The sequence below is a fragment of the Metabacillus malikii genome (assembly GCF_030813355.1).
In the GTDB taxonomy this organism is placed as follows: domain Bacteria; phylum Bacillota; class Bacilli; order Bacillales; family Bacillaceae; genus Metabacillus; species Metabacillus malikii.
Genome location: NZ_JAUSUD010000008.1, coordinates 115,343 through 169,275, shown reverse-complemented (window position 1 = coordinate 169,275; position 53,933 = coordinate 115,343). Strand labels below are relative to the sequence as shown.

Below are 53,933 nucleotides of genomic sequence, written 5' to 3'. Positions count from 1 at the left end.
GAATAATCAACCTGAAATTTGGGCGTCAGAAACAAGCATTAAACTAAATAATATCTCATTCTTTATAATGAGCCATTAGCTCAGTTGGTAGAGCATCTGACTTTTAATCAGAGGGTCGAAGGTTCGAGTCCTTCATGGCTCACCATTTTGTTTTTTAAAACAAGATGGCCCATTGGTCAAGCGGTTAAGACACCGCCCTTTCACGGCGGTAACACGGGTTCGAATCCCGTATGGGTCACTTATTTCATTTTTAGACATCTATGGTCCGGTAGTTCAGTTGGTTAGAATGCCTGCCTGTCACGCAGGAGGTCGCGGGTTCGAGTCCCGTCCGGACCGCCATTATACATAACAGTAAGATAGTTATTACATAAGTCTCGGTGACTCATTCGGTAGAGCACAATCGAATAAGCTGCGAAGCAAACCATCAGCGTACTCATTGAACAGCACCTTGAATAAGCTAGCTGAAATGAGGGCGATTTAACTAAGTTTGATATTTAATATGCTTTAAAGGCTAGTAAGAAATAAATGTATGTGAGAAGTAATATTGTTTTTGAAATTATATTAATTACTATATATGGCTCGGTAGCTCAGTCGGTAGAGCAATGGACTGAAAATCCATGTGTCGGCGGTTCGATTCCGTCCCGAGCCACTTCTTAAAGACATGATTCTGTTGAATCATGTCTTTTTAAATTTACAGCAATCTTTTAAAAGGATAGGCTGCAGGAAAAATCATGTAAATATTGGGCATCTATTTAAATAATGTTATAAATAATACAATCCTATTACAATTTGTCTAATCTTGTAAATTCTAATTCATTGTATGGTAAATTTAGAAGGTTAAGTATAATAAAGGCATGTTAATTAATAATAATTGAAACAATAATTTTGAACAGACAAATTTCTTAAACTGTTGTACATACTGGAATGAATTAGTAACACATATTTAATAAAGCAGGGACTGACAAGTTATCTATAGTAGTCAGTCTTATTTATATTATATTCCATATGGTTCTAGTTGTAATGATATCAATCCGTCTAAACTTTAAAAGGGATGAACTTAACAGGTGAAAGTGGTACATTAATCTTATAGGATAGACGGACATAAAGGGGCGAAAAATGATGGAAAAGAAAATTGTAGTAGTCGACGATGAGAAACCGATTGCTGATATATTAGAGTTTAATTTGAAAAAGGAAGGCTATACCGTTTACTGTGCCTATGATGGAAATCAAGCATTAGAAATGGTCGAAGAAATAGTTCCAGACTTAGTGTTATTAGATATTATGCTACCAAATAAGGATGGAATGGAAGTTTGTCGTGAAATTAGAAAAAATCACGATATGCCAATCATCATGTTAACTGCCAAGGATTCTGAAATTGATAAGGTGCTAGGCCTGGAATTAGGGGCTGATGATTACGTCACTAAACCATTTAGTACAAGGGAATTATTAGCGCGTGTGAAGGCTAATTTAAGACGTCAGAACACGAGTGAAAATAGCGAAGACCAAGGTTCATCAAATGAAATAAAAATTGGTTCGCTTGTTATTCATCCCGATGCATATGTTGTTTCAAAAAGAGGCGAAACAATTGAATTAACACATAGGGAATTTGAATTACTTCATTACTTATCAAAGCATATTGGGCAAGTAATGACGAGGGAACATCTCCTACAGACCGTTTGGGGCTATGACTACTTTGGAGACGTTCGAACAGTTGATGTTACAGTGAGAAGATTAAGAGAAAAAATAGAGGACAATCCAAGCCATCCTACATGGATCGTGACGAGACGTGGGGTAGGTTACTATTTACGCAATTCTGAGGAATAGAAGATGAGGAAAGTAGGATTTTTCCATTCAATACATTTCAAATTTGTTTTAGTATATGTCTTACTAATTGTTTTAGCAATGCAAATTATCGGAATTTACTTTGTAAGGGAATTAGAAGTGTCATTAAAGACAAACTTCGTAGAATCTATCTCGAAACGTGTGAATTTACTCGTCTATAACATTGAACAAGAAATGTCACGTGAAAAAAAGAATCCTGAAGAAGAGGAAGCTTCTCTTAAAGAGATGAGATCGATTATTTTAGATTTTAAAACGAGTGAAATAACTGATGTCCGTGTAATAGACAATAATGAGATTGTCCTTGCTGCTACTAATGATGATAACATTCTTGGAAAGAAGCAAAATATGGCCAATGTAAAACGGGCTCTATTAGGAATAAATTATGAACCTAAATTTAAAATTCAGAAAAGCTCAGGTGAACGACTAGTAGAAATGGCCTTTCCAATCAATGAAAACAACTTTAGTAATAACATCATAGGGGTTATTTATCTTGAGGCTTCTATGGAAGAGGTATATTCCCAAATGCAGCTGATTAATAAAATTTTTGCTACCGGTACAGCCCTATCTCTATTTATAACAGCAGCATTAGGGATATTTTTAGCTCGAACGATAACTAGGCCAATGGTTGATATGAGGAAACAAGCGATTGAATTAGCTAATGGGAACTTTTCTAGAAAAGTTAAAGTATATGGTGAGGATGAAATTGGACAACTTGCAAAAACCTTTAATTATTTAACAGGTAAATTAGAAGAAGCACAAGCAATGACCGAGGGTGAGCGGAAGAAACTTGCCTCAGTTATTGCCCATATGACTGATGGAGTCATTGCTACGAACCGTACTGGAAAAGTTATATTAATCAATAATCCTGCACTAGAAATGCTAAATGTTTCACGTGGAACGGTGAAAAATATTCATATTACCGATTTATTAGGGCTAGATGAAATGGATAAATTTGATAGTATGGTTGATGACCAGGATTCGATTATTATTGAAACTGGCACAAAAGAGCGTTCATATATATTAAGGGTTAGTTTTTCTGCAATACAAAAAGAATCAGGTATTATTGATGGGGTTATTGCAGTCTTATATGACATAACTGAACAAGAAAAAATAGACCAAGAGCGAAGAGAGTTTGTAGCAAATGTATCCCATGAATTACGGACGCCATTAACAACAATGAGGAGTTATTTGGAGGCTTTAGCTGATGGGGCATGGCAAGACAAAGATATTGCACCACAATTTTTAAACGTAACACAGACTGAAACAGAACGAATGATCCGCCTAGTAAATGATTTATTGCAACTGTCGAAGCTCGATAGTACGGAATATCGACTAAATAAGGATTGGGTGAATTTTACTGATTTCTTCAATAAAATCATCGAACGGTTTGAAATGACAAAATCTCAACATGTAACCTTTATAAAGAAAATTCCTAAGGATGATTTATATGTTGACATTGATACGGACAAAATTACTCAGGTTTTAGATAATATAATCTCTAATGCCTTAAAATATTCTCCAGAGGGTGGTCACATTACATTTAAAGTAAATGTACTTCCTGCTGAAATAGAAATCTCTATAAGGGACGAAGGGGTAGGTATACCAAAGGGTGAAGTAAATAAAATCTTCGACCGCTTCTATAGAGTTGATAAAGCAAGGTCTAGAAAACTCGGTGGTACTGGACTAGGATTAGCAATAGCAAAGGAAATGGTTTATGCACATGGTGGTGATATATGGGCGAAAAGTAAGGAAGGAGTAGGAACAACCGTTTACTTTACGATACCATATAACCCGGAACAAGAGGATGAGTGGGAATGAAAAAGGAAACAATAAAAAGTATCATCTTGACGGTGTTAATCATTACAAGCTTTTTGCTTACGTGGAATACATGGACATATCAACCAGCAACAAGGGAAAAAACAGATACAAAGCTATATGAAAGTATTCCAATTACAAATGAAACGAGAGAATTTCATGAGGTTGTGAGACCACAGCAGCTATTTATTCATGAAGGTGACAAACATTATAGTACGTTGAATGGCACGTATATGAATAGCACGTGGAAGAAAATGCAGGAATGGGAATATAGTAATTTAAAGAAAGAAGAACAAACATTTCCTAATGAACAATCTTTTCAAACATGGTTAAATGGAATAAAGGAGAAGATCGAACTTAGGTTTTTTAGTGAGATACCGATGTTTACGTTCCAATCAATGTTAAAATGGGAAGCTGAGATAACTGGAAATCTATCATTTGACAGCATCCTTCTACAGTTAGATAGAGGAAGTGAGATTCAAAAGGTTTATTTTGTATCTTATGATAAAATGAGTGTATTAGAATCATCCGTAAATAATGAGAACGCTAGTAACTTTATAGAAGGCTTATTTAATAATAAGGGAGAATTCCAAGAATACTTTTCAATACAAATAGGTAATGGTAAGAGCCTATATTTGCCGGAGAAGGAAGTAACAGTAGAGAAATATCAATACTTAACAGAAGAGGTAGAGGGTCGGAAATTTAGAGATGCATTATTTACAAATCCAAGTATTGTGAAGCAAGATTACAATCGTTATACTGATTCTGTCCGATTATTAGATATTTCTCTAAGCAACCAAACCGTTGAATACGTAAACACTACTGTCAGAAATTCAAATTCTTTGATAGCAAGCTCATTGATTGATAAGAGTATAGTTTCTCTAAATAGTCATGGAGGTTGGACAAATGACTTTGGTTTATTTCATGTTAATGAGGAAGAACAAGAAACAACATTTATTATGATGATTAAATCAATGCCTGTCATTAATTCGGCAAGAAAGCCATTCGGTCCAACAACTATATCCCAAGTATGGGGAGAAAATGAACTAGCAAAATATTATCGACCGTTATATGAATTAGTAGATAATGGATTTCAAAACAATTCTAGTACATTAATGTCTGGAAGAAGTGTTCAAGAAATGATTATTGGCGAAAATGCTAAATATGATATGCTTCAAATTGAAAATATCTTTATAGGGTATGAATTGAGCAACTCTGGAAACTATGTAAATGCAGAACCAGTATGGTGCTTAAAGATGGATAATGGAGAAACAACAATCATTTATGAAGAAGATAAAGTGACCGGAGGAAATGCAAATGGAATGGAGTAAAACAAAGACCATTTTTATTATCGCATTTCTCATATTAGATTTATATTTAGCTGTTGTCTTTTTTAAAACGAGAAGTGATTCTGAATTTACATTAACACAAGAGGTACCAATTGAAAGAAAACTAGAACTAAGCGGAATTACAATCGGCGATTTACCAAAGGATAAAGAAACAGGTTATTATATCTCTGCAAAAAGTAAAGACTTCTCCTTAACAGATATTAATAGTTTACTAATTAAAGGGCAGGAGCAAAATTTACAGCCTAGCTTAGGCATGAAAGCAGGATATACAACCTTATCAATGTCGTTAGAGAAGCCATACCCAATTCCGGATGTAAATGTGAAGAGTAAAGTAACTCAATTTTTAAAGGAAAATGTACTCTATGGTGAGATGTATGAGTATTGGTATTTAGACAAAGAAGAAAATGCAATTATTTGTATCCAAAAATATAAAAACAATAAAATCTTTCAAGCTAATGAAAACCATATTGCAATGGTGAAATTAGAGATGAATGATAAAAATGAAATATATTCATATGAGCAGTCAATGTTGGAAGATATAAAAGAGGTACAGGAAAAAGAAGTGACTGTTTCTGCATCAGAGGCAATTGAGGCATTATATAATAAAAATCTTTTGGGAACGGGCAGTAAGCTAGTTCGTACAGAATACGGATATTACACAAATATACCATTGACTAATCAGCAAATTTTAGCACCAACCTGGCACATTATGGTTGAAACGGCTGAAGGCGAACGAGAAGATTACTATGTAAATGCACTTGAAGCAGAAATATTACAGTCACCAGATAATGAAGTGAAAGAGGAGTGAACGAAATGGGCTTGCAATTCAGTGTACTTGCAAGCGGGAGTACGGGGAATGCTATTTTTGTAGAAACTGAAAATCAATCATTTTTAGTAGACGCAGGATTAAGCGGAAAACAGATGCAAAACTTATTTGAGCAAATAGGGAAAGATATAAGCAAGTTATCAGGCATTCTCGTGACACATGAACATAGTGACCATATTAAAGGTTTAGGTGTACTTGCAAGAAAATATAAATTACCGATTTATGCAAATGAAAAGACATGGCAGGCAATGGATGGCTTAGTAGGTAAAATCGAAACAGAGCAAAAGTTTGTTTTTCAAACAGGTGCTGTTAAATCGTTTGGCTCATTAGATATTGAATCATTTGGTGTTTCACATGATGCTGCGGAGCCAATGTTTTTTGTTTTCCATCATCAAGGTAAAAAGCTCGCATTAATTACAGACACGGGTTATGTGAGTGACAGAATGAAAGGGACAATTAAAAATTCTGATGCTTTTGTGTTTGAAAGCAACCATGATGTTTCAATGCTGCAGATGGGACATTATCCTTGGAGTATTAAGCGTAGAATACTTAGCGATGTTGGACATGTCTCAAATGAAGATGCAGCAATCGCGATGATGGACGTAATCGGCGATTCAACTAAACGAATTTATTTAGCTCATTTAAGTAAAGACAATAATATGAAAGATTTAGCACGAATGGCTGTTCAGCAAACCTTGGCAACTAAGGGTTTTATGACTGGAGAGCAGTTTGAGCTTTATGACACAGACCCAACAACCCCGACACCACTTGTAGCTATATAAAGTAATGAGGGTGACTTAAGCCACCCTCATCTACTACTTACATATTTTAATTTCCAAAACATATTTGATAAAATAAATGATACATTGATAAGTAATAAGCAAATGATCCTTCTAAACAAAAAATTCATTCTCACTTGGTTAATTTTCACCTATGAGGAGAATAATGTTTGTTAGGTATAACACTATTATTCGTGGATTTGTACGAAAGGGATGGTGATGGTTATGGGCTATTATGATCAAGATTATGAAAGTAATCAACCTAAGAAGAAAAAGGGAAACCGGATTGGTTGGTTTGCAGCAGGTCTAGTAGGTGCAGTATTAGGCGGATTACTCGTCATTTTTGCAATTCCTACTTTATCTAATTTAGACTTTTTACCATATGATATGAATTTATCTGGCAATGATAATGAGTCCAGTACAGGTACAACAAGAGATACATCAGGACCAGTTAAGAATGTTTCAGTAGATGTGAATACTGCAATTACCGACATCGTTGATCAAGTATCTGATGCTGTTGTCGGTGTTGTTAACCTACAAGAAGCGGGTTTCTGGAATGAAACAGGAGAAGCTGGTACAGGTTCCGGTGTTATTTATAAAAAAGAGGGGAAAAACGCCTTCGTTGTCACGAACCATCATGTAATTGCTGGCGCATCTGAAGTAGAAATCAGTCTTAGTGATGGTACTCGTGTACCTGCTGAAATACTTGGTAGTGATGAATTAACAGATTTAGCCGTGCTACGAATGAGTAGTGAGAAAATTGACAAGGTAGCCGAGTTTGGAGATTCAGACAAAGTAAAACCAGGTGAACCTGTCATTGCAATCGGAAACCCACTAGGATTACAATTTTCTGGTTCGGTGACACAAGGGATTATCTCTGGTACTGAAAGAGCAATACCAATTGATGAAAACGGTGATGGTCAAGTTGATTGGAATGCAGAGGTATTACAAACAGATGCAGCGATAAACCCTGGTAACAGTGGTGGAGCCCTTATTAATATGGATGGTAAAGTTATCGGGATTAACTCAATGAAAATCGCCCAATCTGCTGTAGAAGGGATCGGATTATCCATTCCTTCAAATCATGCAATCCCAATAATTGATGACCTAGAGAAATATAGTGAAGTAAGACGTCCATATATGGGAATCGGCATGAGGTCACTAAATGAAGTCTCAAGCTATCATGTTGAACAAACTCTAAAGCTTCCAAAAGAAATAGAAGCAGGAATAGTCGTAATGAGTGTAGACCCGATTTCTCCTGCACATCAAGCGGGATTAAAAGAACTTGATGTCATAACAGAATTCGCTGGGGAAAAAATTAAGGATATTATCGAATTAAGGAAAGTCTTATATAAACAAAATATCGGGGACACTGTAGATTTTTCATACTACCGTAACGGAGAAAAACAGACAGGAAAAATGAAGCTAGGAGAACAAGATTTAATAGGAGGCTAATGCCTTCTATTTTTTTGGTCAAAAATTGGAATGAGCTGCAAATTAATAATAAATAACTGTTTGTGGATAAACTAAAAAAGTGGTAAAACTATAAATGGGAATCCACATGTGGATAAGGAGGAAAAGAATATGTATTGTTGTGATGAACATATAGAATTAGCAATTGATATGTATGTAGATGAAAAAGAATTAGCACCAGAAATAGAAAAAATTAGTGCTGGACAACAAGAGTTATCCACAACTTGCGATTTGTGCGAAAACCAAGCCGTATATATAGTAGGGAACGAACATTCTGTTGGTACTGTGGATAAGTGAAGGTGAAATGTGGATAAAAATTTCACTCAATAGTAAGGGGGAAAAGAGTGAATATTTCAATTGTAACAATCGGAAAATTAAAGGAAAAATATTTGAAGCAAGGTATCGATGAATACCTAAAACGGCTATCAACTTATGCAAAAATTGACATCATTGAATTACCAGACGAGAAAGCACCTGAAAATTTAAGCGATACTGAAATGGAACAGGTGAAGCAAAAAGAGGGAGAACGAATCCTATCAAAAATTAGCGATGACACCCATGTCATTGCTCTTGCAATAGAAGGAAAAATGAAATCATCCGAACAGCTTGCCAAAGAACTAGACCAACTAGCTACATATGGGAAGAGTAAGATAGCTTTTATTATCGGTGGTTCACTAGGCTTAAGTAAACAGGTGATGGATAGAGCGAATGATACGCTATCCTTTTCAAAGATGACGTTTCCACACCAGTTGATGAGGTTGATATTAGTTGAGCAGGTGTATCGGGCGTTTAGGATTAATCGGGGGGAACCGTACCACAAGTAAATGAGGTTTTTTAAGGTCATTAAAATTATTATTGTATCAGGTATGCAGTGAATTTAAATTAGATGGGGATAGAAATATAGTTAATACTGAGTGAACATGGTGCATAGGAACTAGCATGCCATCGTATAATTTAACAGAACAATTCTAGAAAGAGCCTAAATCTTAATCAAAATGGGTTAGGCTCTTCATTTACGAATCAGCACTACTTAGAAAGTATTACCAATATTTAAATTCCATTAAAGAATCTTAAAGTGAGTTTATGTGTACATGCTATTGTAAGTGAAATAGAAATAATCAAATATAATGATAGTGAACAATACATGCTAGAAATGGTTACCGATAATAATCATGAAATGTAAATGAATATGTCAGTACATTACATCTTAAAAAGAGAACAGGGATATATTTTTGAATTCCAATATAATTTAGTCTGTTATGTTAGATTTTCTCCACAATATCGAGATGCTTACAGATGTTTAATTTCATTCTGATAAAACAATGATATGGAATCTCTGCCAATTTGTTTTGAACGATAAAGAGCTTCGTCAGCCTTACTAATTAGTTGATCTTTTTCTACTAGATTTGCAGAAGTAGAATGGGCAATTCCGATACTAATTGTTACTGTATCTGTAACCGTTGAAGTTTTATGTTGGATTTTTAATTTATGAATGACATCATTCATATCTTTAGCTATATCAACGGCTTCTTCAACGGATTTCCCATCTAATAAAGCAAAGAATTCTTCTCCGCCATACCTTGCAAAGAACCCTCCAACCATATCCAATCTATTTTTCAATGATTGAGCAACTAATTTTAGCACCTCATCCCCTTTTTGATGACCATACGTATCATTAAAAAGCTTAAAACAATCTATATCGATCATAAATACCGTAATTGGTTTCAATAAATCCTTGTTCATCTCCCAAACCTCTTCATAATTTTGGTTGAGTGACCGTCTATTCGGAACATTTGTTAGAGTATCAATGTTTGAAAGAATTTCGAGCTTCTGATTCAGTTGTTTTAGTTCATTTTGGGATCGCTCCAGTTGAGAAGTTCTTATTTGCACTTTTTCCTCAAGGGTGTTATTTAGTTCTCCTAAACGAATAGACAGGGTTTCAACTTTTTGAAAGGTAGATGCATATTTAATAGCAAGAACGATGGACTGAGCAAAGATAAAGATATATAATCCAACACTTGTAAAATCACCTGTATGAATCCATTCATTGTAATAAAGGACATCATTTAAGGCTGTACAAGTAAAAATGACGGTTGAGATTAATAAAACCTTTACACCTGGAACATTTCGCTTCCACGCTTTGGTCAATTCAAAAAGTACATACAACATCATCGCTGTCATAATCAGTTGATAAAAGTTAATCGTATACGAAAAAACTTTAGCAGGTGTAAACAAGGCAAATAAAGAATAAAGTAAACTTATAAAAAAGGATATTTGTAAAACGGATTTTTTAATATAGTTAAGAAACATTGCATTAAGAAACAATAAAAATACTGGAAACGCGATTGAAATCGTCCAATATTCGATTTTTCTGTGCCATTCCCAAGAGAAATTAGGGAGTAGATCGGTTAAAACTACCTCGCCAACTACCAGCGAGCGAAGAGCAATTAGTAAACAAAGAATCCCAAAATAGAGAGCAGCTCGATCTGTTCTACGTAGAATATAAATAACAAAATGGTAAAATCCGAAAATAGTTAAACCACCAATAATAAACATTTCTTTAAGCATTCGTTTCTCAGCCATACTTATTAATTCTTCTGCATTTCCGAACAAAAACTCTCCCCAAATTCCACCGTTTCGTTCAGAGTAATTAGAAACCTGTAAAACTAGATCAAATTCTGGCTTATCTAAATCAAGAGTGATGACTTGTGGATTATAGGTTGGACGTTCATCTTTTGAACTCATACCAATTTCACCAATTTGACTCACTAATTTCCCATTGATCCATAGTTTCGATGCATTCGAAATAAGCGGTATATAAAGGCCCTTAGGAGTTGATAAGCTCTCCTCATTTACTTTTATTTTAAGTGTATATGTGGCATGTCCCTCACCTGGTAATGTCTCATTGTTTATTTCAGAACCCATCCACATATGAGGAAATGAAACAAAAGTTGAAGGATTATCCGGTACTTTTTCTGGTTTGAGGAATTTATGCCAATATAAACCCCACTCCCCACTCATCTCTACATAATTGTGTTCTTCAAAATTTATATCACGTAAATCAAGTACCCCATTTTTTGCTGTTATCTCATTACCATGAACTGCAAAATTAACAGTTGGAGCAACTGTCAAACAAGTAAACACCATCAGAAACAATAATAAAAGGAATTTTTTACTTCTTTCCATACTTATCTCTCCACTCGTCTTTTGGTGCGATTATTCTTTAGATGTCAAAAACAAAGTATAAATATACAGTAAACACATGTATTTTAAACAGAACAAACGAAATGGATTTCATATAACAAAGTAATAAAGAAAACATAGCACAAAAATAGATAGTTTTCAATTGATGAATAAATTGAAGTGTTAAGAATTCTTTTTGAACAACCTCTTTAATTACACTTATTCTACAACTATATCGAAACCTAAATATTTTATACAGAAGAATCCTTAAAAACGAAGATGACTTAGTCCCATTATGGCTTAAGTGCTAACCGGGGACAAGGACTTACTCACAAATGTCGATTCCCAAACGAAAGAATATTTAGCGTCTCTTCATCCACAAGGCAGACTAGGAAAACCTGAAGAAATAGCGAAGGCAGTTTTTTTCTTAGCAAGCGATGATGCTAGTTTTGTGAACGGTACAACACTTCTTGTTGAGGGCGGCTATATTGCAAAGTAACAGAATTTTTGAAAGAAGTATTAAAAAACCTCATTTAACTTATAATAGTTATGCTTCAAGTTGTAATATTACTTTCGTAAAATCTTTAAAATCATCAATATGCTTTTCTAGAATTGCTTCTAAAATTTCAAGTTCTAGTGCTTGGTAGTCATGAACGGCGATACTACGAAAACCTACCATATTCATAAGCGTTTTCGCTAAATGTGCCTCAATTAAACCTGCTTCTTGCAGTAACTTAAATCCTTCACGGCTCGTTTTTGGGACGCCAAGTTTTCTTTCGCTTACAACATGCATTGCTAAATCAATACTTGCTTCACATGCACGATGAATATTTAAAATAATACTGTCTTGCTTCGTAAAATCCTTTAGATTCTCAGCATTACCTTCATATACTTCATGAATACGATTGACACAACGCTCAATTGTAGTTACTTTGTTTAAAATGACATCATTCATCGCCAAAAACACTTCCCCGTTCTTTAATACTTTCAATTATGCCTGCACGTTGTTCATTTAAAGTTGCATACATACTATATGCCCGCATTTTTTGACGAGTAAATTCATTTTCATCTTGAATATATAGAGGTATTCCTTGTGAAAATATCTGTAACGTAAACACTGTATCAATTTGTTTGAGATCCACTAAATCAACTTCTTGTCCAGCTATCTCAGCGAGTTCGCCTGTAAGCATAAAACGTTCATCCGATGATAACAGCTCTTTGCTGAAATATGCTAAGTCGATATCGCTATCATCACAATTTGTTCCCTTTGCAAATGAACCGAACAATATAATAAAATCCGGATTTACCTTAGTTTGAATTAAATTTATTAGCTGATTTTCAATGTTTTTTTCAAGCATGCTATCACTACCTTTTATTTATTATAAACGTAGACGAAAAAAACCGCACTTATACTTATTATGGAGAACCGTACCATAAATAATATGCATCTTTTAGAAAAACAGTAACAGCACCATTTCATTATTTGTGGAAGGTGCTGTTTTGACTAGATAAGCATTTTTTACATGAATTATTTTCTTTTAATCTTATTAAAAATTCCCCAATAATTTTTTGCTCATTTAAAGTATGGATAAGTATTTCTCTACGTCCTATATTACTTATTGTTACTTAAACCATTGTCATTCTATTTTTTGAGAAAGATTTCTATTAGGATTGTGATTAAATATAAAATATCTTTTAATTATCATTTTTTCATTATTTACTACCTTCCAAAACATCTACTGCGTAGTCTCATAGAAATCTTCAATAAGCGGGGATACATACTGTTTAATTCTTAGATAACTAGTATAATATACTTATTAAATGTTTGGGTATTTGTAACTATGACACTGCAAACTAAGTGACGGTGTTTTATTATTGGAGGTAATGTATGAAGAAGAATAAGCAAGGAAAATCAACTATTGTAAGTATTTTGATTATGCTATTTACATTTCTTTTAGTTTTGGTGGTTATTCTCTTACCATTCTATTATAAAGTCATTTGGCCTCCTATAATTGGAGAACCAGCAAAGGCTTCAACAGTTGATATCTTAGCTTTTTGGGGGGCAGTATTTGGTGGAATTATTACATTGGTAGGGGTACTTTTATCAGTTAGATTTTCACAAAAAGAAATCCAATATACTATGCATCAGCAAGATAAAGATCAGTTCATTCAAGGTTTCGGTTCAACAGTACTAGAAATTAACTCAATTTCATATGAAATCAAAAAATTTAGGGACTACTTAAATCAGTATAAGAAGAATATAGTTGAATACTCTCATACAAAAAAATTCAAAGCAGTTAGTGTTAAGTTTGATGTAAAAGAAGATTACAAAAAAATTCAAGATCAACATAAACCTGATTTGGAGATTGTTTGTAATCGATTTGAAGGGAAAGCAGCGCATGCGAATGGGCTAGTGTACCATTATGTAACCATACTCACAGCAGATATAAGAACATTTCAAAAACAATTACATGATGTCGTTGAAAATTTCAATAATAACAATGATAAAAAGAATGGCGAAGAAAAACTTGCGTCTATTTTAGAAAGGATATATCAGTCCTTGGCAATTTGCGAAATGGAAATAAACAATCATAAAGAGGAATTAGGAGAAACATTTAAGCAATATGCTAAAGAGGACGGTTTATTATAGGACTTAATTAATTTTAGTATTGTTTGTTTTAAATTTAGAAGTAATTAACCTCCTAGTATGATGAGTAAGCCTGAAGAAGGTGCAGTGAACTCTACAGTGGGGTCTTTCTAAGAGAATGAAGTGGGTTTTTAAGTAAGAAGCTATAAAATAGGAATAAGTATCCATACACTTAGTTGGGATTTATTAAAGTAAGTGGTTGAATAACTCAAGGCTTATCCAAGAAGAGGAGGAGAAAGAGCTTGAGCGAAAATACTTTGGTATCACACAATTATTTATATACATTCAATTATGCTGAAGAAGAACATTATTTATGTGAATTGGAAGTTCGTTCACTGTTTCGCTCCAACCTACATTCATTTGTCTTAGAGAGCAAGATTAATATAGATCCAAGTAGGAGCCCTTTTATAAAGGAAAAAATAGAAATTCTTTTTAGCTGTGATACCATAGAGGAATTAATAAAAAACATTCGGGAAATGCCCCTATTGGAAGATACTTTCAAGGTAATCGGAATCAATTATCGAGATATAGGTGACCAAGATAAATTGGGGTTTAAGGAAAGGAAAAGGATTGCGAGACAAGTTGCATATTTCATCCCAGGTGTAGCGAATCTTGGTCAACCTGAGATAGTTTTTGCAATTACCAAAGTTAAAGGGAAATGGTTTTTTGGGTACTATTCGGAAAATCAAGGCACTTGGTTGAAACATCAACAAAAGCCCCATAATTACTCAACTGCACTACCAACCCGAGTGGCCAGAGCACTCGTGAATATTGCAGTTCCAAAATTAGCAGGTGTTAAAGCGATTGATCCATGCTGTGGCATTGGGACAGTATTGATAGAGGCCCTGTCAATGGGAGTAGATATTACAGGTAGTGATTTCAACCCTTTAGTGATGAAAGGAATCCGTGAAAATCTTAAGCATTTTGGACTTTCTGGACCTGTATTTTTAAGGGATATCAGGGACATAACAGAAAAGTATGAAGTGGCGATTATCGACATGCCTTATAACCTTTGCTCAGTTGTTTCAGATAAGGAAAAATTTGAAATGCTTCAAAGTGCACGTGGCTTCGCAAAAAAAATGGTCATTGTGACAACTGAAGATATAGATGGAATACTTAACGAAGTTGGTTTTGAAATAGAAGATCGATGTGAGGTTGCAAAGGGGAAGTTTATCCGTCAGATAATTGTTTGTTCTTAATGCATAAGGATGGACGGTGAAACTTGCCACAAATGGAATAAAAGGATGTAATACTAATATTTTGTTTAGAATGTAATTGCTCACTACATGTGAAATTCAGGGTAGCGATATAAATCTTGATGAGCAAAACGTTAGATTAATTGAACCAGACAAAAAGGACAGAGACAACCGCTCTGTCCTTTCCTAATGGACAAAATGACCAAGGTTTACAGCTCAACTTTCCAATTACCCATCATTTTGGCAACTTCTGGATCGCGGTAGGACAAGAATAGGCTCTCCCGCGTATCGAGGGCGGAAATGTGCGCCATATCGTCTGCGCTCAACGCAAAATCGAATATGTCGAAGTTTTCGAGAATACGTTCTTTGCGTACCGATTTTGGAATGGCAACAACCTCTCGCTGAATAAGCCAACGCAGTACAATTTGGGCGACGGATTTGTTGTGTTTTTCTGCGAGTGAGTTCAGCACTTCGTTACTAAACAGGTTATTGCGCCCTTCAGCAAACGGTGCCCATGACTGGTGTTGAACGCCTTGCTCCTTCAAGAAAGCAGCGCTCTTTGTCTGCTGGTAGAAAGGGTGTGTTTCAATCTGATTGACGGCAGGTACGATTTCGTTATGAACGATGAGGTCCATCAGACGATCAGGCATGAAGTTGCTGACCCCGATCGACTTGATTTTGCCTTCAAGGTACAGCTCTTCCATCGCGCGCCAAGTACCGTAGTAATCGCCAAAGGGTTGGTGAATCAAGTACAAATCGAGATAGTCGAGCTGTAGCTTCTTCAGGGATTTAGCAAATGCTAGTTTGGCGTTCTCGTAACCAGCATCCTGAACCCAAATCTTGGTTGTGATAAACAACTCCTCACGCGGTATGCCGCTACGCCTAATCGCGCGACCAACTGCTTCCTCATTAAGATAACCAGCGGCAGTGTCAATCAAGCGGTAACCTGCAGACAACGCTTCATATACCGCATTTTCGCATTCTTCTGAATCGGGAATCTGATAGACACCGAAGCCTAAAATTGGCATTTTTACACCGTTGTTCAACGTTACAGTTTGCATAGAAATTTCCTCCTATTGTTTAAATGTTTAAGCAACCGGCATATATCCTTGAAGTAGGGACTGAAGCAGGATTCAACCTGTTACCGTATTGCACTACAATAAGCATAGTTCCTTCGTGTTACACGAAGGCAAGAGGTTGTTACTATTTTTTATAAGGAGCATTCCTGTTAGAAGGATTTTCGGGGACTTGAACAAAAAAGAGCCCTCTTGGTATGATACGGGGTGTCAAATCTGCAGAATTGACCCCTAAATTAGTTAACCAAGGAGGACTCCAAAATGGATTTTAAACAAAATCAGAAAATAAATCAAGTCACCGAAAAAACACTTGTTGTCGGAATCGACATTGCCAAGCGCACACACTATGCTTGCTTTGTGGATGACCGTGGACGAGTGCTCCAAAAATCTTTCTCTGTATCTCAATCTGGAAATGGTTTTGAGCTTTTCTATCAAAGGATTCTAGCGGCGATGAAGGAAAATGAAAAAAACGAAGTCATCGTTGGAATTGAACCTACGGGCCATTATTGGCTCAATTTGGCCTACTTCCTTGAGGAAAGGGGCATCCCCTTGGCCATGGTAAATCCTATGCATGTCAAACGGTCAAAGGAGTTGGACGATAATCTTCCAACCAAACATGACCGCAAAGATGCACTAGTGATCGCTCGTCTTTTAAAAGATGGACGTTTCAGCTATCCTCGGATCTTGAAAGATATGGAGGCCGAACTTCGTGTTGGTTCAACATTTAGAAGTAGGTTGACAGAGGAATTAGGAGCTGTCAAAAACATGATGATTCGATGGTTAGATCGCTATTTTCCAGAGTTCGTTCAAGTGTTTCCGTCTTTCGGAAAAATGGCTTTGGCTGTACTTGAATGCACTCCATTTCCGAGTGATCTTCACCAGAAACAACCCGATGAAGTGGTATCCCTTTATCGAAAAGTCGAGGGGCTCAAATCCCCCCAAAGGCCGAAAGCAGTGCGTCTCATTGAAGTCGCATCTAAATCTATCGGAGTAACGGAAGGACTGGAGATGGCCCGTATTGAAATCGTCACACTTGTCCACCGTTACCATCAGTTAGAAAAAGATATCGAAAGCATTACTCAGCACTTAGTTGAGCTTGTAAAAACGTCTGTAGAATACGAATGCCTATCAACGGTTCCGGGACTTGGAGATACCACTATTGTTGATCTTTTAGCAGAAATAGGAAGCTTCTCACACTATGAAAATCCACGCCAACTAATCAAACTCGCGGGATTAACGTTACGTGAAAATTCCTCCGGTCAACATAAAGGACAAAAGCGCATCTCCAAACGAGGAAGAAGAAAGCTGCGCGCCCTCCTTTTCCGAGTAATGATGCCGATGATCCGTCATAATGAAGCCTTTCGAAAATTACACGAGTATTACACAACTCGTACAGTTAATCCATTACGCAAGAAGCAATCCATCGTGGTTTTATGCGGAAAACTATTAAAAGTGTTACATGGAATCAGTACCAAGCACAAAGCGTTTGACGCACAGCGAATGATGAAGGATATTCCTAGTCTCGCAGAGGCTATGTAAAATCCTATACTTCCTTAGAAGACCTAGACAACAGGATGACACGGAGAAGCTGGCACTATTTTCACCATCCGACCTCGAGTCCCTAAAGGAGCTTCGCTAGCCTCTGCCTTATGACTAGACCGAACGAAGGAATGTAGGCACAAAGATGCCCAGAGACATGGGAGGGTACGTCATCATAAGCTATGCAGAGATCCATTGTGCATCGTATATTTCCCTAGCATTACTTACCACTATTATCCAGTAGTGACCGCGTAGCGTACCCATATGGTGGAATAGTTTCACATATTATCAAAATACTGTTAGAAGTCGTGTCGAAAAATATTTTTTTGACACCCTATCAACGGCTCAAACCGTTGATAAATCAACATTTATAGAGGGAGGGTTTTACAATGTATACGGTTAAAGAAGCCGCCCAGATTACGGGACTCACCGACCACGCCGTGCGCTTCTACACTGACAAAGGCATGGTGCCAAGTGTACAGCGTAATCAAAACAACTTTCGGATGTTCGACGAAGAATCGATTAACTGGTTGCGTGGTATTAAATGCCTCAAGCAATTCGGTATGCCAATTGATGTTATTAAAATGTATATTGATTTATGTCTTGAAGGAGATTCGACTATTTCTCAACGTTACAAACTTATGATGGATCATAAAGAAGATGTGCTTGCTAAGCTTGAAGAAGCAAAACAGCACATTGCCTATTTGGAAGAAAAGACAACCTTATACCAGGACATTCTGAAAAACAACTCTCCGGACACGACAAATCCCGCTCACTGGGAAAGTGTAGAGCATTTGCATAGTGACGTGTTTTACTCGCGGACTACTGCTCATAAGTTGTGAGATTGTAATAACTCCCTAAGATATTTTTTGTGGTAAGTATTGACAAAATTAACTCAATCAATATATATTGTGTATATACGATAATCACAATTTAATAGGGAGGGATGTATAAAGTGCTTGCATTAGACATTCGAAACGTAAATAAGAGTTATCACAATTTTCAACTTAAAAATGTATCGTTTCAACTGGAAAAGGGCTATATTATGGGTTTTATCGGTGCAAACGGTGCAGGGAAAACGACGACAATAAAAACAATTTTGAATATGACTCACTTGGACAGTGGAGAAATTCATATATTCGGGAGGAATATGGCTGAGTACGAACTTGAGTTGAAACAGGAAATTGGTTATGCCATGGGCGGCGTGGACTTTTATACCCGAAGCAAATTGAAGGCCTTGACTAATGTAATTAAGAGGTTTTATGCTAATTGGGATAATGAAACGTACCGCAGTTACCTTCAGAAATTCAAGTTGGATGAAAACAAAAGGATAGCCGAATTATCGACGGGAATGAAGGTGAAATATAGTATTGCCATTGCCTTGTCCCATGGGGCAAAACTTCTTATTCTCGATGAACCAACAAGTGGGCTTGACCCGGTAGCAAGAGACGAAATGTTGGATATTTTCCAAGGGCTTGTCGCCGATGGCGAGATTAGTATTTTGTTCTCCACGCATATCACTTCAGACCTGGAGAAGTGTGCCGATTATATAACCTTTATTGAAAATGGGAAAATTGTCCGTAGTGGAGAGAAAGAAGAGTTTAAAGAATCCTATCTCCTTTTAAATGGTACTGCAACTCAACTGAATGAAGTGAAGGACAGATTAATCTCCTATAAGATAAATTCTTTTGGATTTACGGGTTTAATACTTGCGCAGAATTACGATATCTCCTGGAACATAAAGGCTGCCACGCCGAGCCTTGAGGAAATCATGGTCTATTTTGCGAAAAAGGAGGATGAGTATGTATAACCTAGTTGTGAAAGATATTAAATTAGCTGTGCCTCCGTTTTTTTTCTTGTTTCCTTTCTTGTTTGGTGCTTTAATGCTCATTCCCGGTTGGATTTATTTTATTGTGTTGTTATACTTCTGCTGGATTACGATTCCGAATGTGTTTAACCAATTTAAAGCACAAAACGATTTGATGTTTACATCTGTAATGCCCGTCACCAAACGAGATATGGTAAAGGCAAGGGTAACCGTTATCGTCGGTTTTGAACTGCTGCATATTGTGATTGCCGCAATCTTCGGTTCCATTTCAATGATTATATATCCGAACCTAACCTATTATTTCTACCCGCCTAATATGGGTTTCTGGGGCTTAAATCTTATCATGCTTGCGATTTTCAACCTTATCTTTATCCCGATGTATTATAAGACGGCTTATAAATTCGGATGGGCGCTTTTCAATGCTGTTACGGCTGCTATGCTGTTCGCCGGAATCTCCCAATGGCTTGGTATTCAAAATTCGGTAGTGAATGGTATCTTCTATGGGACTGATGCCCAACAAGTGACGACCCAAATTTTCATCCTAATAGCTGGAATTTTAATCTTTGCGGCGTTTTCCATCATTGCCTATCGGCTCGCTGTCAAACGATTCACCCGAGTGGAAATTTAATGAACATTGCAATCTCAAACGCATCTGAAAAGCCGATTTATCAACAACTTTTTGAGCAGATTAGCGCCCAAATTTTGAAAGGGGAGTTGGAAAACGGCTATTGTCTTCCACCGATCCGACAAGCGGCTCAGGAGCTTAGCATCAGTGTGATTACCGTTAAAAAGGCTTGGGAGGAACTAGAAAGAAGCGGATTAATCAATACCATAAAGGGAAAAGGGTGTTTTGTTGCTGAATTATCCTCCGAACGGAAATTGCAAATTCGCGATGAAATGATCCTTAAGCAAATGCTACTCGACACCTCCTATTATAAATCCTTTGGTCTTACCTTGGATGAGGTGTTGGAAATGTTGAAGAATGTATATTAGGCAAGGGGGCTGGCATGACAGCTCCCTTTTGTTTTTTGGTGTTATATACAACGTGAGAACCTTAAAAGAATATTTAAATGAAAAGTTTACGGAATTATAGAGAAAGACAATTGAAGTTAAATAGATTTCATCAATTATAAATAAAAATATAAAAGAGGCTGAGACAAAAGGTTTTAAAGATAAGAAAAATACAAACTATTAGGTGATATTTCTATTTATACATTCGTTTTTACAGGGTAGACGTTCTGGTTGACTTCCGCTACAGTACTCGCTTTCCGCGGGGTGGGTGCTGAGCCTGTCTAGCTACAGCGGCTACCCGTTAGCAAACTTCAGGTCACCTCCATACGATAAGTCATCATCGGTTCGCCATTCGGCTCATCGTGATTCCTTTATCTCAGTCGATGCCCCTCCAGTTTGTACGTCGATGGGCAAGCCGCCTCCACTTTTCGTACTCCTCAGCGTAAATGCCTGCGGGGTCTCACCCCTCCCACGCATCCCGCAGGAGTCTCTCAGGTCAGCTCCAATCAACCTTTACAGAATATGTAACATTGAACCTCTAAAAATAATGTTCGTATTTAGCTAGGTTGTTTTTTGTTTTGTCCCAGCCTCACTAGTATCCGCTATAAGATAATCATTCTTTTAAGTACATGTACATAAATTAATCGGGGTCACCAAAGACCATGGAAAAAGTTATATATCGGATTACCCTCCACATAGGAAGGCGCCCCAGGTTCACTCTGATCAATCGGATGTGTAAACCACCATACCATGCCAAAGAAAAGGAATATAGTAAGCAATATTAGTAATCTTGCTCCAAGACTTTTCATATGGTTTTTAAGTTGTTCCTTGATATATAAACCGATTAATGTAATGGATGCGAAAAACAAAATTACCCCTGCTGTTATTTCAAATAAGGAGCCTATATCCTTTGGCGGCTCACCTATTGTGATCGTGTTGGATAAAATTTCTCCAAAGATGTAAAACCATTGGGCAGCTGTCAGTGCAAATGTAATTCCGTTCTTTATGTAGGAGTCTTTTAACTGTGGCCAAAGTAACATAAAAACAAGTTGAATTGCTAGAATCGCCAAAAGTGTTAAACCTGCTAGCATTGGGTCAAACCAATCAGTTATTTGCTCTCGTCCATCTTTTGCAGCTACTGCAGTAAAGCCTATCCAAGCGATAAGAAAGGGAATACCTAAAAGAAACGAGAAAATAAAATTTTTTGGTATCTGTGTCTTGTTATCCATCTATATTCCTCCGATACTAAGTAAGTACTTACTTGCGTTCTCGTTAAATAAAATGCTAGGGTGTTAAGCCTCTAGCAAAAGTAGAGATACTTGTATTAAAAAATTCCTCTTCAGTGATACTTGTAATCTCTGCTTGATGTTTAACCGAAGATTGGAAATAACCAAAGTTTATCCAAATGAAAGTCAATGCTTGAGCTTCTAGATTTGTATCGATAATCTTTCCTTCTTCCTGCATCTTGGAGAAATATGTAATCAATGCCTCCTTAAGTTGCCTTGGTATTTTGATTATCTCTTTAGCGAAGTATTCTGCCATACTGGATTCCTGTAGGCTAATTAAGATTAGATCACTATTTTCCTTCAAAAATCTTTGGTACACTTTTGAAAAATGAAGTAAATCTTGTTCAAGAATCCCGGAAGTATGCTTTTCGAATATATTTGATAAAGCAGGGGCATACGAAGTTTGTTCGAAGGCAGCTTTAATCAAGCCTTCCTTATTTTGAAAGTGGCGAAATATTGTTACTTCATTTACTCCAGACTTATGTGCAATCGCCCGAGTTGTAGCTCCTTTAAACCCTTTTTCCTTAAATAACTCTATTGCCGCCTGTAAGATGGTAGCCTTTGTGTCCATTAGTGAGACTCCTTTGTATGTAAGTAATTACTTGCATACAAATTAACAAATATTCTATTATTTGTCAACTATGAAAAATTGAAGTTTAAGATAGGTGACTTTATATTAGTTCATTAATTACTGTCTTAATGGAAATTAGGTCTATATGAAATACACAGGCCATGGGAAGTAAAGTGAACACTTACCATGGCCTTGTGTTGAAACATTAGTCTTTATTAAGAATACATCTTTAATTTATTATGGTGTCGTCCAATTGGTACTACAAAGGGAGAGTCAGAAACAGGGTCATTTATTACGTTACAATGGAGTCCGAAAATATCTTCAATCAATGTACTTGTAATAATTTCTGATGGTTCTCCCTCAGCAATCAGTTTTCCATTTTGCAATGCAAAAATATGGTCTGCATAACGAGCTGACAGGTTGATATCATGAAGCACCATGACAATCGTTGTTCCGTATTTCCGGTTAAGGTCTGTGAGCATGTCGAGAATTTCAACTTGATAGGTAATATCTAAATAAGTTGTTGGTTCATCAAGAAACAGTATATCTGTTTTTTGTGCCAAAGCCATAGCAATCCATACACGCTGTCTTTGCCCACCTGAAAGCTCGTCAATATGCCGGTCGGCAAATTCTGTAATATTCATAATTTCCATTGCCTCTGCAACGGCTTTATAATCATTTTTTGTCCAGCCCTTTAAAAATGTTTGATGAGGGTATCTTCCTCGTCCAACTAAATCTGCAACGGTTATTCCCTCAGGGACGATCGGTGATTGAGGCAAGAGCCCTAATATACGAGACAATTGCTTCGGTGGTATTTTATGAATGGGCCTCCCTCCCAAGGTCACTTGTCCAGAAGTAGGTTTGATAAGTCTAGCCATTGTTTTAAGTAATGTAGATTTACCGCAACCATTCGAACCAATAATGATGCTTATTTTATTTCTTGGAATTGAAAGACTTACATCATGTAATATCGTTTTATTATCATATCCAGCACTGATTCTTTCAGCTTGTAAAGCATGAGTTGGTTTCATTATAAATCTCCCTTTCGATTCATTTGGATTAGCAAGTAAATCAAGTAAGGTGCTCCAAGAATACCTGTAATGACACCTACAGGGTATCTAGCAACGAATGCAAATTGTCCTACAAGATCTGATGCTAAAACTAAGATGACGCCAACAAGACCTGCTGGAATAATGCTTGAAATCCCAACACCAACTAATCTTTTTGCGATAGGTCCAGAAAGAAATGCAACAAATGCGATAGGTCCAGTTGCAGAGGTAGCTAACGCAATGATAAGTACCGAACTAATAATTAGCACAAGTCGTGTCTTATTAGTATCAACCCCTAGTGAAGTTGCTGTTTGCTCTCCAAGTTCTAGCATGTCTAATCGTTTCCCAAAAGCGATGATAATGGGTGTGAATAGTAGTACTGTAACGATTAGAGGATAAAGATTTTCCATTTTAGCACCGTTTAAACTGCCGCTGAGCCATCTCATGGCAGTAGGGATATCATGCTGCTGACCGATAAGTAATAAATAAGATATGACAGCATTTAGCATAGCTTGAATGCCAATTCCTATTAATATTAGTCGTCCAATTGAAAATGAATGACTTTTTGACAATAAAAAAATAACGATTACTGTAGCAAGTCCGCCAAAAATAGAGGCAATAGAAACAAAGGCATTACTTGCATGTAGAACGATAATACAGAAAACAGCAGCAGCGCTTGACCCCGCTGTTATTCCGATAACGTTTGGGTTTGCTAGGGGGTTACGAAGCATTGTTTGAAATATATGCCCAGCAACCCCAAAAGCAAATCCAGAAAAAACACCTGCCACCATTCTAGGGAAACGTATTGTCTCTACTGCAAAAGATGCACCTTTTACTTTCTCGCCTAGTAGAACTCTGATGACCTCTGAAACAGGATAAATCGTGTTTCCTAGCATAAGCATTGCAGAGCAAAGTACAAAAGCAATGGTTGCAAGTAAAGAAGTAACGAGGATAAAACGGCGACGTCTTTTTATTCTACCTATCATTATAAGATTCATAGATTCATTTATCATAACGCACGCATTTTCGCTTTCATAGTTATTAAGATTAAAATTGGTGCCCCAATAAAAGCTGTAACTACACCAACTTCAAGCTCGCCAGGACTCCCTAAAATCCGACCGAATACATCTGCTATTGTTAAAATAATGGCACCTGATAACGCAGACATTGGGATAATGTATCGTAAGTCAGGGCCGATGACGAGTCGAATCACATGTGTTGCTAATAAACCTATAAAGCCAATAGGACCTGCAAGTGCTGTAGCTGCACCGCACAATAGCACTCCTCCTAAGGCAGAAACAAGCCTAAGTGTTCCTGTACGTACACCTAATCCTTTAGCAGCCTCATCACCTAATGCTAATGCATTGAGTGCTGGAGCAGTGAACAATGCAATTAATATTCCAACAATAAGAAATGGAGTAAAAAGGGAGATAGAGTTCCAATCTCCTGCACCAACACTACCTACCTGCCAAAATCTAAATTGATCCATAACGTTAGAGCGAGGAATCATGATGGCCATTACGAGAGATGATAATGCAGCGCTCGTAGCAGCACCTGCTAAAACGAGTTTAAGGGGGGTGGCACCGCCACTCCCCATTGAACCAATTCCGAATACAATAATGGCAGTTATGATTGCTCCTGCTAAAGCAAGCCAAATGTATTCGTTAGCGGTACCTATATTAAAAAAGGATATTCCGCAAACGACAAATAGTGCTGCTCCTGTGTTAACTCCTAAAATGCTAGGGTCTGCAATAGGGTTACGTGTAACTGATTGCATGAGAGACCCCGAAATCCCTAACGCAGCACCACACATCAAACTAAAGGCAGTTCGAGCGATTCTTTGACGAACTACATTTGCTCCGTGGGATTGAACTTCAGGACGGAATAGGCCATCGATTAGTTCAGTCCATCCAACTATACGAGATCCAAAAGCAAGAGAAGCTATTATACATATACCGAGTAATACAATAGAAAGTATAAGAACTTTTATGAAGTTTTTCGGTAAAAGTAACTGCTTATTTTTTGAAACGGATGTATGATTCATCTTATTTTATTTTGCTTACAGCTTCTGAGAGTAACGTTAAGTACTCATCAATTGAATATTCAATCGAGAGTGGACTTGGAGTACCTGCAGCTGCAAGAGGAGTGTTATCTTCAATAATGACAATAGAACCTCTTTCTATTGCTGGAATCTTACCTAGTATTGGATCAGCTTGTAGAGCAGCTAGAGTATCTTTATGACCATACGATATCAAAATGTCAGCATCATTAAGCATATCTGCATTTTCAGCACTTACTTCTAGATAAAAATTATTTGGATCAGTGATTTGACTTGTAATGCTTTCTGGGTATTCCATTCCTAACTCAGAAAGGAATGCACCACGTGGATCGTCTGGTGTGTAGATATAGAACTTAGACAAATCATCGGCACTCATACTTACGAATGCAGCTTTTTTACCTTTAATTTCAGAGTGTTTACTCACTTTCTCTTCAATTAATTTCTCTGTATCGGCAATAAGTTGTTTACCTTCTTCTTCCATTCCCATAGCCATTGAATTGTATGTAACTTGTTCACGCCATGAAGCTACCCAAGGACTAGTTTGATAGGCAATAACTGGAGCGATTTCACTTAATGTATCATATTCTTCTTGAGTAATACCTGAATATGCAGCAAGAATGACATCTGGATTCGTATCAGCAACGGCTTCAAAATCTAAACCGTCAGTATCCTGGAAGATAGTTGGCGTTTCTGCACCAAGATCTTTTATCTTATCCGCAGTCCAAGGTAACATACCACTTTCATCTTGAACACCATAGTTAGCAGCTGAAAAACCTACAGGCACTACACCGAGTGAAAGAGCTACGTCATGATTTGACCATTGAATCGTAGCAACGCGTTCAGGTTTCTTTTCAATTGTTGTCTCTCCAAGTGCATGTTTAATCACGATTGGGTATTCAGTTGTTGTTCCATCAGACTTCGTTGTTTTCTTATTAGATTCTTCAGTCGAAGTTGTTTCAGACTTTGTACCTGTTTGTTCACTTGAACAACCAGCTAGAGCAATCATAAACATCACAAGCAGTAATGTTAAGAATAAAGGCATTTTTTGTTTTGTAATCATTATGTTTATCCTTCCTTATTTTAAGATTAATTGATAATAATTATCAATATCAATAATGTAAATCCTTTTTAGAAGGTTGTCAACAAGAGATTTCAAAACATTTAGTAAATTGGTTATATACTGGTGATTGATTCCCATTTTAATGATGATGCAAGGAAACTTCAAATTCATTATTCTAAATAAAAGGTATTTGTTATTTAACTCTAACAAGTACTAATGCATTTGAATCAAGAACTTAAGTTTTATTAATTTTCTAAGTGTAAAAGGTGAATAAGGCAGTTGTTTCAGAATGAAGGAAAAAGGCCTAGGAATGTGAGTGGAAATATTAAAGGAAGAAGGTGCAGATTAATTGAATGAGTTGGTGTGAAAAGAAATAGAGGCATAACCATTAGCATAAATAACAATAAACTCCTTGAAGAAAGTCATAGACCACGCTTACCTACTCTAGGATGCAGAGGTCTATGACAAATTCCAATGTTTAGGTCAGTACGGAAACTTATTCCGATTTAAAAGCAAGAACCCTACTTCCCACAGCATTTCTTGAATTTCTTCCCACTTCCACAAGGACAAGGTTCATTTCTCCCCACCTTAGAGCTAATAGGGAAATTAGGTGTTAGTAAGTGATTGATTCCAGAATTTTTGTTTAGCAGTTCTTCCCGTTTTTTATAGTGAGCTTCTCTATTATCAATTATATCTTTCCATGATTGTAACTCTGGATGTTCAATTCCATTTATGACACAATTCGCATATAGAGAATCCTCTAATGGTAGGAAGGAATGATCATATCCTTCTCCAATTAACGTTGCTATTTTTGGAATAGCGTCTGTCGACAATTGTAAACATAATGCCTCTGCAATTAATGTTTTTGCAGTAATGTCAGGTGCCTGGTCAAAAAGGTTTAATAGTGTTCTTATCGCATGTTCCGATTTAATATTTCCTAATATAATGATGGGTGAGTAGTAATTATCATTATTAAGTACATATGGAGCAACTTTTGTAATAACTTCATTAGAGCCAATCTTAATTAGTGCCTCTTCAATTTCCCCAAGTAAAATTTCCTCATTGCTACGTGGTAGAAGTTTAGATAAATCGTTAACTAATGCTTGTATGTTCATTTCACCAGCAGCGTAAACAGATAAGAGTCCCTTATAAGAGAAGTACTTTTTATTTATCTCTTGCTGAATAGCTCTCTCGACTTCATTTTGCTCTAGTCCATTCATTTTAATTAAAGTGTCAATAATTTGCTTCGATTTTCTAAAGAGAGATCCGTTATAAAATTTCTGTTCCTCCATCTCATTAATAACCGTAGAGAGTTTTTCCGTTAGTTCCTTGATCGAATAGTGACTTAACATGATAGAATTCATTAGGACTTCCTGCATGTTGTCATCAATATATGGTTTAATTTCTTCATAATATTCTTCAATTAATTCAGGATTACAATGATCCAATATTGATAAGTACCAGATAAGATTATCATCGTTCCTCTTAATGCAGTCTACTAGCATCTGCATTCCATTCGCTTGAATACGGTAGCCTTTTGCATAAGGGAGAATTGAATTTTTCATCATGTGTGGTACATTTTTATCGTTTGCTTTTAAAGTAAGTTCAAATGTCATATCATTACCTATTAATGCTTTATCTATCGCTTTAAGTACAAACTTCTGAACTATCAAATCATCACTTAAAATAAACGGGTGCAGTTTTTCCAAAAAGTTATTCAATTTAGCTATCCTTTCTCATTTCATTTATCATTATCATTCTATTCCTTACATTATTGTTGTCAACTGATAGCCTCCTCTTACTTTATTCCTTGATTTGAAGGTTAGTCGATTTAATTTTATCAATAGATTAAGCAGTATGACTCATTGACTTATTATCAAATTCAATTGGTGTTTTAAAAGGGAGGTGAGGCGGTCTTAGAATCCATTTGCAAAGAAAAAAGTACTAGGAAAATTAGGAGGATAGATGGTTGAAATTTTCAGAAATTTAGTTTAGTATCATCTTTGAAAGCGCTTTCTATTAATCGTCAATACAATTAATAACTTTTGTTATCTATCAACTTAGATAATGCAAAAATTTTTTCCACATTACTAACGCGCGTTAGTTATTGCACCAACCTAATAGATTAGAAACCTAGTGAGGCTGTTTTAAATCTTTTAGACATGTAAAAATCATAATATGCCTACGTCCTAACAATGGTAGAGTTCTGATTCATCGGGAAATTTGTATTCTTAGCTCGTGTACTCTGTATTTTTGTTTACTTTAGAAATGAGAAGAGTACTGAGTATACAAACATTTCAAGTATTTGCTACTACAAATGACAAATGAGGAGTGATTACAATTAAAAAATACCAATTGTTTAGAATTGTAATAATGACGCTAATAATGCTGTCGTTAACAGTGGTGAGCTATGCGCAAAATCCATTAACAGAGGAAGAAGTTTATCATCCATTCGAAGGTCATGATGGACAAAAATGGCAGATTTCTGATGGTTGGCGGAATGGTGATACTTTTTTTGGGTGTCATTGGAATAAAAATAGAGTTAATTTTAATCGTGGTATTATGGAATTGTCTCTTCGTGCAAATTATTCATACCCAGCACCATATAATTATGAGTGTGCAGAGTACGCGACGAATAATTTCTACGGATATGGGTTGTATGAAGTATCTATGAAACCAGCAAATGTACCGGGTGTAATTTCCTCTTTCTTTACGTATACAGGTCCATCATTTAATGGTGCGCCTTGGGATGAGATTGATATTGAATTTCTAGGAAATGACACGACAAAGGTTCAATTCAATTATTATACAAATGGTGTAGGAGGGAATGAAATACTTCATGATTTAGGATTTAATGCTGCTGATCGTTTTAATACGTATGCATTTGATTGGCAGAAAGACTATATTAGCTGGTATGTTAATGGAAACTTGGTAGCTACTGTTACAAATAACATTCCGAGTAACCCGAGTAAAATCATGATGAATATGTGGAATACGTACGGCATTGATGAATGGGCAGGAAGATATGGAGGAGGAGATGCGAACGCCTCCTATGAGTGGGTTCGATATACACCAAATGGTGGAAATTCAGCTCCTTCAATTGCTCCCGATTTTCAATTAAACGCGTGTGATTATACGGATTCAAGCGGGATAACATCTTGGAATTGTGGTGTAGGTACTTTTCACTCTGGTAACTGGATAAAGTTTGATAATGTTGATTTATCTACAGGTTATAATGCATTTGCTGTTAGCTATTCCTCGCCGCAAAGTGGTAGTTTTGATATAAGACTAGGTAGTCCAACTGGGCAAAGAATCGGATCGGTAAATTATAACGCAACTGGTGATTGGTCTAACTATCAATGGAGTGGTACCCCTTCATTAGATGTAAAGGCAAGGGGAACGCAGGATATATTCATTGTATCGACGAGTGGAGCAGCTAATTTAAAAGAATTTTGGTTTAAGAATGAATAGTGGATGAGTTTTGAAAAAGTAGTTACTTCATTCTCTTTATAAGATATAACGGGGGGTGTCCAAAAGGTTACTAAGACCTTGCGGGGCCTCTTTTTGATATAATGAATTAGGAGTATATTTCCAATTATATTTTTAATATAATAGAATACATATCATTAATTAGGTGGAGACTTTTATGCGCAGTGAGGACTTGGCTAAACTTCTAGGTTTATCTAGAAGTACAATATCAAGAGTGATTAATAATTATCCAGATATACCACAATCGACAAGAGAAAAGGTTTGGAAAGCTATTGAAGAATACAATTATGCTCCCAATGCATCAGCACGGAGGTTAGCTGGTGTAAAAAATAAAATGATTGCAATCATTTTATTAGATGTAAAGGATAATGAGGTTCTTCATCATGTAAAAGCAACGGATGATACATTGATACATAATAACCCGTTCTTTTCTCCTATCGTTAGTGCAGTAAGTGACCAAGCAAACAAAATGGATTACTATGTCCTTATCTCTATTGTTTATTCAAAAGAGGATTTAAAAAAAGTTCAAAGCCTTTTTTACCAAAAGATTATTGATGGAGCCATTTTTGTCGGTATGCAAGAAGCAGAAAATGAGATGATATTCCAACTCATTGAACAAAAATATTTCATTGCAATGATTGATACAAGTGAGGTTTATAACAAAAGTCACAATGCAATATATATTAATGCGGATAATTATGAGGGAAGTGTTAAGGCAGTATCGTACTTATTGGAACTGGGGCATACTTCTATCGGGATTATAACTGGAGATTTAAACAAATTATCTGCAAAGGAAAGGCTAGCAGGCTTTGAAGTTACGCTAATGAAACATAGAATAGAACTAACAAGAAATTTTATATATCATGGTGATTTTACAGAGAGTAGTGGATATGAAGGTGTAAAATATCTTTTAAGTGGGCCTAATCCTCCAACAGCTATTTTTGTATGTAATGATACAATGGTAGTTGGCGCATATAAAGCGATAAGTGAATTAGGATTACGTATCCCAGAAGACCTATCTATCATTGGATTTGATAATTCCTATTTTGCCTCTTATCTAAATCCACCACTAACAACAGTTGAAATCTCATTTTCCGATATAGCAAAAAGAGCAACAATATGCCTTATTGAGACAATTGAAAAGGAACAGCAACAAAGGCTTGTAGAAAAGGTAAATACCACCCTTATTGAAAGAGAGTCTTGTCTGGTAATTAACAGTACTGACGAGAAAAAATAGTATAAATGAAAAGAAATTATATGACCCCGAATAGGCTGTTCTATGACAAGTTATGACATATTGGGTTATTTTTAGTATAAATCATAAGGAATCATTATGCGAATAAATTGAAAATGAGCCTATTTACATACTAAAACAATTGAAGGCCCCAAACCTCCTGTCTTGCAAACTGGGGATAAGCATATATAAAACTAACAATGATAGGAGCCTCTTGTACATGAGGATATGCGTTTAAAAGTAACCTATCCGCATATTGAGTAGCTGTTAATTCAAGCGGTAACTTATGCCGAAAGATTTCAAAAGCGCGTTGCTGCTGCATTGTAGTTATATTGCCCTTAATCGATGTGTAAAGAAACATAAAAATACAAGAAACTTCCATTTTGTTTCCATTCACCTTATATCTCAACTCTCACTGAATTATTTTTATTCCGGGTATAATGACTTCCAATTGTTAAAAGTCTGCTTATGTAAAACACCTGACTTATTGACCACAAACATTCTATAATACTAGCTTAGTGGAATAAATGAGTATCTCTCATTATTAAAAGCACCAAATACAATTATAGATAAGTAAAGGTTAAGACATATTATTTTTTAATAAATAGATAACAGCACTATTCCTCAAAGGGGAATAGTGCTGTTCACAATTAAGCTAGTTTTTTCTTGCGTGCCTTAACAGCAAAAGCTGTACCTAATATGACTACTAGTAATCCTATAGCTAGTAGGTTAAATGTATTAGTAGCTGTGTTAGGTAGCTTTTGATTATCTCCAGAGTTCTCACCCTTTGTTAATTCAGACTCTTTATCAGTACCAGGCTTTTCAGAACCAGGTTTATTAGTATCTTGTTCATTAACAGTACCAGGCTTATCAGTATTAGGTTTATCTGTATTTGGCTCTTTGTCAGTACCAGGCTTATCATTATTAGGATCTGTAGTATCAGGTACATCCGGCCCGTCAGTATCAGGTGTACCATTATTTGGATCTTCTGTTACTTTTTTAATCACTACATTGTCAATAAATACATCCTGAATTTCTGCAGGCGTTAACCCATCAGCATCCTTCCCTAAAGCAAAACCAAATTTTGCTGCTGGATCTGTAGGTTCAGTCATTTGAAATTTGTAGGTAAATGTTTGGATTGTATCTGTTAACTCTGCAACTTGGTCAAAGTATCCTGTCCAGTTGTCATCTTCTTCACCATTATGTTGTAGTTGTACACGTAATGGTCGATTAACAGTAGATTTCGCATCAAAAGATACCTCATAAGTAGCATCTTTTTCGATAGAAATCCCTTGTTGGAATAATTGGATGTTCCAATCCTCAGTACCGATATCAGTAATAGCTGCTTTAGCTTGTCCCTCTTCGTTCACTGAAAAAGTTGCTTTACCAGGATTATATGCTTCTGCTCTCCAATCAGAAAGGCCATCAAAGATTCCATTTTTAACAAGATTATCTTTTACTTGCTCTAATGGTAGTCTCTTCAAGAATACATTATCAATATAAACATCACTTTGATTACCACCAATATTAAATTGAAGCTCAGAATTATTATCTGTTGCAGCATTCATCTTGAAGTCTAAAGTATATTCTTGTGTAGTTGCTGATAAATTAACTATTTCTTCATGTATGACTTCAGACTTTGAGTTCTTGATTGCTACCTGGATTTCTCTTTCGGCTTCAGCACTTGCATCAAAGGTTAGTTGATATGGTTTTCCATTTTCAAGGTTAAGTCCACTTTGAACCAATTGTACTGAATCCTTATTGTTGCCACCATTGTTAATTAATGCTTCGAATCTTCTTTCATTTACTGCACTTCCAATATATCTAGATGCATCTGCGGAATGGTCTGTTCTAAATTCCCAATAGCCCATTCTCTCAGTACCTTGGTCAAACGTACCGTTATAGATGTAGTTTCCTGTTGGAAGTGGGTCTCTAACAATTTTTGAAGGGTCAACAGGAGGTGCATCGGCAATTTTCACTAATTTTACCTCATCAAGTGAGATGTCACCATCATTCAGACCCATATTAAATTCATATCGAGCCTTAATATCAGTTTCGTCATTCATAGTAAATTCAAATGAATAATCTTCCCAAGATGTAGTCAGCATGAAAGGATCCTGACCAGCATAATCCTTCCAACTTCTATCTCCATCTGCACCTATTTTAACTTTCAAAGGTCTTTCAGTCTCTGCTTTTGCTTTAAAGGAAGCTTTATATTTAGCCCCTTTTGTAAGGTGTATTGGTGCTTGAAGCAACTGAACTCCATGTTCAACATTACCGCCTGATTGAATTTGTACATCCAATTCACCATTATTTGTTACAAGGTTAGCAACTGCGCCACCGTCTTTTGAGAATGTCCAATAGTCAGTATTTGGAACGCCTTCAACACCTTCTACAGATGGATCATCTATATCAAAACTACCATTATAGACGTAGTTACCATCCTCAAGAGGAGCTCTTACATCATCATTTTCTTCACTTATAGGCTTTTCACGTACTGGGTACTCATCCTTTTGATAGACTTTTACATAATCTACTGCCATTTGTTGAGGGAATACTGTCGTATCGTCCGGATTACCTGGCCAGCCCCCACCAACTGAAATGTTCATAATTAAGAAGAAATCTTGATCAAATGGTGCTGGGTAAGTATATTCATCTGCGTTAGAATCACTTTTAGTGAACCAGTCATTTGCAGTATGATATAAATTACCATCAACATACCATCTAATTTCTCCAGGCTCCCATTCTATGCTGTAAATATGGTAATCATCAGCAAATGATTGGCCTTCAGGTAAATAATAATGTCCTTGTCGTTGTTGATGTGGTTTACCGAAATGAATGGTTCCATGGATTGTATCAGGCTCATGACCTAAAAGCTCCATGATGTCAATTTCTCCACTTACTGGCCATGTGCCATAGAAAGGTTCATCCTCTGGCATCATCCAAATTGCAGGCCAAATCCCTTGCCCTGAAGGCATTTTTGCTTTTACTTCAACTTTTCCATAAGTCCATTTTTGTTTCCCTTTAGATATAAGTTTAGCAGAAGAGTAGTTATATGTTTTTCCATCTGCCTCTGTAATATCCTCTTTTCTAGCCTCAAGAATAAGGGACCCATCTTTAACAAAAGCATTATTTTCTGTATATGATTGGATTTCGCCATTATATCTACCATTTGTAGGAACATCATAGCTCCAGTTATCCATATTGATTTGGTCACCATCAAATTCATCTGAAAAAACCAATTTCCAATCTTTTGAAGATGTATTTGTATCAGTTGCTGAATTTTCAGCTGCAGAAACATTACTTTTAAATGGAAAACAAGAACTAAATAGAATGACAGCGATTACAAAATAAGCAATCCTTTTAAAATTCATGATTAACCTCCACTTTATTAGATTTAGTGTTCAAAGTCTGTTAGTTAAATCTAATCACCGCCTTTATCTAATTAAGGAAACCGATTTCCATAATGGGTGTAAATTATCTCGTACACTGCTTTAAATGATGTATAAAGTGTATACAGCGATGCTATTTTAATATGTTATCATTCTAGTTGTCTTTATATTTTCTTTATGTATGGAAATCGCTTTCATTTCCATGATTATAAAAGGTTATTTACACCTTTGTCAATAATATTTCGACAGAATCTACTATATTCTAGCATTTGTTAGTAAATTAGCAGTGATATTAAATTCATAGGATAGGAGAAAAAGATATTTTACTAGAGTAAGTTTTAAACTATTATTTGCAGATATAAATCAATCTAAGTGTAGTTTTTGTTCGTGTTTATACTTCTATTATATATTGTAGAATATAATATATAGTATTAATTAATTATTTATATATTTATGTTTATAAAAATAGACTATGGTAATAAGGATTATCTATATATTTTTTGGAGGGCACACGATGAAACAATTTTATATGAAGCAGAAGATATTTAGCCTTACTGGCAAATTTACAGTAAAAGACCAGGAGGGGAACGATGTCTATCTTGTAGACGGGAGTCTATTACGAATCCCAAAAACCTTTTCAATTAAGGATACAGCAGGAAGTGAAGTAGCCCTTATTACAAAGAAAATTTTTAGCTTTTTACCTAAATTTTTTATTGAGGTAAATGGTCACGAGTTATTAACGATAAAGAAGGAATTTACATTTTTCAAGGCACGCTACTCAATTGATGCGGCAGGTGTTGAAGTACAGGGGAATTGGTGGGATATGGACTTTAAAGTTTTGCAACACGGTGAGGTAGTTGGAAAGGTGAACAAGGAATGGTTTTCGTGGGGGGATAGTTACAAGGTTCAAATTGTTAAGGATGAAATGGAACAACTCATGATTGCACTCGTAGTTGCGATTGACTGTGTGAAGGCAGATCAAGCAGCTGCTGCCTCTGCTGGAGGGGCGACTTAAATGAGGTCTAGTATATAGAACACTGCACATAAAACTATATGCCAATAGATAAAAATTATCGGCATATAGTTTTTTCTTAGTTGGTCATCCTTAAAATCGGCAGTGTACAACAACGAAAAGACCCACCAGATTTAATAATTTCCGTAATATCTACTTCAATGACTTCAAAACCCCTGTTTCGAAGTTGTTCATTTACATGTTTGTTCACAGGTAAGCTAAGTATACGCTTATGGCCTATATTTAAAACATTTGTCCCTAATTGGAATTGCTCCTCTTCAGAAACCTCGATTAAATCGTATCGAGAGCCTAAAACATCTACTTCTTTCTTGTTTAGCGCATCAGGATAAATTAATGCTACGCCAGGTGATACAATATTAAATATACAATCAAGATGTAAATACTTCGCTTTAAAGGGGATCGTAATGATTTTGAAGTCTGTTAAAAGGCGTTGCAACTGTTCAGCAGCCCTTTGTGTAGTTCGTTCACTTAGCCCGACATATATGGTCTCTTTATCAATCATCACGTCTCCACCTTCAATTTGTTCTTCAACCAAATTGTAGTAAGAGATTTCTTCATCATCCAGCCATTGTTTTAGTACATTTTCCTCACCAGCGCGAATGTCAGTTGCCATTTTTGCTACAAAGACAGTTTGTCCAAGGGTAAAACCGATATCACGTGTAAAGACCTGTTCAGGATATTTTTTATGATATGGTAATAAAGTGACGTCGACCTCATTCTCTTTCAGAACCTTAACAAAGTTTTGATGCTGCTCAAGTGCTAGCTCAATATGAATCCCTTCATCTTTAAAATGTTCCTGTGTCTCATTAATAACGTCTCGAATTGTCATATACTGAGGCTGACAAAGGATTACACGTTTTAATACATCATATTCGCTCATGCAATATGTTTTAGCATCTGTCATTGAGTTATTTTTCATTGCTTTTCTCCTCCTATTATTACCTTCTAGGTTTTCCTGAAATGAGGGGAATATTACATGTATGTAAGAATTGATACAAGGTTGCTTTTAGGTATAAGGAATGTTGAGGTTCTCAATGGAGTTCATATTATCAACGGATAAGCAAGTAGGCTATTACCCTTATTTATTTCGTATCCAGTATTCTTACTAGGTAATAAAAAAACATTTACTTAGAAACAAACAAAAGAAAACCGCCCAATTTATAAGGCGGACTAATAAAAAATGATTCGTGATACATGCCAATTAAATGTTCATTGTTTTTTGGTCTACTTTATTGTTCGTTGTTTCCTTGGTTATTTTCCAGAGGGTTACTGCTAATAGGACACAACCAACTGCCACTAAGAATCCGTGTGCAACTCTGATGGGTTGATTGAAGAAAAATTGAGGAATATATAACAACATTCCAATTGAAAGTGGAATACCAGACCATTTCATATGGGCATAGGACTTCCATAGAGCAATAGCTACAAGAATCGATGATAGGGCAAGCAACAATAAACCTACTAGAAATAATATTAGACCAGTTCCAGAACGGACTACTTCAGCTTGACTCAATAAATCTGCTGATTGTTGATTGAAAGCCTCCTGGCCTATAGCTTGTAACCCAAATGTTTCTCCTCCATAAAATGGAAGGGTTAACCCGACTCCAATAATACAACTTATTAAGGCCCAGTATGTAAGTGTGCTTAAGTTAGACCTTAATAAGGAGCTATGAATACTGTATATTCCAAGTGGTAATAGGGTAAAGGCAAAAATCGCTAGTAAGTGAGCTAGTAGCCACTCATTTGAAGCAAAAGCTGAAGCACCTTGCAAAGTTTTCTCATCAGAGAAAGGACGTATTGCAGGATATAATACAAATAATATACCTGATATAGAAAGTGAAAAAACACCTAGGTGAGTTTGAGAGTTGGACATTCTTTTTCCTCCTTTTACTTTTGATTAAGGTGGGAAATAAAAAAGGTATATGTAAAATCACTTCTATTATAAAATTGGAATATTAAGAAATAAGGTATTATTTGTAAAATTAATGTTAAATCGAATATCATGTGGTGGTACCTTGTATCAAGAAGGGTAAACAAAATTGGAGGACTTAACATGGGAATTGTCCAACATTCAAAATTTCATCAATTCAAAAGTGCAATTGCTTCATTAGAGGAAGTGAATGAAAGGACACTGAAAAGCCAAACCTTTTTAATTGAAAAGGATGAAAAGAGGGGTATAGAAATTTATTATGCGCCGTTTGACTATATAAATAAACATGCAAAGGTTGTTATTGTTGGGATAACTCCAGGGTTTTATCAGATGAAACAAGCCTATGAAGCGGTGAGGGCAGCTAGTAGGGAAAAATCAGATGAGGAAATATTACAAGATGTAAAAAAACGAGCGAGTTTATCAGGTCCCTTAAGGAAGAATTTGACAACAATGTTAGATGAGCTACATTTACACAAATATTTTAAAATACAGTCAACGAATGAACTTTTTGGCGAAGCAAATGGCCTCGTCCATACAGTATCAGTCCTTTCCTATCCGGTTTTTTATAAGGGCAAGAATTACAATGGTACTACACCAGACATATTAAGGACCGATTTACTTAAGTATTATATTATAACGCAATTTGCCCAGGAAATAATGAACATAGAGAAGCCTCTTATTATTCCGCTAGGTATTAATGTTTCAAGAGTTCTATTCTCGCTTGCTGAGGACGGTTATCTTGACAAGGAACATATTGTGAGTGGGTTCCCACATCCATCTGGAGGAAATGGTCACCGTCATAAACAATTCGCTCAAAATAAGGAGGCAATGAAACGACAATTATATGAGCATTTTATTAAATAAAAAAGCCTCATTGTAGAGGCTTACTTTTAATCCTGTTATTATTTTGTATAGTTATCAAAATATCCTTGAATATAGATGAATGGAGTCCCTTTGTCACCACTACCTGACGTTAAGTCCGATAAAGAACCAATTAAATCTGTTAAGCGACGCGGAGTTGTTCCTTGTGCTTCCATTGCGCCTACTAAATCATCATTTTTGTTTTCAATATATTTAGATATTGCTTGCTTTAACTCCTCACCACGAAGATGTGAGAAATTGTTGTCCGCTAAATACTTTAACTTAACTTCATTTGGTGTACCATCAAGACCAACTGTATAAGCCGGAGAGACAACAGGGTCTGCTAGCTCCCAAATTTGACCGACTGGATCCTTGAACGCTCCGTCACCATATATCATCACTTCAATTGTTTTACCTGTCAATTCCTTCACTTTAGCTTGTATCCCATCAACAATTGGTTGACAGTTGTTTGGGAATAACTTTACACTTTCTTCAGTTGCTTTATTTGACCCAAGCAAACCGTAAGCTTCATTGAAGCCACTGCCGTTAACCGACTCTTTTAATAGATCATCAAGGCCATAAACAATTTCAGCACCATTATTTTTTAGAATACGTTTTGTTCTTGTACGAGTATGGATATCACAAGTTAACACATACTTCGTGTAATCTAAAATTGTCTTTGCGTTATTAGAAAAGATGACTTCACAAGATGCACCTTCTGCTTCAATTAATTCCTTATAATACTCAATATAGTCAACGCCAGTGAAAGGATGTGTAATATAGCCAAAATGACTACGAAATTCGCTCTCAGTTAGGACATCTGTCCATGGATTTACACCTTTCGCATCTAGTTCCTCAATATCAACAAGGTGATTTCCAACTTCATCAGAAGGGTAACTAAGCATTAATACAATACGCTTTACACCTTTTGCAATACCACGTAAGCAGTTAGAAAAGCGATTTCGGCTGAGGATAGGGAAAATAACACCAACCGTTTCATCACCAAATTTTGCATTTACATCTGTTGCAATATCATCAATTGTTGCGTAATTTCCTTGTGCACGAGCAACGATTGATTCTGTAATCGTTACAATATCTCGATTCTCAATAGAAAAGTTTCCTTTCTTTGCTGCTTGTAACACTGTATTTACAACGATTTCTTCTATATTATCACCATTGTTAATGATAGGTCCTCTAAGTCCGCGGACAACTGTTCCAACTACTCTTTCCACTATTATCGCTCCTCATATCGAGTTCATCTCTAATTATGTATTAATTTATTACTATATGTTTACTATACAGTTAATAAATGATATAAGTAAAATTAATATTAATAATACTAGATATAAGGAGTACTTATATGATTGGGAAGTTAGATTATTATCGGATCTTTCATGTTGTCAGTCGTAATAAAAGTTTTTCGAAAGCAGCCCAGGAACTATTTATGACACAGTCTGCTGTGAGTCAAGCTATAATTAAGCTGGAGAAAGAACTTGATATTCAGCTCTTTCACCGAACATCCAAAGGCGTTACCTTAACAAATGAAGGTAATTTATTAAATGAACATGTAAGTTCGGCATTAGGAATTATTGATATAGCTGAAGATAAAATTTTAGAATTTAAACAACTGAAAACAGGGGAATTACGAATCGGAGTAGGGGATACAATTTCCCGTTACTTTTTACTTCCCTATTTAGAGGATTTCCACTTCAGATATCCAGGGATAAAGTTAACTATTTTAAACGGTACAACAACTGAAATACTAACATTTATTAAATCAGGAAAAGCTGACCTAGGGATATGCAATTTACCAGTAAAGGAGGAACACCTCGAAGTCATTCCATGTAAGGAGATACAAGATATTTTTGTATGTGGAGATAAGTATAAACGAATAACTGAGATGCCGATTACATTTGATGAACTATTAAAAATGCCACTAATATTTCTTGAAAAAAAGTCAAATTCAAGAAGGTATGTTGAAGCGTTTTTACAAAAACAGGGATTTCAACTATCACCAGTATTTGAGTTAGGCTCTTATGACTTACTATTAGAATTCACGAAGATAAATTTAGGTATTTCATGTGTGATAAAAGAGTTTACAAGAGAATATTTAGAAAGAGGGGATTTATATGAAATTAATTTGGAGGAGCCCATACCAAAGCGGCAAATCGGGATATGTTATTTAAAAAGTGTTCCGTTATCACGAGGGGCAAAAAAGTTTATTGAACAAATGGAATGATTGGTGAGTTTATTGCAGTATTTTATATAAACTTAAGAATTGAAGAGGTGATGAGATGAAAAACACCTTACCCGCATTTTTTATATTATTTGCAGCGATATGTTGGGGAACAACAGGTACGACACAAGCACTAGCACCGGATACTGCACATCCAATAGCTGTTGGTGCAACTAGATTAGCTGTTGGTGGTAGCTTTTTATTAATAATGGTATTGTTAACAGGGAAACTAGACTTAAAGAATTGGCCAATAAAAACAACTTTAGTTGCCTCTATATGTATGGCCCTTTACCAGCCATTCTTTTTTTCGGCTGTGACTTTGACAGGAGTTGCAATTGGGACAGTTGTAGCAATTGGTAGTGCACCTATCTTATCTGGGGCAATTGAGTGGATTTTCCTTAAGAAGAGACCAACACAAATATGGTGGTATTCAACAAGCTTATCTATTCTTGGTTGTCTATTGCTATTTATTACTAAAGGGTCTGTACAAGCCGACCCATTCGGTGTACTAATGGCTATAGGTGCTGGACTAACATTTGCTTGTTATACAGTTGTTAGTAGAAGTTTAGTAGAACGTTATTCCTCTTTATCGGTTGTAGCCATTGTTTTTATTTTGAGTGCAATTTTCCTTGCTCCATTATTATTTATATTTGATATGTCATGGATTTTGAGTGTTAGTGGAGTGACGACGAGTCTTCATCTTGGTATTGTAGCTACCGGAGTTGCTTATCTCTTATTTGCAAAAGGGTTAGCAAAGGTTTCATCTTCTACCGCAGTGACCTTGGCATTAGCAGAACCGTTAACAGCTGCATTTTTAGGAGTCTTCTTCTTAGGCGAAAAGTTAACATCTACATCGTGGCTTGGGGTAATTCTCTTATTATGTGGAATTGGTATTTTAATTATGAAACCGCAAAAAAGTCAAAGTAGTAAACAAGTAGAAGAGGTTTTGTGATATTCAACGAGCAAGCAATAAGGAGGACTTCTTTCTCTGTTCAAAAACAACTTTATTGATTAATAGAAATATAAAAAGGGGTGTTTTCTAAATCAATAGTTTAGAAGACACCCTTTTATAGTTAAGCTAATCTTGTTTTAAACTCATGATAACCAAATTCACGTACGATACGGCAGTCTCCACTTTTATCTTGGACTGCGATTGCTGGTAATGCCATACCGTTAAATGTATTTGTTTTTACCATCGTATATATTGCCATATCTTCAAATATTAAACGGTCACCACTTTTTAATGGTTGGTCAAAGGAATAATCACCAATTACATCACCTGTAAGACATGTCTGGCCTCCAAGACGGTACGTATATGGCTTTTCTCCAGGTTCACCTGAACCAAGAAGAGGTGGGCGATAAGGCATTTCCAATACATCAGGCATATGGCATGTAGCTGATGTATCCAGTATTGCGATATCAATACCGTTCTTATTGAGGTCAAGTACTGATGTTATGAGATAGCCTGCATTTAGGGCAACGGCTTCTCCAGGCTCAAGATAGACCTCCAAATTATATTGTTCTTGCATCTTTCTAATACAAGCTTCTAATCTGGGAATATCATAATCATCTCTCGTAATATGATGCCCACCACCAAAGTTTATCCACTCCATTTGAGGTAACCATTTCCCGAATTTTTCTTCGACAGCTCTCAAAGTAGTTTCTAAATCATCGGAATTTTGTTGGCAAAGAGTATGAAAATGTAGTCCAGATACACCATCAAGTAGGTCAGGCTGGAAATCATCTTGTTTGACTCCGAAACGTGAACCAGGAGAGCACGGGTCATAAATTTCATGACCTACTTGTGTTGAGCATTCTGGATTGATTCGAAGACCGACTTTAATGCCTGCCTTTAATGCCTTATCTTTAAATTTCTCTAATTGCGAGAAGGAATTAAAGATAATATGGTCACAAATTGAAATAATTTCGTCAATTTCATCTTCACGATAAGCGGGGGCAAAGACATGATTTTCTTTGCCCATTTCCTCATAGCCAAGACGTGCTTCGTATAAACCACTCGCGGTTGTGCCACTTAAGTATTTTCCGATTAGGGGATACATTGTAGTCATGGAAAATGCCTTCTGCGCCAACACAATCTTTGCTCCTGTTCGTTGCATAACGCCATTTAGAATTTTAAGATTTTTTTCTATTGAAGCTGCATCGACAACATAACAAGGTGTAGGTAATTCCTCAAACCTCATTTATCGAACTGTCTCCGCTTCTTTTTTTGCATTAGACTCATCATCAACTAGAACAGGATTAAAGTCTTCTACCCATGGAAGTCCCCATTTGTTCAACTCTTCCATAAATGGATCTGGATCAAATTCTTCAACGTTATAGACACCAGGTTTGTTCCACTTTCCAGTAAGTACCATAGCAGCGCCAATCATTGCAGGAACCCCAGTTGTATAAGAGACAGCTTGAGAACCAACTTCTGCATAACAAGCTTGATGGTCACAAACATTGTAAACATAGTATGTTTTCTCTTCTCCATCTTTTTTACCTCTGAAAATACAGCCAATATTAGTTTTTCCAACCGTACGAGGACCAAGTGTTGCTGGGTCAGGAAGAACCGCCTTCAAAAATTGTAGCGGGATAATTTGTTGCCCTTCAAATTCAATTGGTTCAATGGATGTCATGCCGACATTTTCTAAAGCTCTTAAATGTGTTAAGTAGCTTTCGCCGAATGTCATGAAGAAGCGGATTCGCTTAAGTCCTGGAATGTTAACAGCAAGAGATTCAAGCTCTTCATGGTATAGCAAATACATATCCTTTTCGCCAACTTCAGGGAAGTTATAAACACGTTTAACTTCCATCGGCTCTGTTTCGATCCATTCACCATTTTCCCAGTAACGTCCATTAGCGGAAACTTCACGAATGTTAATTTCAGGGTTAAAGTTTGTAGCGAATGGGTAGCCATGATCGCCACCATTACAATCTAGAATATCGATATATTCAATTTCATCAAAATAATGCTTTAGGGCATATGCAGAGAATACACCCGTAACACCTGGGTCAAAACCGCTACCTAGTAATGCAGTAATACCTGCTTTTTCAAAACGTTCACGGTAATCCCATTGCCATTTATATTCGAATTTTGCTGTGTCTTCAGGCTCGTAGTTTGCTGTATCCATGTAGTGTGTTTTCGTTGCAAGACAAGCATCCATAATTGTTAAATCTTGATATGGAAGTGCTAAGTTCATAACGATATCCGGCTTAACCTCTTCAATTAATGCAATCAGTTCATCAACGTTATTAGCATCGACTTGTGCAGTCGTAATCTTCGTTTTACCACCATCTAGCTTTGCTTTTAAATCATCACATTTAGATTTTGTGCGGCTAGCGATACAAATTTCTTCAAATACCTCACTGTTTTGAACACATTTGTGGATGGCTACAGATGCCACTCCACCACAACCAATTATCAGAGCTTTCCCCATATTACTATCTCCTAACTATATAAATTTTTAATGCAGTACTTCAGAACAACTTACAAAAAAGAAGTAACGCCACTTGTGATGTTTGTAGGAAAAAGGAATATTGTCATAATCCTAAAACAAAAAAACAAGTGTAAACACGCATTACAGCGCATCACACTTGTTTTCCGATAAACTTAAAATATTAAAGATAAATAGATAAAGAAAGGCGAAAGCCCTCTGAATTTATCTATTTATGACCGTAATAATGGGAAAGAATCACTTTAATATTTAAGAATATCAATTATTGATCAGAGTCTATATAGCAAATAATTACTTTTTCCACTCTTATTGACCGTTTCACAAGTTGATGTGCATATGCACTGGTTGTAAAGTAACCAACTTATAAAATTTGAGCTTTTAACTCAATCAATAAGGCAACTAAAGTTGCCAATCGGCATTTGACCCGGCTGTCCGTATGGCCTTAACTCCCTGAGGGAAGTGGTCAAAAATTATCTGCTTGGAAAGACTCAAATAGGTTAAATTAATAGCTTTCCAATTAATGCACTTTTTATAATATCACATCGTTTTCTATAACGATAGAAAAAATTAAAATAAATTCTCAGAAATACGACATTCTAAGACAAGCATCACTTTAAGAAAATTGGATATTCGAATTCCTGGGTGTGAAGTGCTGCATGAATATCACCTTATTGAAGCATTCCGCATGTATATTGCAATTAGCTCGAACCCTACCATTTATTAAGTTATAAAAACAACTAGCCACTAGTAATAACTAAATTGTGTATATACCATTTACCATATGAAAAAAAACATTAGATATGTCATTCATTAATTTCAACGAATGATGGTTTAATGAAAGTAAATGATTACTATATTTCAAATCAAGAAGAAAAATTCCAAAAGTTGTAAAGGGTGGAATTGAAGTGATAAACGTAAACAATGAAGATGACATGGTTCATCCTCATTGTTTTATTTATAGAATAGGTAGGGTGGGAAAGGTGACCATGTAAAAAAATACGCCAGGTTCATCACATAGTTACATGCTCATTTTTCTCTTTTAAAACCTTGAATAGTTGCTCAATGTGCTCATGGTTTTTTGTTTCAACTGAAATATCGAGTTGAGTATATCCTGGCAATATGTCTTTCCCAATTCGATTTAGATTTACAGCTTGAATATTCGCATCTAAATCTGTTATTGAATTCAATACGTTTTGAAGTTGACCAGGTTTATCCTTTAATGTAATCGTAAAGCGAGCATATCTACCTGACTCTACCATACCGTGTTCAATAATTCTGGAAATAAAATTCATATCCACATTACCACCACTGAGTATGGCTACTACTTTCTTTCCTGTTAGATTAAGTTTCCCATATAAGAGGGAAGCAAGTGAACATGCACCAGAACCTTCTACTAAGAGTTTATTTCTTTCTAATAGTAATAACATGGTTCTTGCAATTTCCATCTCATCGACAGTAACGATATCATCTACATATTGTTGGACAATTTCAAAAGTACGCTGACCAGGTTTTTTAACAGCGATTCCATCTGCCATAGTAGGCAATGCCTCGACTGTAATAGGCTTTTCTTCTAGAAGTGATTGCTTCATGCTAGGGCAAGCAGCTGTTTGGATCCCATAGATAGAGATATGAGGATTCTTTTCCTTAATTGCTGTAGCGATACCTGCAATAAGTCCTCCGCCACCGACAGGGCAAACTATTGCCTCAACATCGGGTAATTGATCTAAAACCTCCAATCCTACTACACCTTGACCTGTAATAATTGCATCATCATCAAAGGCATGGATGAAAGTTGCATCTATTTGATCACGTAATTCTAAAGCATACGAAAGTGCATCATCAAAGGAATTACCTGCTAATATTACCTCTGCGCCGTATTGCTTTGTTGCTTGTATTTTACTAAGAGGTGCACCTTTAGGCATGACAATTGTACAAGGAATCTGCAAAATTTGACTAGAATATGCGACACCTTGGGCATGATTTCCTGCTGAGGCAGCAACAACTCCCTTTTTAAGCTCATCCTTTGTCAATGACATTAGTTTATTATAAGAACCTCTTACTTTAAATGAACCCGTTTTTTGCATATTTTCTAGCTTCAAATAAACTTCATTTTTTGAGAGTTGGCTAAATGTTTTTGAATAATCTAGCGGTGTCGTATGTACGATGTTTTTCATTTTTTCCCGGGCAATGATTATTTCATCAATCTTCAACACATATTCCTCCAATATAATTAGACGGCAATAAATAACTATATTATGTATATTGTGCAATGTTATGAAAGATTATGTTGTTCTTAATAGAAAGATAATAGTTCCACGTGAAACAATTTGGTAGGAAAAGGAGAGTGTTTTGAAGGGGAGGTCAGTTTAAAGAAGAATGAGAAAAAATATCCCATTCTTCTAGATTGAAAACAAGGTCGTAAATTTAGATCGTTTTATACTTTTCTCATAAGTAAGTATATAAAGTAGGGTGCGCCTACTACTGAGACAACAATGCCTACTGGTAGCTCCATTGGTGCCATGATAACACGTCCTAACGTATCTGCGGATAATAAAAGAAATCCACCTAACAGAGCCGTTAAAGGTAGTACTCTAGCATGTGAAGCACCAACAAGTCTTCTTGCAATATGAGGTGCAATCAAGCCAAGAAAAGTAATGCCGCCACCAACAGAAACACATGCCCCTGCAAGTGCAACAGCTACTATTAATAATAGTCGCCGTTCCTTTTCTAGTTGCACCCCAAGTCCAATAGAAATGAAATCACCTAAGCGCAACACATCAAGCACTCTAGATTTCATAATTGTAAGAGGAATAAGGAATATTAACCAAGGTAACAAAGCGAGTACAAATGTCCAGTTCGTTCCCCATATTGAACCAGAAAGCCAAACGACTGCCTTCATGAAGTCAACTGGTTCCATCTTCATTTGGAAAATTGTTAATCCAGCACTAAATGCTGCATTAATACCAATCCCAACGAGCAATAATCTAACGGGGGTAACCTGTCCATTTTTCCAAGAGATAAGATAAATTAACAATGATGCTAAAAATGCACCTAAAAGTGCTGTAATGGGCATCATAAAAACGGACAACCAGCCATTTAAAAAATTTGTATCTTGAAATAGGAACATATAGACAACAACAGCGAAACCTGCACCTGAGTTGATTCCTAGAATCCCTGGGTCTGCTAATGGATTTTGAGAGATACCTTGGAGAATGGCACCTGATATTGCAATTCCCATCCCGACAAGGAAAGCTAACACGATCCTAGGTAATCGGAATTGAAAGATTGTTAGTTCATTTTCAGGTGTTCCTTGTCCAAGTAATGTTTTCAACACATCAGTAATTGGAAGCTTTAATTGACCAGCATTAATACTAACAACACAAGCAATGAAAGAGAGCGTTATTAATAGGATAAGTAATGTTTTAAACCTTTTGTCTTTTTTCGTTGTATCAATATGCATTATAAACCTCTACCTTCCTTTCGAGCCAAATAGAGGAAAAAGGGAACACCAATTATAGCGGTTATCGCTCCTACCGGTGTTTCAAAAGGTGCATTAACTAGTCTGCCAATAATGTCAGCAAAAATTAATAACAGTCCACCTAATATTGCGGAAAATGGAATGATTCGGCGATAGTCTGTACCAACTAGAAACCTTGTAATATGTGGAACCACTAGGCCTATGAAACCAATCATACCTGCAATCGATACAGCAGCACCCGTTAATAATAGTACAACTAAAGTACCGAAAAGCTTCACTAAATTTATATTTTGGCCAAGTCCTTTTGCGACATCATCACCTAAACTTAAAGTAGTGATAGAACGAGCAAGAAAAAGGGCACAAACTAATCCGCACAAAATAAATGGAAGTGCAAACGTAATATGTTGAGGTTGTACGCTTGAAAAACCACCTACAAACCAGAAGCTAATATCCTTTGAAATATTGAATTTTAACCCGAGAGCAGTTGATAAAGAGCTTAGTAAAGTAGTAATAGCTGAGCCTGCTAATGCTAATTTGACTGGTGTAACTCCACCTTTGGAGAGAGAGGATATACCAAAAACTAATCCAGCGCCTAACCCTGCACCTAAAAGAGAAAATGACATGAGCCCTATATAGGAAATACCTGGTATAATCGCTAATGCGATTGCAATTAAAAATGATGCACCAGCAGTAACTCCCATTATAGATGGAGAGGCTAACGGGTTCCTCGTCATTCCTTGCATAATTGACCCTGAAACAGCCAAACTAGCACCAATAGTAACTGCTGCAATTGCTCTTGGTAAGCGCAGTTCTCGAATGATAACATGTGAAGGATTATCGGGATTAAAAGCAAACATGGCATCTAGAACATCTTTATAACTTAAATTTGCAGCTCCAAAATGAATGGATAAGATAATTGAGAGAAGTAAAAGAAAAATGCCTGCTATAAAGAGGCTGATTCCAATGATAGAATTTTTATAGATTATAGAGGACTTAACCTCTTTGTCATGCATATTCATATGGCAACTTCCTCTAAAATAAATGTTGACAATAAGAAACATAAATCATTAAAATGAAAGATGATATTGAGAATCATTATCAAAATAAGTATTTTACTAAATTTTATTTTATCACACTATTAGGAGGATATAAATTGTTTAAGATATATACGAAAAAACTAATTGGAATCCTTTCCATTGCTTTCATATCTTTAGCACTTGCAGCATGTGGTGATAAAGAAACAACGGATGAAACATCGCCAAAGAATGATAATACAGCTTCGGAGGAGGGTGCGACTAGAACTCTAACTGATGCAATGGGGAATAAAGTTGAAGTCCCAACTAATCCAAAACGGATCATTGCTAGCTATTTAGAAGATAACCTTGTCGCATTAGGTGTAAAACCTGTTGCACAATGGAGTGTTAATGACGGGCAAAGTATTCAAGGCTATTTACAAGGAGACTTAGATGGCATCCCCACAATCCCTCATGATTTACCTTTTGAGGCAGTTCAAGAAATGAAGCCTGATTTAATCATTATGGATTCAGCGAGTATGGTTGAAGGCGGCAAATATGCACAATATAATCAAATTGCTCCAACATACATTATCGGAAAAGAAGTAAACAATGACTGGCGAGACGAATTAATTCAAGTTGGTAAAGTACTCGGCAAAGAAGACCTTGCGCAGCAAAAGTTAGATGAATATGACAAAAAGGCTGCACAAGCAAAAGCAACGATTGAAGAAAAGGTTGGTACTCCTTCTGTTGCAGCAGTATGGTTAGTTGGCGGAAAGTTCTTTATGGTGAGCGAGAACCTATCAAGTGGTGCAGTAATGTATGGTGATTTAGGTTTAAAAGTACCTGATGTCGTGAAAGAAATTTCTCAAAGCGCAACAGGCAACTGGAGTGAAATTTCATTAGAAAAGCTAGCCGAGTTAGATGCTGAACACCTTTTCTTAATAGATAGTGATACGGCGACTGGGTCAGCACCACTAAGCGAAGCGTTATGGAAGAATATCCCTGCTGTTAAGGCGGGAAATGTATATGAATTCTCTCCAGATGAGAGCTGGTTATATACTGGTACAATTGCAAATGAACAGATAATCAATCATATATTAGAAAGTCTAGTGAAATAATGAAGAGGAGCTGCTTAGTGCAGCTCCTTTTTTAGTTTCTTGTCGGAAGTACCTTAGCCCCTTTTGACCGTTCTAACTGAAATAGTTATCCAACTGTAAATTAGCAAGACCAATTCTCGCATCCACCGACCGCACTAAGGTTTCATCAACTTGTAAAATCTCTTCAATATCCAATTCCTCAACAACAAATAAAAATCACTCCAAGTAAATTACCTAATCAATAGTGTGGTCGAAAGGGAGTTTAGTTTTCCGAAATATACCTTTTTTAGTAAGAACGGTAAAAAAAGGGTCTTCTAAATTACCGAAAGCCACTAATTACAGTAAGAACGGTAAAAAAGGAGTCTTCTAAATTACCGAAAGCCACCAATATCAGTAAGAATGGTAAAAAAGGAGTCTTCTAAATTACCGAAAAACACCAATTTCAGTCTGTACGGTCAAAAAGATTCATCTATTGTACCAATATCAGTTAGGACGGTCAAAAAGATTCACCTATTGTACCGTTAGACATCATCTTCTATTTTTATGGACACTAGAAACCCTGCTATTAGACATCAAAGTCTGATTCTATAGCAAAAATAAGGACCCTGTTTATTATGGTTAGTGAAGCCTAGTTTGATTTGCGCATGAGAAAAGGGCCTTCACGAGTTCAGTGAAGACCATCTAATATAGGAAACTATGATGCAGCATGGTTCCAGTTATCAACCGGTTCATCAAGCTGTAATCGACTTGCCCGGGCTTTTTTAGCGGCACTAAAAAAGAGTACTAACAATAAAGCTGTGCCAGCGAATCCTCCATACCAGGACAGTCTCAATGGAAGTCCGAAGCCAATTTGGGCATTTAGTATATACGTAAGGACCATAATGAGCATAAACGCTCCCGGAATTAGCGATATCCAGTAATTTTTCTTAGCTATATAAAGATACATTGCGCCTACAAATAAGGCGATGACGGCAGTGGCTTGGTTTGCCCAACTGAAGTATCTCCAGAGTATGTTAAAGTCTATTTGTGTTAAGAATATCGAAGCGGCAAAGAGTGGAATAGCGATCCATAAGCGATTCGTAAGCTTTACCTGGGCAATCTTTATATATTCAGCTATAATCATTTGTGCGCTTCGAAAGGCGGTATCACCAGATGTAATTGGTAAAATGACAACTCCAAGTACTGCTAACGTTCCACCAATTGCCCCTAACATCGTTGTAGATACTTCGCTTACAACAGCTCCAGGACCTCCTGCTGCTAATACTTCATTTAATCCGTTATATCCATTGAATAAGCTCATTGATGCTGCAGCCCAAATCATAGCAATAATCCCTTCAGCAATCATCATCCCATAGAATATTTTTCGACCTTGCTTTTCCTTTTGAGTTGTTCGCGAAATAATAGGTGTTTGTGTGGCATGGAACCCGGAAAGAGCACCACAAGTTATCGTAAAGAAAATTAATGGGAATATTGGTGCATGATCAGGGTGGAAATTGCTAAGTGACAATTCGGGAATAGGTGCACCGGTTATGATTAATCCGATCCCGACACCCAATGCGCTTATAACGAGTAACGCCCCAAAATAGGGGTAGATACGACCAATAATTTTGTCAACGGGCAGTAGGGTTGCAAAAATATAATATATAAAGATAACGCCGATAAGAACCCCAAGGGCAACCTTTCCATCCATTAAAACATGTAGAAGACTTGCAGGCGTAGATACAAAAACAGTTCCAACGAGTAATAGTAATAAGACAGCAAAAGCATTTACAACATGTCTCATAACCTTCCCTAAAAATTTGCTTGCCAGTTCTGGTAAATGGGCACCACGATTCCGAATAGAAATCATCCCAGTAAGGTAATCGTGTACAGCACCAGCAAAGATACAGCCAATCACGATCCATATAAATGCAACTGGGCCATATAGCGCACCCATTATTGGTCCAAAGATAGGCCCAGTTCCAGCAATGTTTAGGAGCTGGATGAGAGAATTCTTAGAAGTGCTCATCGGAACATAGTCGATGCCATCCCGATTTACATATGCAGGTGTTGGTCGCGCTTCCTTCACCCCAAAGATTTTTTCAACCACCTTCCCATATGTGAAATATCCAATTATAAGTAATGCGATGCCAGAAAGAAATGTAAACATAGTCAGGACCCCCTTTGTAATTTGTATGCGCTTACTGGATATATATTAATAGGGCTACACGTTCATTTCAGATCATCTAATATTGAAGTACGATTAAAATAGGAAGTTTATTAGAGTTTAAGAAAGTTTTGTGAATGGTGCATGTTTCCGAAGACTTAATATACGGGGTCACTTATAATATAGGTAACAGGAAATAGTTGTTTTCTTTCTGTTTATCATTCAGCTTGTATAACTTATATATTAATCAGTACATCGCGTTATGTTAGATATCTATTGTTTTCCAAAAGGAGAGGATAGTAATGAAAGCATACGAAATAATGAACAAGCATGTTTATAAAGTAAAGGAACAGGACACTGTTCGAACAGTTATTGAAAAGTTTATTGAATATGGGATTAGCGGTCTACCAGTTGTGAATGACCGAAATGAAATCGTTGCTTATGTGAGTGACGGTGATATTATGCGTTACATCGGGAAGCATAAGGATATTATTGTTAATGGTTTTTTCTATGTGAATGTTATTAAAGGTGATGAATTTGAATTTGAGGAAAGAACGAAGCAGATTCTTGACTTAAATGTAATGGAAATAGCAAAAAAATCTGTCATTAAAGTGAATGAACTAGAAGATGTTGAAAATATTGCTGCAACCTTAGGGAAAAAACAAATTAAAAAACTACCTGTCGAGCGTGATGGTGTTTTAGTAGGAATTATCAGCCGTGGAGATGTGATTCGAACATCATTTAAAGCTATTCTTTAAAATAAAAGAGTGTGAATTATCAGTATCAATTCCTTAAAAGGACACTGATGATTCACACTTTTTTGTACAGTTGTTGACTTGACACTTATACCTTTTCATTCTTTAAACATGTTAAGATGAGGATAGTAGAAATTTCGATAGTAGTGGAGGGAAAGAGTTTGTCAAATTTACCAAATTGTCCAAAATGTCAATCACAGTATACTTATGAGGACGGAAGCCTAATTGTATGTCCGGAATGCAGCTATGAATGGAACATAGACTCACAAGAAGGAGCAGATGATTTCGAAATAGTTAAGGATGCAAATGGAAACACTTTAGAAGATGGCGATAATATATCGATCATTAAGGACCTTAAAGTAAAGGGAAGCTCATCTATATTAAAACAAGGTACTAAGGTTAAAGGTATTCGATTAGTAGAAGGTGACCATAATATTGACTGTAAGATTGATGGCTTTGGTGCAATGAAGTTAAAGTCAGAATTTGTAAAAAAACTATAAAAAAATCGATGTGTGAAGTTAAGAATGTATAATAAATTCACATTTATAGATTCGAAATAGGTTCTCTTGTATAGAGTAAGGTCTACATAGTTATCACATCCAGGGGGTATCCAATGAAAAACTTCCATAAGTCTCCATACATATATGTTAGTGAAGTCTCAATTAAAGTTGGAGACCTTACGAAATCATTGCAATTTTACGAACAAATTGTCGGGTTAAAATTACTTGAAAAGGCGGGTAGTATTGCTACCTTAACGGCAGATGATCGAACACCAATTTTAAAGCTAGAACAGCCTGAAGGTGTAACACCTAAGGAAGAAAAGACAGTTGGGTTATATCATTTTGCGTTACTATTACCAACTAGAAAGGATTTATCGGAATATTTACGCCATATTTTGAAAATAGGTTATCCTATTGGGGCTGCTGACCACCATGTAAGTGAGGCTCTTTATCTTAATGACCCAGACGGAAATGGAATTGAAATTTATCGTGATCGTCCAGATAGTGAATGGATTTGGAAGGACGGTTTGGTACATATGACAACAGAACAACTTGATGGGAATGCTATCCTAGCTGAGAGTAGTGGCGAATGGAGTAGGTTGCCATCTAATACAAAAATGGGTCATATTCATCTCCATGTTAATGATGTAAAAAGAGCAGAAACATTTTATACAGAATTGCTTGGATTTGAAGTTGTTAGCTATTATCCTCAGGCGGCG

General features: G+C 36.2%; 47 protein-coding genes, 4 tRNA genes and 2 pseudogenes (1 of these 53 cut by a window edge). 31 read left to right on the top strand and 22 right to left on the bottom strand.

Translation table 11 applies throughout. From position 1 onward, the window contains the following. Positions 1–69 precede the first annotated feature (69 nt). From J2S19_RS10280 to rlmH, 12 genes are all read left to right on the top strand, one after another. Positions 70–145 (top strand) — tRNA-Lys (locus tag J2S19_RS10280). Between the two features lie 21 nt (positions 146–166). Continuing rightward, positions 167–238, top strand: a tRNA-Glu gene (locus J2S19_RS10275). A gap of 24 nt (positions 239–262) precedes the next feature. Beyond that, positions 263–339 (top strand) — tRNA-Asp (locus J2S19_RS10270). Positions 340–576: 237 nt separating this feature from the next. Then, positions 577–649 (top strand) — tRNA-Phe (locus tag J2S19_RS10265). Positions 650–1,119: 470 nt separating this feature from the next. After that, positions 1,120–1,824 carry a response regulator YycF gene (gene yycF, locus J2S19_RS10260; RefSeq protein ID WP_307341073.1) on the top strand — a complete coding sequence of 235 codons (705 nt, stop codon included), beginning with the start codon at positions 1,120–1,122 and terminating at the stop codon, positions 1,822–1,824. Between the two features lie 3 nt (positions 1,825–1,827). Next, complete coding sequence (gene walK / locus J2S19_RS10255) at positions 1,828–3,660, top strand: cell wall metabolism sensor histidine kinase WalK (RefSeq protein ID WP_307341071.1); 1,833 nt, start codon at positions 1,828–1,830, stop codon at positions 3,658–3,660. Then, positions 3,657–4,988 (top strand): YycH family regulatory protein, encoded by a 1,332-nt coding sequence (locus J2S19_RS10250; protein WP_307341069.1) that lies wholly within the window; start codon positions 3,657–3,659, stop codon positions 4,986–4,988. Before walK ends, J2S19_RS10250 begins: the two co-directional genes overlap by 4 nt. Beyond that, positions 4,975–5,814 carry a two-component system regulatory protein YycI gene (locus J2S19_RS10245; protein WP_307341067.1) on the top strand — a complete coding sequence of 280 codons (840 nt, stop codon included), beginning with the start codon at positions 4,975–4,977 and terminating at the stop codon, positions 5,812–5,814. Before J2S19_RS10250 ends, J2S19_RS10245 begins: the two co-directional genes overlap by 14 nt. 5 nt (positions 5,815–5,819) lie before the next feature. Beyond that, positions 5,820–6,614, top strand: coding sequence for an exodeoxyribonuclease YycJ (yycJ, locus tag J2S19_RS10240; protein ID WP_307341064.1), 795 nt, complete (start codon positions 5,820–5,822; stop codon positions 6,612–6,614). Between the two features lie 222 nt (positions 6,615–6,836). Next, the gene (locus tag J2S19_RS10235) at positions 6,837–8,066 is read left to right on the top strand and encodes a S1C family serine protease (RefSeq protein WP_307341061.1); all 1,230 of its coding nucleotides are present in this window, start codon (positions 6,837–6,839) and stop codon (positions 8,064–8,066) included. A 129-nt stretch (positions 8,067–8,195) separates the two neighbouring features. Further along, a complete protein-coding gene (locus J2S19_RS10230) occupies positions 8,196–8,381 on the top strand; it encodes a CxxH/CxxC protein (protein ID WP_307341059.1) in 186 nt (61 codons plus the stop codon). A gap of 47 nt (positions 8,382–8,428) precedes the next feature. Continuing rightward, a complete protein-coding gene (rlmH, locus tag J2S19_RS10225; protein WP_307341057.1) occupies positions 8,429–8,908 on the top strand; it encodes a 23S rRNA (pseudouridine(1915)-N(3))-methyltransferase RlmH in 480 nt (159 codons plus the stop codon). Positions 8,909–9,374: 466 nt separating this feature from the next. On the opposite strand, the gene J2S19_RS10220 is transcribed toward rlmH, so the two are convergent. Beyond that, positions 9,375–11,270: a sensor domain-containing diguanylate cyclase gene (locus J2S19_RS10220; protein ID WP_307341055.1), complete on the bottom strand. Its 1,896-nt coding sequence runs from the start codon at positions 11,268–11,270 to the stop codon at positions 9,375–9,377. Between the two features lie 313 nt (positions 11,271–11,583). On the opposite strand from J2S19_RS10220, the pseudogene J2S19_RS10215 reads away from it, so the two are divergent. Beyond that, positions 11,584–11,766, top strand: a pseudogene (locus J2S19_RS10215) (SDR family oxidoreductase); the annotation flags it as partial. A 48-nt stretch (positions 11,767–11,814) separates the two neighbouring features. Here the strand turns inward: J2S19_RS10215 and hepT are convergent. Next, positions 11,815–12,222 carry a type VII toxin-antitoxin system HepT family RNase toxin gene (gene hepT / locus J2S19_RS10210; RefSeq protein WP_307341078.1) on the bottom strand — a complete coding sequence of 136 codons (408 nt, stop codon included), beginning with the start codon at positions 12,220–12,222 and terminating at the stop codon, positions 11,815–11,817. Then, complete coding sequence (gene mntA / locus J2S19_RS10205) at positions 12,215–12,625, bottom strand: type VII toxin-antitoxin system MntA family adenylyltransferase antitoxin (protein WP_307341053.1); 411 nt, start codon at positions 12,623–12,625, stop codon at positions 12,215–12,217. Before mntA ends, hepT begins: the two co-directional genes overlap by 8 nt. A gap of 530 nt (positions 12,626–13,155) precedes the next feature. On the opposite strand from mntA, the gene J2S19_RS10200 reads away from it, so the two are divergent. Continuing rightward, a complete protein-coding gene (locus J2S19_RS10200; RefSeq protein ID WP_307341050.1) occupies positions 13,156–13,917 on the top strand; it encodes a hypothetical protein in 762 nt (253 codons plus the stop codon). A gap of 239 nt (positions 13,918–14,156) precedes the next feature. Continuing rightward, entirely contained in the window at positions 14,157–15,113 is a 957-nt protein-coding gene (locus J2S19_RS10195) for a TRM11 family SAM-dependent methyltransferase (protein ID WP_307341047.1), read from the top strand. 206 nt (positions 15,114–15,319) lie between these two features. On the opposite strand, the gene J2S19_RS10190 is transcribed toward J2S19_RS10195, so the two are convergent. Beyond that, the gene (locus J2S19_RS10190; RefSeq protein WP_307341045.1) at positions 15,320–16,171 is read right to left on the bottom strand and encodes an aldo/keto reductase; all 852 of its coding nucleotides are present in this window, start codon (positions 16,169–16,171) and stop codon (positions 15,320–15,322) included. Between the two features lie 276 nt (positions 16,172–16,447). On the opposite strand from J2S19_RS10190, the gene J2S19_RS10185 reads away from it, so the two are divergent. From J2S19_RS10185 to J2S19_RS10165, 5 genes are all read left to right on the top strand, one after another. Further along, positions 16,448–17,725 carry an IS110 family RNA-guided transposase gene (locus tag J2S19_RS10185; RefSeq protein ID WP_307341043.1) on the top strand — a complete coding sequence of 426 codons (1,278 nt, stop codon included), beginning with the start codon at positions 16,448–16,450 and terminating at the stop codon, positions 17,723–17,725. Positions 17,726–18,114: 389 nt separating this feature from the next. Further along, the gene (locus J2S19_RS10180) at positions 18,115–18,567 is read left to right on the top strand and encodes a MerR family transcriptional regulator (RefSeq protein WP_307341041.1); all 453 of its coding nucleotides are present in this window, start codon (positions 18,115–18,117) and stop codon (positions 18,565–18,567) included. Positions 18,568–18,680: 113 nt separating this feature from the next. Continuing rightward, positions 18,681–19,535, top strand: coding sequence for an ABC transporter ATP-binding protein (locus tag J2S19_RS10175; protein WP_307341039.1), 855 nt, complete (start codon positions 18,681–18,683; stop codon positions 19,533–19,535). Then, complete coding sequence (locus tag J2S19_RS10170) at positions 19,528–20,181, top strand: ABC-2 transporter permease (protein ID WP_307341037.1); 654 nt, start codon at positions 19,528–19,530, stop codon at positions 20,179–20,181. The genes J2S19_RS10175 and J2S19_RS10170 overlap by 8 nt, the downstream gene beginning before the upstream one ends. Beyond that, a complete protein-coding gene (locus J2S19_RS10165) occupies positions 20,181–20,546 on the top strand; it encodes a GntR family transcriptional regulator (RefSeq protein ID WP_307341035.1) in 366 nt (121 codons plus the stop codon). The genes J2S19_RS10170 and J2S19_RS10165 overlap by 1 nt, the downstream gene beginning before the upstream one ends. 668 nt (positions 20,547–21,214) lie before the next feature. Here the strand turns inward: J2S19_RS10165 and J2S19_RS10160 are convergent. The 7 genes from J2S19_RS10160 to J2S19_RS10130 all read right to left on the bottom strand — a co-directional run bounded on the left by J2S19_RS10160 (position 21,215) and on the right by J2S19_RS10130 (position 28,310). Next, entirely contained in the window at positions 21,215–21,793 is a 579-nt protein-coding gene (locus J2S19_RS10160; RefSeq protein ID WP_307341031.1) for a hypothetical protein, read from the bottom strand. 55 nt (positions 21,794–21,848) lie between these two features. Next, positions 21,849–22,421: a TetR/AcrR family transcriptional regulator gene (locus tag J2S19_RS10155; RefSeq protein ID WP_307341029.1), complete on the bottom strand. Its 573-nt coding sequence runs from the start codon at positions 22,419–22,421 to the stop codon at positions 21,849–21,851. A 215-nt stretch (positions 22,422–22,636) separates the two neighbouring features. Further along, complete coding sequence (locus tag J2S19_RS10150) at positions 22,637–23,452, bottom strand: ABC transporter ATP-binding protein (RefSeq protein WP_307341027.1); 816 nt, start codon at positions 23,450–23,452, stop codon at positions 22,637–22,639. Next, positions 23,452–24,483, bottom strand: a complete 1,032-nt coding sequence (locus tag J2S19_RS10145; protein WP_307341023.1) for a FecCD family ABC transporter permease — start codon at positions 24,481–24,483, stop codon at positions 23,452–23,454. The genes J2S19_RS10150 and J2S19_RS10145 overlap by 1 nt, the downstream gene beginning before the upstream one ends. Further along, positions 24,480–25,514 (bottom strand): FecCD family ABC transporter permease, encoded by a 1,035-nt coding sequence (locus tag J2S19_RS10140; RefSeq protein WP_307341020.1) that lies wholly within the window; start codon positions 25,512–25,514, stop codon positions 24,480–24,482. Before J2S19_RS10140 ends, J2S19_RS10145 begins: the two co-directional genes overlap by 4 nt. A 1-nt stretch (position 25,515) precedes the next feature. Continuing rightward, entirely contained in the window at positions 25,516–26,589 is a 1,074-nt protein-coding gene (locus tag J2S19_RS10135) for an iron-siderophore ABC transporter substrate-binding protein (protein WP_307341017.1), read from the bottom strand. A 521-nt stretch (positions 26,590–27,110) separates the two neighbouring features. Continuing rightward, entirely contained in the window at positions 27,111–28,310 is a 1,200-nt protein-coding gene (locus J2S19_RS10130) for an SEC-C metal-binding domain-containing protein (RefSeq protein ID WP_307341011.1), read from the bottom strand. 652 nt (positions 28,311–28,962) lie between these two features. On the opposite strand from J2S19_RS10130, the pseudogene J2S19_RS23785 reads away from it, so the two are divergent. The 3 genes and pseudogenes from J2S19_RS23785 to J2S19_RS10120 all read left to right on the top strand — a co-directional run. After that, positions 28,963–29,667 (top strand): annotated as a pseudogene (locus tag J2S19_RS23785) (glycoside hydrolase family 16 protein); the annotation flags it as partial. A 21-nt stretch (positions 29,668–29,688) separates the two neighbouring features. Next, positions 29,689–30,060 (top strand): carbohydrate-binding protein, encoded by a 372-nt coding sequence (locus J2S19_RS23780; protein WP_442405743.1) that lies wholly within the window; start codon positions 29,689–29,691, stop codon positions 30,058–30,060. Between the two features lie 175 nt (positions 30,061–30,235). Continuing rightward, complete coding sequence (locus tag J2S19_RS10120; RefSeq protein WP_307341008.1) at positions 30,236–31,315, top strand: LacI family DNA-binding transcriptional regulator; 1,080 nt, start codon at positions 30,236–30,238, stop codon at positions 31,313–31,315. Between the two features lie 130 nt (positions 31,316–31,445). On the opposite strand, the gene J2S19_RS23710 is transcribed toward J2S19_RS10120, so the two are convergent. Both J2S19_RS23710 and J2S19_RS10115 read right to left on the bottom strand, forming a co-directional pair. Continuing rightward, entirely contained in the window at positions 31,446–31,673 is a 228-nt protein-coding gene (locus tag J2S19_RS23710; protein ID WP_370875117.1) for a staygreen family protein, read from the bottom strand. Between the two features lie 289 nt (positions 31,674–31,962). Next, positions 31,963–34,686 carry a carbohydrate binding domain-containing protein gene (locus tag J2S19_RS10115; RefSeq protein WP_307341006.1) on the bottom strand — a complete coding sequence of 908 codons (2,724 nt, stop codon included), beginning with the start codon at positions 34,684–34,686 and terminating at the stop codon, positions 31,963–31,965. A gap of 532 nt (positions 34,687–35,218) precedes the next feature. Here J2S19_RS10115 and J2S19_RS10110 point away from each other — a divergent pair. Next, complete coding sequence (locus J2S19_RS10110; RefSeq protein ID WP_307341003.1) at positions 35,219–35,719, top strand: LURP-one-related/scramblase family protein; 501 nt, start codon at positions 35,219–35,221, stop codon at positions 35,717–35,719. Between the two features lie 76 nt (positions 35,720–35,795). On the opposite strand, the gene J2S19_RS10105 is transcribed toward J2S19_RS10110, so the two are convergent. Then, positions 35,796–36,656, bottom strand: coding sequence for a dimethylarginine dimethylaminohydrolase family protein (locus tag J2S19_RS10105; protein ID WP_307341000.1), 861 nt, complete (start codon positions 36,654–36,656; stop codon positions 35,796–35,798). A gap of 282 nt (positions 36,657–36,938) precedes the next feature. Beyond that, positions 36,939–37,610 (bottom strand): hypothetical protein, encoded by a 672-nt coding sequence (locus tag J2S19_RS10100; protein ID WP_307340997.1) that lies wholly within the window; start codon positions 37,608–37,610, stop codon positions 36,939–36,941. Between the two features lie 180 nt (positions 37,611–37,790). On the opposite strand from J2S19_RS10100, the gene J2S19_RS10095 reads away from it, so the two are divergent. Then, entirely contained in the window at positions 37,791–38,531 is a 741-nt protein-coding gene (locus tag J2S19_RS10095) for a hypothetical protein (RefSeq protein ID WP_307340994.1), read from the top strand. 38 nt (positions 38,532–38,569) lie between these two features. Here J2S19_RS10095 and J2S19_RS10090 read toward each other — a convergent pair whose 3' ends face one another. Beyond that, entirely contained in the window at positions 38,570–39,760 is a 1,191-nt protein-coding gene (locus J2S19_RS10090; protein ID WP_307340991.1) for a coenzyme F420-0:L-glutamate ligase, read from the bottom strand. A 128-nt stretch (positions 39,761–39,888) separates the two neighbouring features. On the opposite strand from J2S19_RS10090, the gene J2S19_RS10085 reads away from it, so the two are divergent. Both J2S19_RS10085 and J2S19_RS10080 read left to right on the top strand, forming a co-directional pair. Then, positions 39,889–40,767, top strand: coding sequence for a LysR family transcriptional regulator (locus tag J2S19_RS10085; RefSeq protein ID WP_307340988.1), 879 nt, complete (start codon positions 39,889–39,891; stop codon positions 40,765–40,767). 55 nt (positions 40,768–40,822) lie between these two features. Beyond that, positions 40,823–41,716 carry an EamA family transporter gene (locus J2S19_RS10080; RefSeq protein ID WP_307340985.1) on the top strand — a complete coding sequence of 298 codons (894 nt, stop codon included), beginning with the start codon at positions 40,823–40,825 and terminating at the stop codon, positions 41,714–41,716. Positions 41,717–41,837: 121 nt separating this feature from the next. Here J2S19_RS10080 and nspC read toward each other — a convergent pair whose 3' ends face one another. From nspC to J2S19_RS10055, 5 genes are all read right to left on the bottom strand, one after another. After that, positions 41,838–42,965 (bottom strand): carboxynorspermidine decarboxylase, encoded by a 1,128-nt coding sequence (gene nspC / locus J2S19_RS10075; RefSeq protein WP_307340983.1) that lies wholly within the window; start codon positions 42,963–42,965, stop codon positions 41,838–41,840. Continuing rightward, the gene (locus tag J2S19_RS10070) at positions 42,966–44,204 is read right to left on the bottom strand and encodes a saccharopine dehydrogenase family protein (protein ID WP_307340980.1); all 1,239 of its coding nucleotides are present in this window, start codon (positions 44,202–44,204) and stop codon (positions 42,966–42,968) included. It abuts the gene before it with no gap. 1,028 nt (positions 44,205–45,232) lie between these two features. Next, entirely contained in the window at positions 45,233–46,435 is a 1,203-nt protein-coding gene (gene ilvA / locus J2S19_RS10065) for a threonine ammonia-lyase (protein ID WP_307340977.1), read from the bottom strand. 221 nt (positions 46,436–46,656) lie between these two features. Then, positions 46,657–47,682: a FecCD family ABC transporter permease gene (locus J2S19_RS10060; protein ID WP_307340975.1), complete on the bottom strand. Its 1,026-nt coding sequence runs from the start codon at positions 47,680–47,682 to the stop codon at positions 46,657–46,659. Continuing rightward, positions 47,682–48,713: a FecCD family ABC transporter permease gene (locus J2S19_RS10055; protein WP_307341077.1), complete on the bottom strand. Its 1,032-nt coding sequence runs from the start codon at positions 48,711–48,713 to the stop codon at positions 47,682–47,684. The genes J2S19_RS10060 and J2S19_RS10055 overlap by 1 nt, the downstream gene beginning before the upstream one ends. Before the next feature lie 140 nt (positions 48,714–48,853). Between J2S19_RS10055 and J2S19_RS10050 the strand changes: the two genes are divergently transcribed. Next, positions 48,854–49,834: an ABC transporter substrate-binding protein gene (locus J2S19_RS10050; RefSeq protein WP_370875114.1), complete on the top strand. Its 981-nt coding sequence runs from the start codon at positions 48,854–48,856 to the stop codon at positions 49,832–49,834. A gap of 673 nt (positions 49,835–50,507) precedes the next feature. Here the strand turns inward: J2S19_RS10050 and J2S19_RS10045 are convergent. Continuing rightward, positions 50,508–51,962, bottom strand: a complete 1,455-nt coding sequence (locus J2S19_RS10045) for a carbon starvation CstA family protein (protein ID WP_307340973.1) — start codon at positions 51,960–51,962, stop codon at positions 50,508–50,510. Positions 51,963–52,261: 299 nt separating this feature from the next. On the opposite strand from J2S19_RS10045, the gene J2S19_RS10040 reads away from it, so the two are divergent. The 3 genes from J2S19_RS10040 to J2S19_RS10030 form a co-directional block, all read left to right on the top strand. Beyond that, on the top strand, positions 52,262–52,717 hold the full coding sequence (locus J2S19_RS10040; RefSeq protein ID WP_307340971.1) for a CBS domain-containing protein: 456 nt from the start codon (positions 52,262–52,264) through the stop codon (positions 52,715–52,717). Positions 52,718–52,875: 158 nt separating this feature from the next. Next, entirely contained in the window at positions 52,876–53,214 is a 339-nt protein-coding gene (locus tag J2S19_RS10035) for a zinc ribbon domain-containing protein YjdM (protein WP_307340968.1), read from the top strand. Positions 53,215–53,327: 113 nt separating this feature from the next. After that, a protein-coding gene (locus J2S19_RS10030; protein ID WP_307340965.1) for a VOC family protein crosses the window boundary here: on the top strand, positions 53,328–53,933 show its 5' portion. 240 nt of this gene lie beyond the right edge of the window; only the first 606 of its 846 coding nucleotides appear in the window; it begins with the start codon at positions 53,328–53,330; its stop codon lies beyond the right edge, outside the window.

What these genes read in the sequence shown, in the direction of transcription:
- yycF (WP_307341073.1), top strand. Translation starts at nt 1,120, where the DNA reads ATGGAAAAGAAAATTGTAGTAGTCGACGATGAGAAACCGATTGCTGAT.
- walK (WP_307341071.1), top strand. Translation starts at nt 1,828, where the DNA reads ATGAGGAAAGTAGGATTTTTCCATTCAATACATTTCAAATTTGTTTTA.
- J2S19_RS10250 (WP_307341069.1), top strand. Translation starts at nt 3,657, where the DNA reads ATGAAAAAGGAAACAATAAAAAGTATCATCTTGACGGTGTTAATCATT.
- J2S19_RS10245 (WP_307341067.1), top strand. Translation starts at nt 4,975, where the DNA reads ATGGAATGGAGTAAAACAAAGACCATTTTTATTATCGCATTTCTCATA.
- yycJ (WP_307341064.1), top strand. Translation starts at nt 5,820, where the DNA reads ATGGGCTTGCAATTCAGTGTACTTGCAAGCGGGAGTACGGGGAATGCT.
- J2S19_RS10235 (WP_307341061.1), top strand. Translation starts at nt 6,837, where the DNA reads ATGGGCTATTATGATCAAGATTATGAAAGTAATCAACCTAAGAAGAAA.
- J2S19_RS10230 (WP_307341059.1), top strand. Translation starts at nt 8,196, where the DNA reads ATGTATTGTTGTGATGAACATATAGAATTAGCAATTGATATGTATGTA.
- J2S19_RS10220 (WP_307341055.1), bottom strand. Translation starts at nt 11,270, where the DNA reads ATGGAAAGAAGTAAAAAATTCCTTTTATTATTGTTTCTGATGGTGTTT.
- hepT (WP_307341078.1), bottom strand. Translation starts at nt 12,222, where the DNA reads ATGAATGATGTCATTTTAAACAAAGTAACTACAATTGAGCGTTGTGTC.
- mntA (WP_307341053.1), bottom strand. Translation starts at nt 12,625, where the DNA reads ATGCTTGAAAAAAACATTGAAAATCAGCTAATAAATTTAATTCAAACT.
- J2S19_RS10200 (WP_307341050.1), top strand. Translation starts at nt 13,156, where the DNA reads ATGAAGAAGAATAAGCAAGGAAAATCAACTATTGTAAGTATTTTGATT.
- J2S19_RS10190 (WP_307341045.1), bottom strand. Translation starts at nt 16,171, where the DNA reads ATGCAAACTGTAACGTTGAACAACGGTGTAAAAATGCCAATTTTAGGC.
- J2S19_RS10185 (WP_307341043.1), top strand. Translation starts at nt 16,448, where the DNA reads ATGGATTTTAAACAAAATCAGAAAATAAATCAAGTCACCGAAAAAACA.
- J2S19_RS10180 (WP_307341041.1), top strand. Translation starts at nt 18,115, where the DNA reads ATGTATACGGTTAAAGAAGCCGCCCAGATTACGGGACTCACCGACCAC.
- J2S19_RS10170 (WP_307341037.1), top strand. Translation starts at nt 19,528, where the DNA reads ATGTATAACCTAGTTGTGAAAGATATTAAATTAGCTGTGCCTCCGTTT.
- J2S19_RS10165 (WP_307341035.1), top strand. Translation starts at nt 20,181, where the DNA reads ATGAACATTGCAATCTCAAACGCATCTGAAAAGCCGATTTATCAACAA.
- J2S19_RS10160 (WP_307341031.1), bottom strand. Translation starts at nt 21,793, where the DNA reads ATGGATAACAAGACACAGATACCAAAAAATTTTATTTTCTCGTTTCTT.
- J2S19_RS10155 (WP_307341029.1), bottom strand. Translation starts at nt 22,421, where the DNA reads ATGGACACAAAGGCTACCATCTTACAGGCGGCAATAGAGTTATTTAAG.
- J2S19_RS10150 (WP_307341027.1), bottom strand. Translation starts at nt 23,452, where the DNA reads ATGAAACCAACTCATGCTTTACAAGCTGAAAGAATCAGTGCTGGATAT.
- J2S19_RS10145 (WP_307341023.1), bottom strand. Translation starts at nt 24,483, where the DNA reads ATGATAAATGAATCTATGAATCTTATAATGATAGGTAGAATAAAAAGA.
- J2S19_RS10140 (WP_307341020.1), bottom strand. Translation starts at nt 25,514, where the DNA reads ATGAATCATACATCCGTTTCAAAAAATAAGCAGTTACTTTTACCGAAA.
- J2S19_RS10135 (WP_307341017.1), bottom strand. Translation starts at nt 26,589, where the DNA reads ATGATTACAAAACAAAAAATGCCTTTATTCTTAACATTACTGCTTGTG.
- J2S19_RS10120 (WP_307341008.1), top strand. Translation starts at nt 30,236, where the DNA reads ATGCGCAGTGAGGACTTGGCTAAACTTCTAGGTTTATCTAGAAGTACA.
- J2S19_RS23710 (WP_370875117.1), bottom strand. Translation starts at nt 31,673, where the DNA reads ATGTTTCTTTACACATCGATTAAGGGCAATATAACTACAATGCAGCAG.
- J2S19_RS10115 (WP_307341006.1), bottom strand. Translation starts at nt 34,686, where the DNA reads ATGAATTTTAAAAGGATTGCTTATTTTGTAATCGCTGTCATTCTATTT.
- J2S19_RS10110 (WP_307341003.1), top strand. Translation starts at nt 35,219, where the DNA reads ATGAAACAATTTTATATGAAGCAGAAGATATTTAGCCTTACTGGCAAA.
- J2S19_RS10105 (WP_307341000.1), bottom strand. Translation starts at nt 36,656, where the DNA reads ATGAAAAATAACTCAATGACAGATGCTAAAACATATTGCATGAGCGAA.
- J2S19_RS10100 (WP_307340997.1), bottom strand. Translation starts at nt 37,610, where the DNA reads ATGTCCAACTCTCAAACTCACCTAGGTGTTTTTTCACTTTCTATATCA.
- J2S19_RS10095 (WP_307340994.1), top strand. Translation starts at nt 37,791, where the DNA reads ATGGGAATTGTCCAACATTCAAAATTTCATCAATTCAAAAGTGCAATT.
- J2S19_RS10085 (WP_307340988.1), top strand. Translation starts at nt 39,889, where the DNA reads ATGATTGGGAAGTTAGATTATTATCGGATCTTTCATGTTGTCAGTCGT.
- J2S19_RS10080 (WP_307340985.1), top strand. Translation starts at nt 40,823, where the DNA reads ATGAAAAACACCTTACCCGCATTTTTTATATTATTTGCAGCGATATGT.
- nspC (WP_307340983.1), bottom strand. Translation starts at nt 42,965, where the DNA reads ATGAGGTTTGAGGAATTACCTACACCTTGTTATGTTGTCGATGCAGCT.
- J2S19_RS10070 (WP_307340980.1), bottom strand. Translation starts at nt 44,204, where the DNA reads ATGGGGAAAGCTCTGATAATTGGTTGTGGTGGAGTGGCATCTGTAGCC.
- J2S19_RS10060 (WP_307340975.1), bottom strand. Translation starts at nt 47,682, where the DNA reads ATGCATATTGATACAACGAAAAAAGACAAAAGGTTTAAAACATTACTT.
- J2S19_RS10055 (WP_307341077.1), bottom strand. Translation starts at nt 48,713, where the DNA reads ATGCATGACAAAGAGGTTAAGTCCTCTATAATCTATAAAAATTCTATC.
- J2S19_RS10045 (WP_307340973.1), bottom strand. Translation starts at nt 51,962, where the DNA reads ATGTTTACATTTCTTTCTGGCATCGCATTACTTATAATTGGATATTTC.
- J2S19_RS10040 (WP_307340971.1), top strand. Translation starts at nt 52,262, where the DNA reads ATGAAAGCATACGAAATAATGAACAAGCATGTTTATAAAGTAAAGGAA.